The organism is Frigidibacter oleivorans (assembly GCF_003993775.1).
GTDB classification, from domain to species: Bacteria; Pseudomonadota; Alphaproteobacteria; order Rhodobacterales; family Rhodobacteraceae; genus Frigidibacter; species Frigidibacter oleivorans.
Genome location: NZ_RJRZ01000016.1, coordinates 1 through 53390, shown reverse-complemented (window position 1 = coordinate 53390; position 53390 = coordinate 1). Strand labels below are relative to the sequence as shown.

The following is a 53390-nucleotide window of genomic DNA, read 5'->3' as shown; positions in this document are numbered from 1 at the left end:
GCAACCGAATACGGCTTCGGCCGGGACGATGTGGACGCGCTGGCGGTGGAATCGCAACGCCGCGCGGCCGAGGCCTGGGCCGACAACCGCTTCGCCCGCTCGATCGTCCCGGTGACCGACCAGAACGGCCTGCCGATCCTCGCCCGCGACGAATACATGCGCCCGAGCACCGACATGCAGTCGCTGGGGGCGCTGAAACCCTCGTTCAAGGACATGGGCGAGGTGATGCCCGGCTTCGACAAGATCGCGCTGATGAAATATCCGCATCTGGAACGGGTCGAGCATGTCCATCACGCCGGCAATTCCAGCGGCATCGTGGACGGTGCGGCAGCCGTGCTGATCGGCAGCAGGGAATTCGGCGAGGCGCAGGGCCTGAAACCCCGCGCCCGCATCCGCGCCACCGCCAAGATCGGCACGGATCCCACGATCATGCTGACCGGCCCGGTGCCGGTGACCGAGAAGATCCTGAAGGACAGCGGCATGTCGATTTCCGATATCGACCTGTTCGAGGTGAACGAGGCCTTCGCGGCGGTCGTCCTGCGCTTCATGCAGGCCTTCGACGTGTCCGCCGACAAGGTCAACGTGAACGGCGGCGCGATCGCGATGGGCCACCCGCTGGGCGCGACCGGAGCGATCATCCTCGGCACCCTGCTGGACGAGATGGAACGGCGCGACCTGTCCACCGGGCTCGCCACGCTCTGCATCGCCAGCGGCATGGGCGCGGCCACGATCATCGAAAGGGTCTGACATGGCGATCTTCCATGTCGCCGACGTGCCCGAGACCCATGGCGTGTCGAGCTATCCCGATCCCTATAACCAGGGGGCCGGCAACCTGTCGTGGCGGCACCTGACCGATGCCGGCGGGCTGACGCAGTTCGGGCTCGCGCTGGAAAGCCTGCATCCGGGCGGCCAGTCGTCGCAGATGCACTGGGAATCCGACGAGGACGAATTCCTGTTCATGATCTCGGGCAGCCTGACCGTGATCGAGGATGGCGAGGGCACGGTGATCGGCCCCGGCGACTTCTGCTGCTGGAAGGCGGGGGTCGAGGTCGGCCACATGCTGAAGAACCATACCGGCGAACCGGCGACCTACCTGATCCTCGGCAGCCGGCAGCCGCGCAACATCACGACATATCCGGGCCTCGATCTGCTGGGCACGCCTGACGGCTACACGCATCTCGACGGCACCCCCTATCCGAGGAAGGGAGAGGACGAATGACCGATTTCACCTATGCCGTCGATGCGGACGGCGTTGCCACCATCACCTGGGACGTCGCCGCGAAGTCGATGAACGTCATGTCGATGACGGGCTTCGCCGAACTCGACGGCCATATCGACGCGGCACTCGCCGATCCGGCGGTGAAGGGCGTGATCGTCACCTCGGGCAAGAAGGACTTCGCCGGGGGGATGGACCTGAACGTCATCGCGCAGATGCGCGAGGGCGGGGCACAGGCGATCTTCGACGGCGTGATGCAGATGCATGGCGTGCTGCGCAAGATCGAACGCGCGGGCATGGATGCCAAGACGCTGAAGGGGGGCAAGCCTATCGTCGCGGCGCTGCCGGGCACCGCGCTCGGCATCGGGCTGGAACTGCCGCTGGCCTGCCACCGGATCATCGCCGCCGACAATCCGAAGGCCAAGATCGGCCTGCCGGAAATCATGGTCGGCATCTTCCCCGGCGGCGGCGGCACCACCCGCGTCAGCCGCAAGCTGGGCGCGATGGCGGCGGCGCCCTTCCTGCTGGAAGGCAAGCTGAGCGATCCGAAATCGGCGCAGAAGGCGGGGCTGATCGACGAGGTCGTCGCCCCCGACGAACTGCTGGCCCGGGCGAAGGAATGGGTGCTGTCGGCGAAGGATGCCGACCTGGTGAAGCCCTGGGACGCGAAGGGCTGGAAGATGCCCGGCGGCGCGCCCTATCACCCGGCCGGGTTCATGACCTTCGTCGGCGCCTCGGCGATGGTGAACGGCAAGACCCAAGGCGTCTATCCGGCGGCGAAGGCGCTGTTGTCGGCGGTCTATGAAGGCGCGCTGGTGCCCTTCGACACCGCGCTGAAGATCGAGGCGCGCTGGTTCACCCATGTGCTGCTGAACCCCTCTTCCAACGCGATGATCCGGTCGCTGTTCATCAACAAGGAGGCGCTGGAGAAGGGCGCCAACCGCCCCGCCGTCCCCGACCAGACGGTGAGGAAGCTGGGCGTGCTCGGCGCCGGGATGATGGGCGCGGGCATCGCCTATGTCGCGGCGCTGGCCGGAATCGAGGTGGTGCTGATCGACGCCGCGCAGGAAGCCGCCGACCGGGGCCGCGCGCATTCGGAAAGCCTGCTCGACAAGGGGATGAAGCGCGGCAAGGTCACGGCCGAGAAGAAGGCCGAGGTTCTGGGCCGGATCGCCGCCACCACCGACTATGCCGCGCTGTCGGGCTGCGACCTGATCGTCGAGGCGGTGTTCGAGGATCCGGGCGTGAAGGCCGGCGTGACCCAGAAGGCCGAGGCGGTGATCCCCGCCGACGCCGTCTTCGCCACCAATACCTCCACCCTGCCGATCAGCGACCTGGCCCGCGCCAGCGCCCGGCCGGGACAGTTCATCGGCATCCATTTCTTCAGCCCCGTGGACAAGATGAACCTTGTCGAGATCATCCGGGGCAAGGAAACCGGCGATGTCGCGGTGGCCAAAGCGCTCGACTTCGTGCGCCAGATCCGCAAGACGCCGATCGTCGTCAACGACGCGCGCTTCTTCTACGCCAACCGCTGCATCATCCCCTATATCAACGAAGGCATCCGCATGGTGGCCGAGGGCGTGGAACCGGCGCTGGTCGAGAACGCGGCCAAGCTGGTGGGCATGCCGCTGGGGCCGCTGCAACTGGTGGACGAAACCTCGATCGACCTCGGGGTGAAGATCGCCAAGGCCACCAAGGCCGCGATGGGAGCCGACTATCCCGACGAGGCGGTGGACGCGGTGCTGTTCGCCATGGCGGACAAGGGCCGTCTGGGCCGCAAGTCCAATGCCGGCTTCTATGCCTATGACGACAAGGGCGGACGGCTGGGCCTGTGGGAAGGCCTGCCGCAGGACTACCCGACCCGCAGCGACCAGCCGGAACTGACCGAAGTGCAGCACCGGCTGCTGTTCGCGCAGGTGCTGGAGGCGGTGCGCGCGCTGGAGGCGGGGGTGCTGACCGACATCCGCGAAGGCGATGTCGGCGCGATTCTCGGCTGGGGCTTTGCCCCATGGTCGGGCGGGCCGTTCTCGTGGCTCGACATCCTCGGCGCCGCGCGCGCGGTCGAGATCTGCGACGATCTGACCGCCCGCCACGGCAAGCGGTTCGAGCCGCCGGCCCTGCTGCGCGAGATGGCGGCGCAGGGGCAGAGCTTCTACGGCCGCTTCGCCCCGGACAAGGCCAGGGCAGCCTGACGACAGGGCAGGAGGGGGCGCTGCCCCCTCTCGCGCCATCCGGCGCAATTCGCCCCCGGGATATTGGGCCGACAGGAAGCCGCGGCCGGCTCAGCCGGGCAGCGCCACCGCGTGATTGTCCCAGGCCCGGGCCCGGGCGCCGAGCGCGGTCAGCTGTCCGTCCTCCAGCCGCAGCAGGCCGCCGACCCCGTCCGTCAGCGCGAAGCCCGCGCCCAGGGGCGCCAGCCCGCAGACATCGGCGCGTTCCACCGTCTGCACCAGCGCGCCCTGCCGGTCGAAGACCTGCACCCGGCCGCCGCGCGGGCAGGACACGGCGATCAGGCTGCCGTCCCGGCTGATGGCGACGCTGCCGACATAGCCCTTCATCAGCCGGTGCTGCACCTCGCCCGCCTCGGCGAAGACCGGGGCCGCGCCGCGGCGGTGCAGGCCCAACAGCGGCGGCGCGGTTTCGGGCACATCCTCCCATTGCATGGCGAAGGCCACGGTCCCGTCCGGTCCGATGGCGAGATGGCGGATGGAATTGCGGTGCCAGGCGGGCGGCAGGTCCACCCGGTCGAGCAGCCTGCCCGCGAGGTCCAGATAGGCCAGCGAGGGCTGCATGGTGGGCAGGTTCAGCTTCTCGCGCCCTCGGTCGGGATGCGTCTCGATCCCGCCATTGGCGATGGCCAGCGTCACCCCGTCCGGCAGGAACTGCACGTCATGCGGCCCGATGCCGTGACTTTCCAGCTCGCCCACCCGCCGCCAGCCCTCGGCCCGCGACCACAGGCCGATCTTGCCGCGGGTGGTGACGAAATCGTTCTCGGCGGTGTAGAGCAGCGCGCCATCGGGCGAGAAGCTGCCATGACCCATGAAGTGCCGGCCCGCGGGACTGTCGAGCCGGGCCAGCGTTTCCCCCGTGACGCAGTTCAGCACCACGGCGAAGGTGCCGGGACGGCGGGCGAAGGCCACGGCCAGCGGCTCGGTCGGATGTACCGCCCCGGCATGGCCCCGCGCCGGCAGGCCGATGCGGAACCGGTCGGTCCCGTCCGCGCCCACGCCGTAAAGCGCGAAGCGCCCGTCGGCATCCCGGGCGGCGGCGAGGAAGGCGGGGCTGCCCGCATCCGCCCAGCCGAGCCGCGGCAGGGTCGAGGCGGCGAGAAGCGTGGCGAGGAAGCCGCGGCGGGTGGTCATGTCCTCAATCTCCATCCAGCGCGTTGAACCCGGCCGCGACGCCGAGTTCGGCCGCGAGTTCGGCATTGGCGGTGTCGTGCAGCCGTTCGATGGCCGTCTTCAGCTCTTCGGTCCGCATCCGGCCCGTCGGCGCCTCCACCGCGTCGAAGACCGGGTCGGACAGCCGGGCGGCCACCTGCTGCGCATAGTCGAACTGGTCGAACAGCAGCTCGGTGCCGCCATCGGTCAGCGCCTGCGCCAGCGCCCGGTTCGCGGCCAGCGACAGCTGTACATTGCGCAGGCTGCGGCCGGACAGCCGGCTTTCGGCGCGCAGCGGGCGGGGCCGCTCGATGGTCCCGAGCGGCCGGCCCAGCCGGGTTTCGGCGTCGAAGCCAAGCTGCGTCACCAGCTGGGTGAAGATCGCCTGCCGGGCCTCGTGCCCCGACAGGAAGCGGGTGTTGCCGGGCGCGCCCGCGTCGCGCAGGAGCGGCGCGAAATCCCGGTGCCAGGCCTCGGCCGCGGCGGCGGCGGTGGCGGCCAGATCCCCGGCCGCGGCGCGGGTCAGGGCACAGCCGGGATCGCCGGGGCCGTAGGACGAAAAGGCCGGGTCGAATAGCATCGCCTCCAGCGCATAAAGACCGCGCGCCGCGACCGAGACGCCGTGATAGGCGGCGGGGCCGTCCAGTTCGGGTCCGTCCGCAGCCAGAAGCTGCCGCAGCGTCCGGTCGGTCGCCCCCTTGGGATCGGGCCAGAAGGCGATGGCGAGCCCGCGGCCGTCCTCTTCCAGCGGGCCGAAGCGGAAGGCCTGCACCGGCAGCCAGGCGTCGAAGGCGTCGTTCCAGGCGGCACGCAGGGCCGGGCTGTCGGCACGGCAATCGGCCTCGGCCGCGGCGGACAGCGTCCCGGCGGCCTCGGCGAAGGCGTCGAAGCGCGGCAGGATCACCGTGTCGACCACCCGGTCGACCACCGGATCGGCACGCGCGGGCACGGGGGCGGCCAGGGCCAGCAGCAGCAGGAACGGGGCGAGATGTTTCATAGGCTCTCCAGAAACCGGATCAGGGCGGCGCGGTCGGCGGGCGGCAGGGCCGCCACCCGGTCGCGGGCCGCCTGCGCCTCGCCCCCATGCCACAGCACCGCCTCCAGCACGCCGCGGGCGCGGCCGTCATGCAGCAGCAGCCTGTGCCCCGAGACCGCCTGCGTCAAGCCGAGGCCCCACAGCGGCGGCGTCCGCCATTCCTGCCCGCCGGCCCCGGCCTCGGGCCGGTCGTCGGCCAGCCCCGGCCCCATGTCGTGCAGCAAAAGGTCGGAATAGGGCCAGATCAGCTGAAAGCTGCGCGACAGGCTGGCGGGCGCCGCGGCGGGCAGGCGGTCGGTCACGAATTTCGGCCGGTGGCAGGCGGGACAGCCCGTCTCGTGAAACAGCGCCTTGCCGCGCAGCACCTGCGGGTCAGCGATGTCGCGCCGTTCCGGCACGGCGCGCGAGGCGAGGTGCAGCGCGACCAGCGCCAGCGCCCGCCCGTCGATCTCGACCCCGTCGCGCAGCCCCGGGTCATGACCGTCGGGGCGGGCGCGGCATCCGGCCTGCGCCGGGGTGCAGTCGCCCCAGCCCGCGGGACGGGACGGGCTGGAAATCCCGATGTCGAGCGCGAAGGCCGAGGCCACCTGATCGGCCAACGTCGCGTGCCCGGCCTTCCAGCCGAAGCGGCCGAGCCGCACGCGGCCGTCCGGCCCGGGCAGCCGGTTCGCGCGGCCCGAGATGCCGTCGCCGTCGCGGTCCTGCGGGTCTTCCAGCGCCAGGATGTCGGCGTCGGGAATGGCCGCCAGCAGGCCGAGCCCGGTCATCGGCTGCGCCACCCGGGCGCTGATCCGCGTGCCGGGCGGCAGGGCGGGGTCGACGGCGATGACCGGGCGCCGCAGATGGGCGACCTCGCCCCCCGCCAGCGGCACGGTCCGGTCCTGCCAGCCGACCGTCAGCCGGCCCTCGGGCGCCAGCCCGGGCAGCGCCAGATCCTGCAGCTGTTCCCCCAGCAGCGGATGCGGCGACGCGTCCGCCGCGGACAGGCGCAGGATCATCCCCTGCCCCGTGCGCCCGGGCTCTGCCGGCCGGCCGCGCCCGTTTCCGGGATGGCAGCCGAGGCAGGAGCGCGCGTTGTAAAGCGGCCCCAGCCCGTCGGAGGCGCGGGTGGTCGAGGGCGCGGCGACCCACAGCTTGGCAAAGAGCGCCGCGCCCAGTTCGGCATCCAGCGGGTCGGCCAGCCCCGGCACGGGGGCGGCGAACGCGCCCGGCCCGCGCGCCCGTTCGCCCCGCAGCGTCGCCCGCCCGCCCGGCAGCGCCTCGAACGGTTCGGGGGCCGCGAAACTGGCGGGCGGGGCGGTGACGGCGGCGATGCGCGCCTGTTCCTCGGGGCTGCGCGGGGCGGCCAGCGCCGCGCCCGCGACGAGCAGCATGGACAGGGGCAGGATCGGGCGTCTCATGATCCGAGCTAGCGCCCGATGCCCGAGGCTTTCAATCGGAAAACTGCCTGCGACAGGGGACGGGCCGCTTTGCCGCAGGCGGGCGGGCCGCGTTATTCCGCCTCGTTCGCCGGTTTGGCGTTCAGCAGGCCATAGCGTTCCTCGCCGATCTTCTCGAACAGGCCGATCTGGGTTTCCAGAAAGTCGATATGGCCTTCCTCGTCGGTGATCAGTTCCTCGAACAGGATCTTCGAGACATAGTCGCCCACGCTTTCGCAATGGTCGCGCGCCTCGATATAGAGGGTGCGGGCGTCATGCTCGGCGGCAAGGTCGGCCTCCAGCGTCTCGCGCAGGGTCTGGCCGATGCGCAGCGGGTCGAGCTTTTGCAGGTTCGGATGGCCTTCGAGGAAGATGATCCGCTGGATCAGCTTGTCGGCGTGGTGCATCTCCTCGATGCTTTCCGCGCGGCTCTTGTCGGCGATCCGGCCGAAGCCCCAGTCCTCCTGCAGCCGGTAATGCAGCCAGTACTGGCTGACCGCGGTCAGCTCAGACCGCAGGGCCGCGTTGAGATAGTCGATGACCTTCGGGTCGCCCTTCATTCGAGGTGTCCTTTCCTGCCGCGCGGCGCAGGCCGCGCAAGTTTGGTGGCACCTCAAGATTGTCCGACTTGCGCATGGTGGCAAGGAAAAGCGGCATGCAGCCGCCGCAATCCGACCGCTTGCCGAGCGCCCGGTAGATCTTGCCGGGCGTGATGATGGTCTCGGGGTCGGCGGCGCGCATCCAGTCGATGGCGGCGCCGATGTCGCGGTCGGTGATGGACTGGCAGTGACAGACGATCATGCTGGTCTTTCGGCGGCAAGCGGCGGCGCCGGCAGGGCGCCGCCGTGACAGGGTCACTGGAAGACGGCGGTGGGGTTGTCGAGGCTGTCGGAGCCTTCGAAGGCGATGTCGGACACGCCGAGCGCGGTCACCGCGCGTTCGATGCTGCTGGTCTGGTCCACCAGCCCGTCGACGGCGGCGGTGATCAGCGCCTCGCCCTCGGCATTGCCGGGGGCCAGCATCATGTCATAGGCCATGCCGCCCTCGGCCGCGTCCACCAGCGCCTGCAGCGCCGCCACGGTATGATCGAGCTTGGCCTTCAGTTCGGCATCGACCGCCGGGTCGGCCTCGGCCACCAGTTCCGACACCGAGGGGCCGGAGACGGTGCTGCCGTCGGTGCGGGTATAGCTGCCCAGATAGACGTTCCGGATCCCGAGCCCGTCATAGTAGTGGCTGTTATGGGTATTGTCCGAAAAGCAGTCATGCTCTTCCTCGGGGTCGTTCAGCATCAGGCCCAGCTTCATCCGCTCGCCCGCCTGTTCGCCATAGGACAGGCTGCCCATGCCGGTCAGGATCGCCGACAGGCCCGCATCCTCGTCGGTCAACAGTGCCTCGCGCGCGGCGCCGCCCTCGGCCCATTGCGCGGCCATGTATTCGAGGTCCGACACCAGCAGATCGGTTGCCGCGGTCAGATAGTCCGCGCGGCGGTCGCAATTGCCGCCGGTGCAGCCCTCGCCCTGCATGTAGTCGGTATAGGGGCGTTCCCCCGCCCCGGCCTCGGTGCCGTGCAGATCCTGCCCCCACAGCAGGAACTCGATCGCGTGATAGCCCGAGGCGACGTTGGCCTCGGTCTCGTCGGCCTCGTGCAGCGTGTCGGCGATCAGCTCTGGCGTGATCTCGGTGGCGTCCACCGTCTCGCCGGCCAGGTCGAAGCCGGGATTGGCGATGACGTTCAGCACGCGGTATTCGTTTTCATCGCTGGCCTCGCCATAGCCCGAATCGACATAGTCGATCAGGCCCTCGTCCAGCGGCCAGGCATTCACCTTGCCTTCCCAGTCATCGACGATGGCGTTGCCGAAGCGGAAGACCTCGGTCTGCTGATAGGGCACCCGCGCGGCCAGCCAGGCCTCTTTCGCGGCGTCGAGCGTCGCTTCGGACGGTGCCTCCACCAGCGCGGCGACGGCGTCGCGCAGCGCCTGCGCGGTGGTCAGGCTGTCGGAATAGCCGGCCTCGGCGATATCCGCGTAGGTATCCAGCACCTCGGCCTTTTCGGCGGCGAGTGCGGGCAGCCCGGTCAGGGCGGTGCTGGCAAGAGCGATGGCGAAAAGCCGGGGCGTCATTCTGTCCTCCCTCAGGACCTGCGACCGGCGGGAACATCCCGCCGGGAAAACTCGTCTCTGCCGCTCACTTCGTCAGGATCAGCTTGCCCGCACGGGTGATGCGCAGCGTGTAGATCTGCCCGTTCAGCACGATCCGCGCCTGAACGCCGCCCTCGGTCAGCCGGGTGGCATCATGGACAGGCACGGCGTCCTGCAGCGAGAAGGTGGTGGAAAGCGTTGCGTTCATGACGTCCTCTCGATCCGGTCGAACACCTGGTCCAGGGCGGATCCGCGTGGAACGAGACCGGCGATCAGCGACAGCATGATCCCTCCCGCCGGGTCAGGCAGGAACGTCCGGTCCGTATCGGCGCCCCGGGGGCGGTCTTCGACTGCGCGTTTCATGCTGTTCCCTCGGATAGGATGCGCGGCTACCCGACCGGTTGGCTATGCGAGGAAGTTGAGTGAAAAAGTCAGGCTTGTCAAACCCGATTTTTCTGATCAGGAATAGCGGCGGCACGCAGGCATCCCGCGACCGGGCCGCGCCGCCGGCAGCCGGGATCAGCTTTTCTTCGATTTCTTCTTTTTCTTGCGGTCCTGCGGCGCCGGGGGGGACTGCATCAGCTGCTGCAGTTCCGCGGGCTCCAGCCGGGCCAGCCGCGCCTGCCACAGCGCCATCGTCTCCAGCGCCTCGGACAGTTCGGCCAGCGCCCCGTCCGGCGCCACCTGACGCAGGGCGCGCAGCCGGTCCACCGCCGGGCTCAGCACCCGCCGTTCGCGTTCGGCCAGCATCTGGCGCACCAGCATCCAGGGGTCGGCCGGGGCAACGAAGAACTCGCGCCGGTCGCCCGGCACCCGGGTGACGGCGACGAGGCCCCAGGCCCGCAACTCCTTCAGCGCGGTGGACACGTTCGATCGCGAGATGCCCGCGACCTGCACCAGATCGTCGGCACAGGGGGGATTCGGTGCCCGCCAGATGGCCGCGAAACACAGCGAGGCGGGCCGCGTCAGCCCGAGATTTTCCCCGGTTTCGGCAAAGAGCGTCTTCAATCCGTCGTCGAGCATCGCCCCTCCGAGCACTTCGGGAATGCCGGAAGGATGGTAGAGAAGCCCGCGCCCGCTGTCAGCCCCGCTCGCCGCACCGCAACGGGCGAAACCGGTATCATTGCCGCGCCTGCGCGGTTGCCCGCCCAGATGGCGGGGGACGGGGCGGCGAAACCCCTAGTCCGCCACCACCGTCCAGGGCGCCTCGTAGCGGTGTTCCTGCAGGTTGTCGCCGGGTCCGATCCGGTCCACCACGGCGAAGAGGCCGGGCGCATGCAGCGGGGTCAGGACACCGTGCCATGTGCCGCGATGCAGGTTGATCCCCTGCCCCGGCCCGGTGACGAAGGCGCGCGGCCGGCCCGGCACCCCGCCCGCATCGGGCGCCACGATCACCAGGAAGGGCTGCAGCGACATCGGCAGGAAGGCCTGGCTGCCCTCGGGGTGCCGCTCGACCAGATCGAAGCCATAGGGCAGTTGCCGGGGCACCGCGTCGAAGATCGACAGCCCGGCCCGACCGTCGCCGAAATCGAGCCGCGCCCGGTCGTGATAGCGCCCGCACAGGCCCGCATTGATCATCCGGTCCGGCGTGCCCTCGGCCTGAAGCACATCGCCGAAGGGGCCGAACGCCCGCTCGGTCAGCGGTTCTGCGGCAATGACGTGCATTCCGTGTCCTCCTCCGCGCCGGGTCCATCGCCGGCCTCAACCGCGTCGAACCCGTCGCGCTGCGGGTCGAGTTCCACCGCGAGGAAACGCTCGAAGGCATCGAAGTCCAGCCGGTCGAACTGGCCGAAGCCCTGCATCCACACGCTCGCCTCGCGCAGCGCATCCGGTTCCAGCCGGCACCATTTCACCCGGCCGCGCTTTTCCTGGCTGATCAGCCCGGCCTCGGCGAGGATCTGCAGATGTTTGGAGATCGCGGCCAGCGACATCCGGAACGGGTCGGCCACATCCGTCACCGCCATGTCGTCCTCCAGCAGCATCGAAAGGATCGTGCGCCGCGTCGGGTCCGCCAGCGCCGAGAATACCGCATCGAGCCGCGGCTGCGGAACCGCGCGCGGTTCGGTATCGGCAGGGGGGGCGGGCGCCTCTGGCATGACCCGTCTTCGCAAGGGTCGCGGCAATCGTCAACCGATCGGTTGAATGACGGTTTTCGCCGCAGCCGCATCCCGTGAGGTGAAGGGCGGCGCGAGACCCACGTCATTCTATAAACAAATCAATGGTTTGCCCGTCATCACATCGACCGGGAAGCACCTTGACTCACGCCCCCGCGATCCCTACCAAGGCCGCAACTGCCGACGGGGGGCCCCGCATGGCCGAGGATCCAGACAAGACCCGGCTCGACGCGTTCGAAACGCGGCTGGCACGGGCCCGAGCGGAAAAGGCCGGTGCCGCGTCCGGTGGGGTCGGAAAGAACTTCAGCCAGTCCGAAATGGCCTGGCGCATGGTGATCGAACTGGTCTCGGGCATCGGGATCGGCTTCGGCATCGGATACGGGCTGGATGTGCTGTTCGGAACGATGCCGTTCCTGATGGTGCTGTTCGTGCTTCTGGGGCTGGCCGCGGGGATCAAGACCGTGATCCGGACCGCCACGGAGATGCAGGAAAAACGTCAGGCGGCCGAGGCCGCCGCGGATGAGGGGAAGTGAAGTGGCGACGGAAACCGCGACCGAACATGCAGCCGAAGGCGGGCTCGCCTTTCACCCGATGGACCAGTTCCTGGTCCGTCCGCTGTTCGGCGGCTCAGAGATCCACTGGTACACGCCCACCAATGTGACGCTGTGGATGGCGCTCACGGTGCTGGCGATCGTGCTGCTGCTGGTCGTGGGTTCGCGCGGGCGCGCCATCGTCCCCAGCCGGGCCCAGTCGGTCGCCGAACTGACCTTCGGCATGGTCCACAAGATGCTCGAGGACATCACCGGCAAGGAGGGGCTGAAATACTTCCCCTATGTAATGACGCTCTTCTGCTTCATCGTCTTTGCCAACTTCCTCGGCCTGATCCCGATGTCCTTCTCGACCACCTCGCATATCGCGGTTACCGCGGTGCTGGCGCTGATGGTCTTCCTCGGCGTCACCATCCTCGGCTTCGTCAAGAACGGCACGCATTTCCTGAACCTGTTCTGGGTCTCGTCGGCGCCGCTGCCGCTGCGTCCGGTGCTGGCGGTGATCGAGGTCATCTCCTACTTCGTGCGGCCGGTCAGCCACTCCATCCGACTTGCGGGCAACGTCATGGCCGGCCACGCGGTGATCAAGGTCTTCGCGGGCTTTGCAGCCATCGCCGCCATCGCCCCGGTCTCGATCCTCGCCATCACCGCGATGTACGGGCTCGAGGTGCTGGTCGCGCTGATCCAGGCCTATGTCTTCACCATCCTCACCTGCGTCTACCTCAAGGACGCGCTGCACCCGGGCCACTGAGGCCCCGGTCGGTTCCGATCTTCCAACCTTTCCAATCCTGAAGGAGCTTCGACATGGAAAGCCTCGCCCAACTCGGTCAATATCTCGGCGCCGGTCTGGCCTGCATCGGCATGGCCGGGGCCGCCATGGGGGTGGGCAACGTTGCCGGCAACTACCTCGCCGGCGCGCTCCGCAACCCCTCGGCCGCCGCGTCGCAGACCGCGACCCTGTTCATCGGCATGGCCTTTGCCGAAGCGCTCGGCATCTTCTCGTTCCTCGTCGCGCTGCTGCTGCTGTTCGCGGTCTGATCTCCGAAAGCTGAAGCCGGGCGGGCCCCTCGCGGGGCCTGCCCGACGGTTTGACAGGTCCAGCCGGACCGGGGGAAAGACATGGCAACAACAACGGAAGAAGCGGCGGCACATGCGGCGGATGCCGTCAATCCGCTGCTGCCCGGCACCGATGCGCATGGCAGTGCCGTGGGCATGCCGCAGCTGGTCTTCGAAACCTTTCCGAATCAGATCTTCTGGCTGCTCGTCGCGCTGGTGGTGATCTACCTCGTGCTGTCGCGCATCGCCCTGCCCCGCATCGGCGGCGTGCTGGCCGAACGGGCGGGCACGATCACCAACGACCTCGCCACCGCCGAGGAGATGAAGCTGAAGGCCCGCGAGGCCGAGGCCGCCTATACCAAGGCGCTGGCCGATGCCCGGGCCGAGGCGGCGAAGATCGTCGCCGCGGCCAAGGCCGAGATCCAGGCCGACCTAGACGCCGCGACTGCCCATGCCGATGCGGAAATCGCGGCGAAGGCGGCGGAATCGGAAGCGCGGATCGGCGAAATCCGTGCCGGCGCGCTGGAGGCGGTGAATGCCGTCGCCCGCGAAGCCGCGGCAGAGATCGTCGCCCATTTCGGCGCCCGGGCGGATGCCGGTGCCATCGACGCGGCCGTGGCCGCCCGGATCAAGGGGTAAGACCATGCGGATGCTTCTGCCGGTTCTGCTGCTGGCCGCCGGTCCCGCCCTCGCGGCCACCGGCCCCTTCTTCTCGCTGGGCAACACCGACTTCATCGTCACCCTGGCCTTCCTGCTGTTCGTCGGCATCCTCGTCTACTTCAAGGTGCCGGCGCTGATCGGCGGGCTGCTGGACAAGCGCGCCGCGACGATCCGCGCGGAACTCGACGAGGCCCGCGCGCTGCGCGAGGAGGCCCAGACGATCCTCGCCTCTTACGAGCGCAAGCAGAAGGAGATGATGGAGCAGTCGGACATCATCGTCGCCACCGCGAAGAAAGAGGCGATGGCCGCCGCCGACAAGGCGAAGGCCGACCTGAAGACCTCGATCGCGCGGCGCCTGAAGGCCGCCGAGGAACAGATCGCCTCGGCCGAGAAGGCCGCGGTGAACGAGGTGCGCAACCGCGCCGTGTCGGTGGCCGTGGCCGCCGCGAGCGAGATCATCGCCCGCGACATGCAGCCCGCCGACAAGTCGGCCCAGATCGACGCCGCCATCGGCGAGGTCGAGGCCCGGCTGCACTGAGGGCGCCACACCCGGATCTTCGCGAAGGCCCCGGTCGCAGGACCGGGGCTTTTGCCTTTCGCGGTGGGCCCTGCTCTACCGCCCCCGCTCGTGTTCGAACCGCAGCTGCGCCACAGCCTCGTTCCGGGCGCTGCGGCCCTGCTCGGCCAGTGCGGTGCGGATGAAATCGAGATGCGCCTCCACCGCGGTCCGGGCCGCCTGCGGGTCGCGGGCGCGCAGCGCCGCCTCGATGGCGCGGTGCTGGTCCAGCAGCAGGTCGCGGGTGCTGCGATTGCGGAACATGATCTGGCGGTTGTAGAACACGCCCTCGCGCAAGAGGTCGAACATCGACCGCATCATGTGCAGCAGCACGACGTTGTGGCTCGCCTCGAGGATCGCCATGTGGAACTGCGCGTCCAGCGCCGCCTCTTCCTCGGGGTTGCGCTTGGCATGGGCGGTCTCCATCCGCGCCAGCACCGCGGCCACCACCTTCAGGTCGGTGTCGGACCCGAGCCGCGCCGCGCGCTCCGCCGCCAGCCCCTCCAGATCGCGGCGGAAGTCGAGGTAATCCGACACCGCCTCGTCATGGCTGGCAAACAGCCGGATCAGCGCGGGCGAGAAGGCGTTGCCCAGAACCTCGGCCACGAAGACCCCCGCGCCGGGACGGCTGACGACCAGCCCAGCCGCCTGCAGCTCGGCCAGCGCCTCGCGCAGCGAGGGCCGCGACACGCCCAGCCGTTCGGCCAGCTCGCGTTCCGCCGGCAGACGCTCGCCCGGCCGCAGGATGCCCTGAAGGATCAGCAGCTCGATCTGCCGCACCACCGAGTCCGACAGCTTCGCGGTTTCGACCTTGCGGAACGGCATCCCACCTCCTGCGCCCATGCCCAAGGCTTAGGACGGGCGCCGGCGGCGCGCAACGGGCGCCTTCTGCGCCCGCCCGCGCCATGCTAGCCTCGCCCCGGCAGCCAAAGGGGGGCGGAATGACGGCGATCCATCGGGGCTCCTGCCTTTGCGGCAAGGTCCGCTTCACGGTGACCGGCGACCTGCCCGAGGTCACCGCCTGCCACTGCACGATCTGCCGCAGGCATTCGGGGCATTTCGAGGCCTCGGTGGACCTGCCGCGCGACCGGCTGGCCGTGGAGGGCGCCGAGCATGTCACCTGGTATGCCTCCTCCGCCAAGGCGCGGCGCGGCTTTTGCGCGACCTGCGGGTCGTCGCTGCTCTTCGACCCGCGCGACCATGACTGGATCGCGGTGGCGATGGGGGCCTTCGACGGGCCGACCGGCACCCGGCTGGCGCTGCACATCTTCACCGCCGACAAGGGCGACTATTACGACATCGCCGACGGCGTGCCGCAGAACCTGCAGTGACGGCCGCGGCGTGACGGCCCCGAAATGAGAAGGGCCGGACCTTCCGGCCCGGCCCTCCCTTCGATCTTCGGCGCCGACCTTACTGGTTCGGCGTGATGATGATCTCGACCCGGCGGTTCTGCGCGCGGCCGGATTCGGTGGCGTTGCTGGCCACCGGGCGGCTTTCGCCCTGCCCGTAGAAGGTGATCCGCCCCGGGGCCACGCCGCTGGTCCGCAGCACCTGCGCCACGGCCGAGGCGCGGCGCTGCGACAGGTCCTGGTTATAGGCCTCGGACCCGGTGGAGTCGGTATGGCCCACGACCTGCACCGAGGTGTTCGGATAGCGGTTCAGGCTGTCGGCCAGGGTGTAGAGGTTGTTGACGCTGGATTGCGACACGGTGGCGCTGTCTACCGCGAAGAGGACGCTTTCCGGCATGTTCACCACGAGGTTCGAACCGGTGTTGGTCACCGTGGTGCCGTTGCCGAGCTGCCCCTGCAGTTCCTGCGCCTGCCGGTCCAGCAGCGAGCCCGCCACGCCGCCGATGGCCGCGCCGGCGATGGCGCCCGCGGCGGCCTTGGTCAGCCGTTCGTCGCCATCGGCCGTCGCCCCAAGGACGCCGCCGACCACCGCGCCGGCGATGGCCGCGTTGCGGGCATTGTTGGTCTGGGGCTGGCCGCCGTAGTAGCCGCCCGAATTGTCCACGCAGGCGGACAGGCCGAGGCTGCCCGCGATGGCGAGGATGAAGGTCTTGTTGAAGGTCATGACTGCCGCCTCTCTTGCCGGTGCCTCCGCGGGTTTCATCCCGCCCCTTGGGCACATCGTGCGACCTATAGCAGAGGTTCCGTGCGGTCGTGCAGCGGCTGGTGGGCCGGAAGCGGCTTTTCGCCCATCACATCCCGGCGAGCGCATGTGTCGGCGATGCCGGGCCGGCTGGGCCGCCCGCACCTGTCCCCGCCTCGGCCCGGGCCGTTTCCCAGGCCAGCAGCGCCCGTTTCACCGGCAGGCCCCAGTGATAGCCGGCCAGCGCCCCCGACCCCGCGATCACCCGGTGGCAGGGGATCAGGAAGGCCAGCGGGTTGCGTCCCACCGCGGTGCCCACCGCCCGCACCGCGCCGGGGTTGCCGATAGCCGCGGCGATATCGCCATAGGTCGTGACCTCGCCGGCGGGAACGCGCAGCAGCGCCTCCCATACCTTGATCTGGAACGGGCCGCCCACCGCCTGCACCGGCGTCCGCCCGCCCGCAAAGGCCGCCTCGACCCATGGCCGCAGCGCTTCGGGGTCTTCGCTCAGGGTCGCGGCGGGCCAGCGCCCGGCGAGGTCGGCGAAGGCCGCCGCTTCGCCCACCGCATCGGTGAAGGCCAGCCCGCACAGGCCCCGCGCGGTGCCCATAGCCAGCACCGGCCCGAAGGGCGAGCCGAAGCTGCCCCAGCGGATCGTCAGCCCCGCGCCGCCCTTGGCGAAGTCGCCGGGCGTCATCGCCTCCCACCGCAGGAAAAGGTCGTGCAGGCGACCCGATCCCGACAGGCCCGCCTCCAGCGCGGTGTCGAGCAGGCTGCGCCGTTCGGCCAGCAGCCGGCGCGACAGGTCCAGCGTCAGATATTGCTGGAAGCGTTTGGGCGACACCCCGGCCCAGGCCGAGAACAGCCGCTGGAAATGCGGCGCGCTCATGCCCATCTGCCCGGCCAGCCGGTCGAGCGTCAGGTCGGGACCCGCCTCCTCGATCAGCCGGATCGCCCGCGCCACGACGCGGTAGTGATAGCGGTCTTCCGCCGTCTCGGTGCTGCCGTCCATCGGATGCCTTCCCCCGGAATGCGTCATCGTCCTGCCTGCAAGATAGGCGCGGCCCGCCCCGCCCGCGACCCGGAAGCTGCGCTTCCGGTTCTGACCTTGCCCGGGGCGCGGGGCCGGTGCATAGCGGGGTCATGGCCCGCCAGCTGGATTATCATACGCTTCGCGCGATCTTCGGCCGCTTTCAGGCGGTGGAGCCCGAACCAAAGGGCGAGCTGGAACATGTCAACGCCTTCACCCTGCTGGTGGCGGTGGCGCTGTCGGCGCAGGCGACGGATGCCGGGGTGAACAAGGCGACGCGGCCGCTGTTCCGGATCGCCGACACGCCCGAGAAGATGCTGGCGCTCGGGCTCGACGGGCTGACCGACGCGATCAAGACCATCGGCCTGTTCCGCCAGAAGGCGAAGAACGTGATCCGCCTGTCGGAAATCCTGATCGAGCGGTTCGGGGGCGAGGTGCCCTCGTCCCGTGCGGCGCTGCAATCGCTGCCGGGGGTCGGGCGCAAGACCGCGAATGTCGTGCTCAGCATGTGGTTCCACCATCCGGCGCAGGCGGTCGACACCCATATCTTCCGCGTGGGCAACCGGACCGGCATCTGCCCCGGCAAGGATGTCGAGGCGGTGGAGCGCGCCATCGAGGATAATGTGCCCGTCGAGTTTCAGACCCATGCCCATCACTGGCTGATCCTGCATGGCCGCTATATCTGCGTGGCCCGCAAGCCGAAATGCGGCATCTGCCCGATCCACGAATTTTGCCCCTACGAGGAGAAGACCGCGTGACCCAGCCCCATCAGGTTGTCGGTATCGGCAACGCCATCGTCGATGTCCTGTCGCATTCCGACGACCGCTTCCTCGACCTGATGGGGATCGAGAAGGGCATCATGCAACTGGTCGAACGCGAACGGGCCGAGGTGCTGTATGCCGGGATGCGCGAGCGGACCGAGGCGCCGGGCGGGTCGGTGGCGAACACGCTGGCGGGGCTGGGCAATCTCGGCCTGTCCACCGCCTTCATCGGCCGGGTCCGCGACGACGCGCTCGGCCGGTTCTATGCGGCCTCGATGGCGGCGGAAGGCACGGATTTCCCGAACGCGCCGGTGCCGGGGGCCGATCTGCCGACCTCGCGCAGCATGATCTTCGTGACGCCCGACGGCGAGCGGTCGATGAACACCTATCTGGGCATCTCGGCCGACCTGTCGCCCGATGACGTGGACGAGGCGGTGACCGGCGGGGCCGAGATCCTGTTCCTCGAAGGGTATCTCTTCGACAAGGACAAGGGGAAGGAAGCCTTCCTGAAGGCCGCGCGGTCCACCCACCGGGGCGGCGGGATGACCGGGATCGCGCTGTCGGACCCGTTCTGCGTGGACCGGCACCGCGCCGATTTCCGCCGCCTGATCCGCGAGGAGATGGATTACGTCATCGGCAATGTCCATGAATGGACCTCGCTCTACCAGACCGAGGATCTGGAGGCGGCGCTGGCGCAGGCGCGGGCCGAGTGCGGGCTGGTGGTCTGCACCCGGTCGGGCGCGGATGTGGTGCTGATCCGGGGCGACGAGCGGGTCGAGGTGCCGGTGCACCGGGTGGTGCCGGTCGATGCCACCGGCGCGGGCGACCAGTTCGCGGCGGGCTTCCTCTATGGTCTCGCCACCGGGCAGCCGCTGGACCGGGCGGGCCGCATGGGCTGTGTCGCGGCGGCCGAGGTGATCAGCCATTTCGGCGCCCGGCCCGAGACGGACCTGAAGCGGCTGTTCCACGCGCAGGGGCTGATCTGAACCCGGCATGTCGCTTTCGGACAGGCGGCGGGGTGGTCCGCGCGGGTTTACTGGCCCCGCAGGAGGCCCCGGAATGAGCAGCGCAGACATCACGCCCACCGCGGCGGCCGGCGCGGCCGCGCCGCCGGAACGCATGCTTGCGGCGGTCGCTGCTATGCTGGCCTATACGGTGGTGATCGGCTTCACCGACAATCAGGTGCGCCGCGTCGCGGGCGAGATCGGGCTGTGGCAGTTCCATGCCACCCGGTCCGCCATCGCGTTGCTGCTGTTGCTGGTGGCGGCGCGGGTGGCGGGGATTCCGCTGCGCCCCCGCAACTGGCGGGCGGTGGCGGGGCGCAGCGCGCTGCATGGCACGGCGATGCTGTGCTATTTCGGCAGCCTCGCCTTCCTGCCCGTCGCCATTGCCGCGGCGGGGCTGTTCACCGCGCCGATCTTCGTGTTGCTGATCACCCGTTTCGCCTTCGGCGCGAGGATCGGTCCCGCGCGGGTGCTGGCGGTCGCGGCGGGCTTCGCCGGCACCGTGCTGGTGCTGGGCCCGTCGGGGGGCAATGCGCTGTCGCCCGCGGCGCTGGCCCCGGCGGCGGGGGCCGTGTTCTATGCGCTCGGCAACATCGCCACGCGGCGCGGCTGCGCGGGCGAGACGACGGCGACGCTGACCGCGGGCTTCTTCGCGGGGCTGCTGGTCTACGGGCTGGCGGGAATGGCGGTCCTCGCGGCCTTCGGCGGCACGGCGCCCGCGGGCACGGCCGGTTTCGTGCTGCGCCCGCCGGTGCTGCCCTCGCCGGAAACGATGGGATGGCTCTGCATCCAGGCGGCGGGGGCGGTGTTCGCGATGTACATGGCCACGCGCAGCTATCAGCTGGCCGATGCCAGCCGCGCCTCGGTGCTGGAATACCTGTTCCTGCCCTGCGCCGCCATCTGGGGCTGGCTGCTGCAGGGCGATGTACTGGAACCGCGCGCGCTGGCCGGCATCCTGCTGATCGTGGCGGCGGGAACGGTCATCGCGCTGCGCGGGGCGCGCGACGGCGGCGGCGGCTGAGCCGGCTTGCGGGCACGGCCCGGCGCTGGCACCCTGACCCGGACCAGAGGATTGCGCCATGATCATCTCGCCCGGGCGGCGCGCCATCTTCGTCCATATTCCCAAGACCGGCGGCACCGCGCTGGCGCTGGCGCTCGAGGCGCGGGCGATGAAGGACGACATCCTGATCGGCGACACGCCCAAGGCGCGCGCCCGGCGCGGACGGCTGAAGGGGCTGCATACGGCGGGACGGCTGTGGAAGCATTCGACGCTGGCCGATATCGACGGGATCGTGACGGCCGATCAGACGCCGCGCTACCGGGTCTTCACGCTGGTCCGCAACCCCTGGGACCGGATCGCCAGCTATTACCACTGGCTGCGCGGGCAGGCCTTCGGCCATCCCGCCGTGGCCCTGTCGAAGACGCTGGCCTTCGACGCCTTCCTCGACCATCCGCAGATCCGGGTGCCCTTGGCCGCCGCGCCCTATGGCAGCTATGTCCGCGATGCCGGCGGCGTGGACCGGTGCACCCTGTTCCTGCGGCTGGAGCGTCTGGACGAGGACATTCCCCGGCTGGAAACGCTCCTGGACCTGAAACTGCCGGCCCTGTCGCGGGTCAATGCCTCGGACCGGCCGCGCGACTGGCGGACGCTCTATTCCGATGCCGCCGCCGCCCGCGTGGCCGAGATCGCCGCCGAGGACATCGCCCGCTTCGGCTATCGCTTCGACCCCGATCCGCCGGGCTGAAGGGCCTCAGGCAAAGATGCTGTCCGCCGCCTCGGCCTCGACCTGCAGGCGCTGTCCCGTCGTCACGTCGAACAGGTGCAGCGCGCCCCGCGCCGGCAGCAGGTGCAGCGTTTCGGGCAGGTCGGTGCCCGCCGGCACCGCCGCCACCACGGGCTGGCCCTCGACATGGGCATGGACCAGCCGCTGCGCGCCCAGTTCCTCGACATAGGACAACCGGGCCGGGACGGCACCGGGGGTACGCGCGGGCACGGGGCGCAGATCCTCGGGCCGGATGCCGAGGATCACCTGACCCCGCCCGCCCGTGACCTCGCCCAGCATCGTCTCGCCGATCCGGGGCTGGCCCGCGACCAGTTCAGCGTCGATCAGGTTCATCGCCGGCGAGCCGATGAACGCGGCGACGAAGGTCGAGGCCGGGCGGTGATACAGTTCCAGCGGCGCGCCGATCTGTTCGACCTTGCCGCCGTTCAGCACCGCCAGCCGGTGCGCCAGCGTCATCGCCTCCAGCTGGTCATGGGTGACATAGACCGAGGTGGTGCCGAGCCGGGCCTGCAGCTGCTTGATCTCGCCCCGCATCTGCACCCGCAGCTTGGCGTCGAGGTTCGACAGCGGCTCGTCGAACAGGAAGACCGCAGGTTCGCGCACGATCGCGCGGCCCATCGCCACCCGCTGCCGCTGGCCGCCGGACAGGGCGCGGGGCTTGCGGTCCAGATAGGGCCCGATTTCCAGCATCCGCGCCGCCTCGGCCACGCGGCGCTCGATCTCGGCCTTGGGGGTGCGGCGGTTCTTCAGCCCGTAGGCGAGGTTCTGGCGCACCGTCATGTGCGGGTACAGCGCGTAGTTCTGGAACACCATCGCGATGTCGCGGTCGGCGGGCTCCACCTCGTTCACCACCCGGTCGCCGATGGCGATGGTGCCCTCGCTGATCGTCTCCAGCCCCGCGATCATCCGCAGCAGCGTGGACTTGCCGCAGCCCGACGGTCCGACCAGCACCAGGAACTCGCCATCCGCCACCTCGATGTCGACGCCGCCCACGGCGCGGGTGCCGCCCGCATAGACCTTGCCGACGCCCTTCAGCGTGATCCGCGCCATGTCACTTCTCCGTCTCGACGAGGCCCTTCACGAAGAGCCTTTGCATCAGGATCACCACCAGAACCGGCGGCAGCATCGCCATGACCGCGGTGGCCATGACGAAATTCCATTGCGGCTGCGCATCCGTCACCTCGGCCATGCGCTTGATCGCCGCGACCACGGTGTAGAATTTCGCATCCGTCGTCACCAGCAGCGGCCACAGATACTGGTTCCAGCCATAGATGAACAGGATCACGAACAGCGCCGCGATATTGGTGCGGCTGAGCGGCACGAGGATGTCGCGGAAGAACTTCATCGGCCCCGCCCCGTCGATCCGCGCCGCCTCGGTCAGTTCGTCCGGGATGGTCAGGAACACCTGCCGGAACAGGAAGGTCGCGGTGGCCGAGGCGATCAGCGGAACCGTCAGCCCGGCATAGCTGTTCAGCAGGCCCAGATCGGCCACCACCTTGAAGGTCGGCACGATCCGCACCTCGACCGGCAGCATCAGGGTGATGAAGATGCACCAGAAGGCGAGGCTGCGCAGCGGAAAGCGGAAATAGACGATGGCGAAGGCCGACAGGATCGAGATCGCGATCTTGCCCACCGCGATCAGCATCGCCATGACGAAGCTGTTCCACAGCAAGAGCCCCAGCGGCGGCGCGCCCGACGTGGACATCCCGGTGCCGAGCATGGTGGCATAGGTCTCGACCCCGTTGGACCCCGGCAGCAGCGGGATCACCCCGCTGGTGAAGGCGGTGGGTTCGTGGGTCGAGGCGACGAAGGCCAGCCAGACCGGGAAGGCCACGATCAGCACGCCGAGGATCAGCACCAGATGCGCCAGAAGGTGCAGGAAGGGACGTTTCTCGACCATCTCAGTATTCCACCCGCCGCTCGATCCAGCGGAACTGGATCGCGGTCAGCGCGATCACGATCGCCATCAGCACCACCGACTGCGCGGCGGACGAACCGAGGTTCAGCCCGATGAACCCGTCGACGAAGACCTTGTAGACGAGGATGTTGGTCGATTGCGCCGGGCCGCCCTCGGTGGTGGCGTGGATCACCGGGAAGGTGTCGAACAGCGTGTAGGTCACGTTCACCACCAGCAGGAAGAAGGTGGTGGGCGACAGCAGCGGGAAGGTCACGGTGAAGAACCGCTTCACCGGCCCCGCCCCGTCGATGGCCGCGGCCTCGCGCAGGCTGGCCGGGATCGCCTGCAGCCCGGCCACGAAGAACAGGAAGTTGTAGCTGATCTGCTTCCAGCTCGAGGCGATGACGACGAGGATCATCGCGTCGGTCGTGTCGATCCCGTGGTTCCAGTCATAGCCCGCGATGTCGAGCAGATAGGGCATGATGCCGATGGTGGGGTTGAAGATGAACCACCACATGATCCCCGCAATCGCCGGGGCGACCGCATAGGGCCAGACGATCAGCGTGGTATAGGCCCGCGCGCTGCGCAGCATCCGGTCCACCGCCAGCGCGAACAGCAGCGCCGTGCCCATCGACAGCACCGCCACCGCGACGGAGAAGACCACCGTGACCTGCAGCGAGTTGAGGTAGAGCGGGTCGCGGAACAGCGCCGCATAGTTCGCAAGACCCACGAATTCCGTCTTCAGCCCGAACGCATCCTCGCGCAGGAAACTTTGCCGCGCGGCCTGGCCCGCCGGCCAGAGGAAGAAGACGAAGGTAACCGCCAGCTGCGGAAACAGCAGCAGCCAGGGCAGCAGGCGATGGCCGAAGATCGTGCGTTTCATGCGGGGCTTTCAAGGCAGAACGGGCCCGCGCGACATGGCGCGGGCCCGGCTGTCATCGGACGATCTTACTTGTTCGCCGCTTCGAACTCGCGGATCAGCGCGTTGCCACGCTCCACCACCGCGTCCAGCGCGCCCTGCGCGTGTTTCTGGCCGGCCAGCAGCGCCTGGAACTCTTCGTCGATCACGGTGCGGATCTGCACGTAGTTGCCGAAGCGCAGGCCCTTGGAGTTCTCGGTCGGCGGGTTGAGCGTGATCTGCTTGATCGACACGTCGGTGCCGGGGTTCTGGTCGTAGAAGCCCTGTTCGGTCGACAGGTCATAGGCGGCCTGGGTGATCGGCAGGTAGCCCGAGAACTGGTGCCAGTCGGCCTGCACCTCGGGCGAGGAGAGGTACGTGAAGAAGTCGGCTGCGGCCTTGTATTCCTCTTCGTCATGGCCCTGCAGCACCCAGAGGGTCGCGCCGCCGATGATCGAGTTCTGCGGCGCGCCCTCGACATCGTCGTAATAGGGCAGCATGCCATAGCCCACCTCGAAGTCCTGCGCGTTGGCGACGACGCCCGCGCGGCTGGCCGAGGAGTTCATGTACATGGCGCATTCCTGCGCGTAGAACTTCGGCGGGGCGTCGTTGCCGCCGCCCGGCCCGCCATACTGGAAGATTCCGTCCTTCTGCCACTGGGCGAGGTTGGTCCAGTGCTGGACCTGCACCGGGCCGTTCACCGTCAGCTCGGCTTCCAGACCGCCGAAGCCGTTTTCGAGCGTGCCGATCGGCTGGTTGTGCCAGGCCGACAGGTTTTCCAGCTGGACCCAGCTGATCCAGCCGGTGGTGAAGCCGCAGGGGGCGGCGCCGGATTCCATGATCTTCTGCGAGAAATCGACCACCTCGGCCCAGGTCGTGGGCGGGGTCTCGCGGTCGAGGCCCGCCTTCTCGAACACGTCCTTGTTGTAGTAGAGGATCGGGGTCGAGCTGTTGAAGGGCATCGACAGCATGTTGCCTTCCGTGTCGGTGTAATAGCCGACGACCGCCGACAGGAAGCTCGACGGGTCGAAGTCCTCGCCCGCGTCCTGCATCAGCTGATAGACCGGGTAGATCGCGCCCTTGGCGGCCATCATCGTGCCGGTGCCGACCTCGAAGACCTGCACGATCGTCGGCTGCTCGTTGGCGCGGAAGGCGGCGATGGCGGCGGTCATCGTCTCAGGATAGGTGCCCTTGAAGGACGGGACCACGGTGTACTGGTCCTGGCTTTCGTTATAGCCCTTCACGATCTCTTCGAGCTTGGTGCCAAGCTCGCCGCCCATGGCATGCCACCACTGGATTTCGACACGCTCCTGCGCGGCGGCGGCGGTCATCGACGCGGCCAGCGCGAGGCCGGAAACAGCAAGGTTACGGATCATGGTAAGCCCCTCGGGTTCTAGCGGATGGAGGGGTCTTAGGGGCGGGATGTATCAGTGATGCTGGGGTTCCGCTGCGGTTTTGTGACAGACCCCCCGGGCGCGGCCGTCCTTGCCTCGGCTGCCCCGGCGCGGCAGGCTGCCGCCACCCGACCCGATCCGGAAGCGCCCATGACCCGTCCCGACATCGCCACACGCCCCGCCCGGCCCGAGGATGTGCCGGCGCTGGTGGCGCTGATCAACGCGATCATCGCGGCCGGCGGCACCACCGCGCATCAGACGCCCTTCGACGCGGCGGGCTTCACCGCCCATTACCTGCCGGGGGCCGAGGCGGTGGCCACCTTCGTGGCGCTGGACCCCGGGGGCCGGCCCGCCGGGTTCCAGAGCGTCGCCCGCCATCCCGCCCTGCCCCGGGACTGGGTGACGATCGGCACCTTCACCCGCCGCGACGACCCGCTGCCGGGGGCGGGGCGGGCGCTGTTCGCGGCGACGCGGGACTGGGCCGCGCGCAACGGCATAGCCGCCATCGACGCCACGATCCGCGCCGACAATACCGGCGGTCTGGCCTTCTATGCGGCGATGGGGTTCCAGGACGACCGGGTGACCCCGGCGGTGCCGCTGGCCGACGGCACGCCGGTCGACCGCATCTCGAAGGTCTACCGGCTGTAGGCGCGCCGCCTATTCCCCGGTTGCCGCGCGGGCTTCCTGCCGCAGGGCGTCGAGAAACAGCGTGAAGGCGCGGGTCGGCTGGCGCCGGCTGGAATAGAAGGCATGGTAGCCCGGAAACGGCGGGCACCAGTCCCCGAGAACCTCGACAAGATGTCCTGCCCCGAGGGCGGGCGCGGCGAGGTCCTTCAGCATATAGGCAAGGCCGATCCCCGCGCAGGCCGCCCCGACCAGCGCGTCGCCGTCATTCACGACAAGCGACGGCGACAGCCGGACCGTCTCCACATGCCCATCCTTCTCGAACGACCAGGGCGACAGGATGCCGCCGGCATTTCTGAAGCCGATGCAGCGATGCGCCGACAGATCGCGCGGCCGGCGGGGCGGATCGCGTCTGGCCAGATAGCCTGGCGCGCCCACGACCACGATCCGCAGGGGCGGCCCCACCGGAACGGCGACCATGTCCATCTGCAGATCCTCGCGCAGCCGTATTCCGGCATCGAACCGTTCGGCCACGATGTCGACATGGCGGTTCTCCACGCTCAGTTCGCCCTCGATCTCGGGATGTTTCGCGATCAGCCGCGCGAAGGCGGGCCAGACCAGCGTGTCGGCGGCATGTTTGCCGCAGGTCACCCGCAGCCGCCCGCCCGGCTGTTCGCGCAGCCGGGCAAGGTCCTCGATCTCGGCATCCATGTCCGCGATCAGCGGAACCAGCGTATCCAGCAGCCGTTCGCCCGCGGCGGTGGGCGCAAGGCTGCGGGTCGAGCGGGACAGCAGCCTGATCCCCATCTCGCCCTCGAGGCGCTTCACCGTCTGGCTGACGGCGGACTGGGTCACCCCCAGACTTCGCGCCGCGGCGGTGAAGCTGCGCTCTGCCGCGACCCGGTGGAAGACGACGAGGTCGGAAAGTTTTCGCGGGTCCATTCAGTATTTCTACTACTCGCTCCGACAATCTGCCCAGCCCTAAACTTCGGTCTTTCCAATGCGCAGATCCTGTTCCGTTAGCAGGAGAACTGATAAATGACAGACAAGGTATGGTTCATCACCGGGGCAGGCCGGGGGCTGGGGTATCTGCTGGCGCGCGATGCGTTGGCCGCGGGAGACAGGGTCGTGGCCACCAGCCGGACCGTCGACGGGCTTGCCGAAGGGCTGGGTGTCGCGGAGGACCGCCTGCTGGTGCGGCCGCTCGACGTGACCGATGCCATGGCCGCCGCGGCCGCACGGGACGCGGCCGTCGCGGCATTCGGCCGGATCGACATCCTGGTCAACAATGCCGGCCGCGCGCAGCTGGGATGGTTCGAGACGATCCCGGATCGGGACGTGCGGCGGCAGTTCGAGATCAACCTCTTCGGGGCGATGAACGTGGCGCGGGCGGTGCTGCCCGTGATGCGGCGGCAACGGTCGGGGCTTGTCATCGCCATCTCGTCGGTGAACGGCCTCGTCTCGAACCCCGGCGGCTCGGTCTACGCCGCGTCGAAATTCGCGCTGGAGGGCTGGATGGAGGGGCTTGCCGCCGAAATCGCCCCGCTGGGCATCCGGTCGCTGATCGTCGAGCCGGGGATGATGCGCACGAATTTCCTCGACCCCTCCACCGTCCGGCAGGGAGAGATCGAGATCGCGGATTATGCCGAGGCGGTGGCCGGGTTCCGGTCGTTCATCGCAGCGGCGAACGGCACCCAGCAGAACGATCCCGAGGTACTGTCCGCCCTGATCGTGGCCGAGGCATCCACGCCCGACCCGGCGCAGCGGCTGTTGTTCGGGGCGGATGCCCATGACTGGGCCGGCGCGAAATCCCGCCAGCTCGCGGCCGAGATCGCGGCCTCGCGCGCGCGGGCCTGACACATTCGTCGGACAGGGGCCGCCCCGGCGGGACGGCCCCTTTCGCGCCTCAGGTCAGGGCGATGTCCGTCTCGCCCTCTTTCAGCCGGGTGGACAGGCCGAGCCGGTGCATCTCGCGCAGGAAGTCCATCGGCGGCAGTTCCTCGACATTGACCATCCGGCCCACGTCCCAGTCGCCCTTCGCCACCATGATCGCGGCGGCGACGGGGGGAACGCCGGCGGTATAGCTGATGCCCTGCGCGCCGACCTCCTCATAGGCGTCCTTGTGGTCGGCGACGTTGTAGATGAAGACCTCGCGCGGCCGGCCGTCCTTCGTGCCCTTCACCACATCGCCGATGCAGGTCTTGCCGGTATAGTCGGGGGCGAGCGAGGCCGGGTCCGGCAGCACCGCCTTCACCACCTTCAGCGGGATCACCTCCTGCCCCTCGGCGGTCGTCACCGGCTTTTCCGACAGCAGGCCGAGATTCTTCAGCACCGTGAAGACGTTGATGTAGTGATCGCCGAAGCCCATCCAGAACCGCACATCCGCCTGCGGGTAGTTCGCCGACAGCGAATGCACCTCGTCATGGCCGGTCAGGTAGGCTTTCTGCCTGCCCACGACGGGCAGGTCCCATTCGCGGCCCACCTCGAACATGCGGTTTTCCTGCCAGCCGCCATCCTGCCACGAGTAAACGGTGCCGGTGAATTCGCGGAAGTTGATCTCGGGGTCGAAATTCGTGGCGAACCAGCGCCCGTGCGACCCGGCATTGATGTCGACGATGTCGATGGACTCGACGCTGTCCAGATACTCCTCGGCCGCCAGCCGCGCATAGGCATTGACCACCCCGGGATCGAAGCCGATGCCGAGGATCGCGGTCACGCCCGCCGCCGCGCAGGCCTCGCGCCGCTTCCATTCGTAGTTGCCGTACCAGGGCGGCGTTTCGCAGACCTTGGCCGGATCCTCGTGGATCGCGGTGTCCATATAGGCCACGCCGGTGTCGATGCAGGCCTGCAGCACATACATGTTGACGAAGGCGGACCCGACGTTGATCACGATCTGCGCCCCGGTCTGCCGGATCAGCGCCGCCACCGCCGCACTGTCGGTCGCGTCGACCGCATGGGCCGCGAACGTGCCGGGCACCTTCATCGCGCCCTTGTCGTTCACCGACGCGATGATGGCCTCGCACTTGGCCAGCGTGCGCGAGGCGATGTGAAGATCGCCGAGCACATCGTTGTTCTGGGCGCATTTATGCGCCACCACCTGCGCGACGCCACCGGCGCCGATGATCAGCACGTTCCGTTTCAATTCAGACCGTCTCCTTTTGTCCGATTGGGAAAAGGGCCTTCCGGGGAAGGCGGGCGTGCCTCAGGAGAGGCTGCTTTCGTAATCGGCGTAGCCGAAGGTCCGCACGCTGCGGATGGTTCCGTCGGTTTCGCGGATGCAGATCGACGGCATGGCGACGCCGTTGAACCAGTTCTTCTTGACCATCGTGTAGCCAGCCGCGTCCTGGACCGAGATGCGGTCACCCACCTTCAGCGGTTCCGGGAAGGCGAATTCGCCGAAGATGTCGCCGGCCAGGCAGGACTTGCCGCAGACCATGTAGCGATGCGCGCCCGTGTCCGGCGCGATCTTCGCCGGCAGGCGGTAGATCAGCAGGTCGAGCATATGCGCCTCGATCGAGCTGTCGACGATGGCCAGTTGCTTGCCGTTGTCGAGGATGTCGAGCACCGTCAGCTCCAGCGTGGTGGTGCGGGTGATCGAGGCCTCGCCGGGTTCCAGATAGACCTGCACCCCGAAGCGATCCGCGAAGGCCGCGAGCCGCGCCGCCAGCCGTTCCAGCGGATAGCCCTCGCCGGTGAAATGGATGCCGCCGCCGAGGCTGACCCATTCCACCTGGGACAGGAGGTTGCCAAAGCGGTTCTCGATATCGGTCAGCTGCCGGTCGAAGAGGTCGAAATCCTCGTTCTCGCAGTTGTAGTGGATCATGAAGCCGGAAATCCGGTCGATGACCGCCGCGATCTTCTCGCTGTCCCATTCGCCCAGCCGGCTGAACGGCCGGGCGGGGTCGGCAAGGTCGAAGCCGCTGGTCGAGATGCCGGGGTTCAGCCGCAGCCCGCGCTGGATCGACTGCGCCCGCGACTCGAACCGTTCCAGCTGGCCGATGGTGTTGAAGATGATCTTGTCGGCCAGCGACACCGCCTCGTCGATCTCGTCCTCGGACCAGGCGACGGAATAGGCATGCGTCTCCTTGCCGAACTTCTCGCGCCCCAGCCGCAATTCGTAGAGCGAGGACGAGGTGGTGCCGGCCATGGAACCGCGCATGTGGTCGAAGGCGGACCATGTGGCGAAGCATTTCAGCGCCAGCAGCGCCTTGGCGCCGGACAGGTCGCACAGCCGCTTCACCTTCTCCATGTTCGCCCGCAGCGCCGCCGCGTCGATCAGGTAATAGGGGGTGGGGATCGCGGCGTCGGTCATGGCGGCTCCTCAACGGGATGCGCGACAGGGCGGGCGCGCAAGGGAACGGACGATATACGGGCGGGCTGTGACGGTTTCAAGAATTTCCGGCACCGCGCCCGCGCGGACGCCAGGTCCCGAAAGCACGCAGGCCGCGGCTTCTGCCGCGGCCTTCTGCGCCTCCATCCCCGTGTCGTTCCGGCCCCTGGCCGGTGCAGGTCACCGACCCGCTGTCAGGCTCCCGTTCCGGTCTGCCGGGCCGGCCGCGGGGCCGCCCCGCATTCCGCGATGCCGAACTTGATCAGTTCCGCCCCGCTCAGCCGCACCATGCGGTTGGTCTTGTACCGCGCCTTGGTCATGTACCACTGCGCCAGCTTCGGCGGATAATGCGAGGCGATGATCTTCGACCAGTATTCGAAGTCGAATTTCGGCAGCGGCGCGCCATAGTAGCTGGGCCCGTGAAAGCCGAACATCGTGTTGCGCGCCGTGCAGGCATTGGGCAGCGCCAGATACATCGTGCAGGCGCTGAAGCATTCGCCGCGCAGTTCCACCGGCTGGCCCGACTTGCGCAGCTTCGCGATCTCGGCGGCGCGGTGATCGACGCGTCCGCCCGGATCGTCGCGCACCACCAGCGGCGCCATCGCATAATTCGACCGGCGCGTGGATTGCGCCTCGGCCGGTCCGGCCAGTGCCAGCCCCGCGATCAGGGCCAGGGTCGTCAGCACCTGCACAAGGCACGGCAGGACCCCTGCGCGGACCAGAGGCCCGCGCCCGAAAATCTGTGTCACCATGTTGTCCACCCGATTGTGCCGTCAGAGCGGCCGGTGCCCCCACCGACATGCAAGACCTAGCGGCCAATGAGGGCATCAACGTGACCCGGAGGGACCGTCATAGGGGCGGGAATTCGACATCTTGCGCGACTTGTCGAAACTCGAGGGACCAAAGAGGCGCGGCGGCGCCCGCCGATACTTGCGTATCTCAGGCCCCAATCTTGCCAGCCTTCCGGTTGTGTTATGGCCGTCTCGCGGCCGAGGACATGGGCACCCATCCTCGCGCATTTCCCGACCGGAACCGGACCGCGCCGCCGAATTCCCGCCGCATTTGCAGCCTCTTTTGCCGCGCCGCCGCGAATGGCTGCGCCGGCGATTCCCGAGGGGCGAGTTGACGGACCGATTTGCGCCGGGATAGAGCGGGCAGGTTGCAGCCAGGACAGCATCGCATGCCCAAGAAACGCGTTCCGGTCACCGACCTTGCCGGCGGCGTCGCCACCGCCCGGATCGAGGCCCTGCGCGCGCGCGAGGCTGCGGCCTTTGCCGCCGCACGCCCGAAGACGCGCGCCGCGCTGAAGAAGGGTGCGCGTCCCTTCCTGAACGGCGTGCCGATGCACTGGATGCGCGACTGGCCGCAGCCCTTTCCGCTGCTGGTGGACAAGGCCGCGGGCGCCGTGATCGAGGATATCGACGGACACGTCCTTGACGATTTCTGCCTCGGCGATACCGGCAGCATGTTCGGTCATTCGCCCGCCCCCGTGGCCAAGGCGATCCGGCGCCAGTCGCGCCGCGGGCTGACCTTCATGCTGCCCACCGAGGACGCGCTGAAGGCGGGCGCCTTGCTGCAAAAGCGGTTCGGGCTGATGGAATGGCAGATTGCCACCACCGCGACCGATGCCAACCGCTTCGCCCTGCGGGTGGCCCGCGCCGTGACCGGGCGGCCGAAGGTTCTGGTGTTCAGCGGCTGCTATCACGGGACGGTGGACGACACGATGGTGCGGCTGGAGGCCGGCCTCACCGTGGCGCGGCCGGGTCTGGTCGGGCAGGCGGCGGACCTGTCGGCGACCGCGGTGGCGATCGAGTTCAACGACACCGTGGCGCTGGACCGGGCGCTGGCCACGGGCGAGGTGGCGGCGGTGCTGACCGAGCCGGTGATGACAAATTCCTGCATGGTCCTGCCCGCGCCCGGCTTCCACAAGGCGCTGCGCGAGATCACGCGCAAGCACGGCGCCCTGCTGATCATCGACGAGACGCATACCCTGTCCTCGGGCCTGGGCGGCTATACCCGCAGCCATGGGCTGCAGCCCGACATCTTCGTCGCGGGCAAGGCGGTGGCCGGCGGCATGCCCGCGGCGGTCTGGGGGATGACGGCCGAGGTCGCGGACCGGTTCCGCGCCTATGACGCGGCGCGCCCCGCCGGCCATTCCGGCATGGGCACCACGCTGTCGGCCAACCCGATGCAGTTCGCCTGCCTGCGCGCGACGCTGGACGAGGTGATGACCGAAAAGGCCTATGCCCGGATGGAGGCGGGCGCCGCGCGGCTGGCGCGCGGCCTGACCAAGGCCATCGACCGGCACGGCGCGCCCTGGCATGTGGTGCGGGTCGGCGCGCGGGTGGAATTCATCTGCCACCCCGTGCCCCTGACCAACGGCACCGAGGCCGAGGCCGCCCATCACCCCGCGCTGGAGGCCGCGATCCATGCCGCGCTGCTGAACCGCGGCTGCCTGATCGCGCCCTTCCACAACATGATGCTCGTCAGCCCCGTCACCAAGCGCAAGCAGATCGACCGCCTGATCGCCGCCTTCGACGGGATCTGCGCCGAGCTGTTTGCCTGAAAGACCCGCCATGACCGATCACAGCCCCAGCGGATCCTCGCCCGACGAAGCCCGCGCCTTCCTCGCCGCCCATCCCGAGGTGGAGGCCATCGACATCGTGCTGACCGATGCCAACGGCATCGGCCGCGGCAAGATCATCCGCCGGCATGAACTGGAAGGGCTCTACCGCAACGGGCGGCACCTGCCGATCTCGATCCTCGGGCTCGACATCTGCGGCGAGGATGTGCACGAGACGGGCCTCATCTGGGACGAGGGCGACGGCGACCTGCGCGCCTGGCCGGTCCCCGGCACGCTGAAGGCGCTGCATGGCACGGCGCCCGCCCGGGCCGAACTGCTGATGAGCATGTATCACCTCGACGGGGCCGAGATGACCTCGGACCCGCGTCACGCGCTGCAGCGGCAGGTGGCGGCGATGGCGGGCGAGGGGCTGCACCCGGCCGGCGCGTTCGAGCTGGAATTCTTCCTGCTCGACCCGCAGCTGGACGCGCAGGGCTATGCGCAGCCCGCCGCCGCCGTGCTGGACGGCCGCCGCTCGCCCTGGACCGAGGTCTATTCCGTCGATCACCTGCACGGGATGGAGCCGCTGTTTTCCGACATCTATCGCGGGGCCGAGGCGATGGGGATCCGGGCGGAAACCGTGATTTCGGAATATGCGCCCGGCCAGTACGAACTGACGCTGCACTATCGCACCGACGTGATGCAGGCCGCCGACGACCTCGTGCGGCTGAAGCGGATCGTGCGGATGCAGGCGCGGCGGCACGGGGTGGTGGCCTGCTTCATGGCCAAGCCCGTCGAACGCTATGCCGGGTCGGGGATGCATTTCCACGTCTCGCTGCGCGACGGCGCGGGGCGCAACGTCTTCGCCGAGGATCGTCCCGGCGCGTGGGAGCCGCGGCTGCTGCACGCGATCGGCGGGCTGCGGCAGACGATGGGCGAGGCGATGCTGGTCTTCGCCCCCCATGCCAACAGCTGGCGCCGCTTTGCCAGCCAGAGCTATGCCCCCGTCTCGCCCAGCTGGGGGGTCAACAACCGCTCGGTCGCGCTGCGTATCCCGGCAGGCGAGGTGGCGGCGCGGCGGATCGAACACCGCCCGGCCGGGGTGGACGCCAATCCCTATCTGGTGGGCGCCACGGTGCTGGCGGGGCTGCGCAAGGGGATGGCGGAACGGATCGACCCGGGGCCGGAAACCACCGGCAACGGCTATGCCGGCACCGACGACCTGCCGATCCCCGGCGACTGGCGCGAGGCGATCCGGGCGGCGCAGGGCTCCGCCTTCCTGAAGGACGCGCTCGGGCCGGACATGCACCGCACCTTCTGCGCGATCAAGGCGGCGGAACATGCCCGGGTCGCGCGGACCATCGCGGATGTGGATTACGACCTCTACCTGAACACGGTCTGAGGGCGCCGCCGCCGCTCAGTCCGCGGGCTCCAGCATCCGGCCCAGCACCCGCCCGCCCAGCACATGCACATGCATGTGCGGTACTTCCTGCACGCCATGCGCGCCGGCGTTGGAAATGGTGCGGCAGCCCTGCCCCCCATCCAGCGCGACCCCGGTGATGCGGCAGACCTCGCCCACCGTGCGGACGAAATCGACGATCTCCTCGGCCCCCGCCTCGCGGGCGAAGTGGTCGTAGCTGACATAGCGGCCCTTCGGGATCACCAGCACATGCACCGGCGCCTGCGGGCGGATATCCTCGAAGGCGAGCGTGTGATCCGTTTCCAGCACGGTCTTGTTCGGGATCTCGCCGCGCAGGATGCGGGCGAAGATGTTCGTGTCGTCATAGTCATAGGTCATGGGCGTTCCTCTGGCGGTCCCGAAGGGTCAGTCGTCGAACAGGTAGGGCGTTGCCGCGATCTCGCGCGCCGGATCGGGCGGCAGCGTCAGGAAGGCGGCGATCGCCTCGGCATTCTCCTCCACCGGGCGGCCCTGGCGGATATAGCTCAGGTTGGCGAAGCCCGCATCGCGGATGCGGTCGCTTTCGAAGCGCACGTCATAGCGGATCGTCGGCAGCAGCCGGTCGATCACGTCCTGCGGCGTGCCCTCGCCCGCCAGCCCGATCCGCCGCGCATGGCCGATCAGATAGTCGTCGTCGAAGGTGCAGTCGATCTCCAGCATCCGGGTCACGCAGCGGTCGGCATAGAAGTCCTGCATCAGGTCGATGCCCGAGGGATCGAGGCAGACGATCAGCCGGTTGGTCCCGTGCCAGTCATACAGCATCCGCAGCAGCGCGCGGCGGTGGCGGGTGCGCTTTTCCAGCGTGGTCTGGATACCGCCCAGATCGGGCAGCGGCGTCGATTCCTCGTGGAACATGTAGTCGATGGCGGGCAGGCCGGTGACCCTGCGCATCCGCTCCACCAGCCGCTTGGCGACATGCCATTTCTTGCAGACCACCAGCAGCAGCTCCCGCTCGCGCCCCAGGCTCGCCTCGGTTTCCCAGAACCGGGGGGCGAAGCGGCGGCCGATCCGGCCCCGCCCGGTCAGGAAACCGTAAAGCCGGCGCCCCTCGTTCGAGATGCGGAACGCCACCCCCTCGCTGGCCCACAGATCCCCCAGCCGCCGCTTCAGTTCCAGCGCATCGGGCGAGATCTTGCGCGCGAACAGGTAGTCCTGGCTCAGCAGCAGGTCATACTGGTCGTTGTAGAAGGTGACGGGCATCCCGTAGTCGGAAAACATCAGGAAGGTCTGGGTGCGGGTGCGGATCTCCGCATCGGGCACCAGATGCCGCACCAGCGTCTGGAAGAAGGTCTCGTCCGGGATCCATGTGGTGCGGAAGAAGCGCACCACGTCGCGCCGCTTGCGGCAGAACTCCAGCACCCATTCCACCGTGCGGCGGCGCAGGCACCACCACTGGCTGCCGATCATCACCTGGATGTCGGACGGAACCTCGCGCCGGAGCCCCCAGCGGCGCTGGAATTCGTAGGACCAGTAGAACCGCCGCTTCTGCGTGCGTTCGTTGAACCAGTGGCGATAGATCAGCCGGTCCTCCTTCATCCCGGTCTTGATCCAGTCGGAACTGAGGAAGTCGAAGCTCTCGATATAGTCCACCTCTTCGGCATCGAGGATCCGATGCGCGAACTCCGCGGTCTTGATCGGCATGCAGTCGCCAGACAGCATGTAGAAATGGGTGGCGCGCGGGAAGGCCGCCTCCGCCGCCTCCGTCGCCAGCAGCGAGGCCTCGACGAGGCTCCACTCGCCCCAGCCGCATTTCACCCGGCGCCTGGCGAAGACCACGTTCGGGTTGCCCGCCAGCCGGTCGCGGATCAGCGCGTAATCGGCGGCCCGGGCGCGGCCGTCGAAATGGATCGCCATGTAGTCGCCCGTCGCGGTCAGCCGCTCGGCCTGCCGGACGATGCCCTCGGGATCCTTGTGGCACAGCAGGATGAAGGCGATGCGGGCCATCGGCGATCCCGGGCTGGTCCGCACCCGGCCGGCCGGCCGCGTCGATCGGACATTGTAAGGCAAGCGTTTCTTTGCTTTTTAATGCGCAATTGTCCACCGGGTGCAAGCTGCGATCGCGCGCGCCTGACCGCGATGAAAGAGGGTAGCATCATGGGGTTCCCGGGCACCTGGATGACCGAGAGCGAGACGCTCGTCTACCGGGTGGTGCCGAAATGCGCCTGCTCGACCATCGGACAGATCATGTTCTGGTCCGATCACGGCCGCTTTTTCGACGGCGATATCCACGACGCGCAGGCGGGCCTGCACAAATGGTCGATGGAGGCCAGCCAGCCCAAGATCGAGGCGGCGGTGAAGGGCCACACCGCCCCGGCCTTCACCTGCGTCCGCAATCCCTACGCGCGCATCCTGTCGTCCTTCTTCGACAAGATCGCGGGCATCCAGCGCAACGGCAAACGCTATCGCGGCAACCTCGTGCCGCAGCTTGCGCAGAAATACGGCATCGACGTCGGCAGCCCGGACAACGGCTTCGACTTCGACCAGATCGCCAGCTTCCGCCGCTTCCTGCTGTTCGCGCGCGATACGATCCGCTGGCGCCGCCCGATGGAACCCGACATCCACTGGTCGGCGATGTCCGGCCATATCTCGACCTTCATCGTCAATGGCGGCCGCTATGACCGCATCTTCTTTACCGAGACATTCAACGAGGGGATGCAGCAGGTCCTGAACCTGATCGAGCCGAAGGTGCCGGTCGATCTGGCCGCGATCCCGCGCTTCAACGAATCCGAAGGCCACGGGCCGAAGCGCGCGCACAAGGTCAGCGACTATTTCGACGACCTGTCGCGGCACCTGATCTGGGAAATCTACAAGAAGGACTTCCAGCTGTTCCGCTATGACTTCGACAACCCCGACAACAAGTTCCCGCTGGGGGAGGTCGATCTCGACGAGGTGCATGCCAAGCTTGGGGATTGAGCGTGCCCGGCCCCGTGCCCGGCCCCGTGCCGCGGGCGCGAGGCGGCAATCCGACGCAGCGCCGGCGGGGGCCGGGCGGGAACCTGCACCGCGTCCCGCGCCTTGTCGGGCACGATGACGGAGACCGCCATGCCCAGCCCCCGCCCCGACCCCCGCCCCGACCACCGTCCCGCGCCCGAGCCGGCGACCCCGCCCGCCCCGCGCCGCCTTCATCTTCGGCTGGGGGCGCGGATGCGGCGGATCCCGCCGTCGCGGCTGGCGGCGGGGGCCTTCATCGCCACCGCCCTCTGGGCCTTCTTCGAACTGGCCGAGGACATGATCGAGGGCGATACCCACGCCTTCGACGAGGCGTTGCTGCTGGCCCTGCGCAACCCCGCCGACCGCAACGATCCGCTGGGTCCGCCCTGGCTGGAAACGGTGATGCGCGACATCACCGCGCTTGGCGGCCTGACGGTGCTGGGCTTCGCGGTGCTGGCGGTGTCGGGCCTGCTGTGGCTGCAGGGCCGGCGGCGCACGGTGGGGCCGCTGCTGCTGGCCGTGGCGGGCGGACAGGCGTTTTCCTGGCTGGCCAAGGGCTTCTTCGACCGGCCCCGCCCCGATCTGGTGCCGCATGGCACGCTGGTGACAAGCGCCAGTTTCCCCTCGGGCCATTCGATGATGGCGGCGGTAATCTGGCTGACGCTGGCGGCGATGGCAGTCCGGACCGAACCGCGGCGGTGGGTCGCCGTCTATCTGGTGGCGCTGGCCGTTCTGATGGCCGTAGCCGTGGGCATCAGCCGCGTCTATCTGGGCGTCCACTGGCCGACCGACGTGCTGGGGGGCTGGGCCGCGGGGGCCGCCTGGGCGCTGGCCTGCGTGGCGCTGGCCGAATGGATCGACCCGCGCCCCCCGGTGCTGCCGGTGACGCCCCCGGAACCGGCGCCGCCCTCGGCACCCGAACGGGCCGGTCGCGCGTGATTGCCGCCCCGGATTCGCGCCGCTATGCTCCGCCAGCCCCCCTGCCGCATCGCCGGCGGGGTCACGGGCAGGATCGCAGACAGGTTCGGGCGCCACTTCGCCGATGACGGCACTATCGGAATATCAGCGGCTCGAATGCCCCGGCCTCTGGCGCGGGTCTGCCGCCGGGCAGCGCCGGGACGTGATCGTGTCGCTGGGCGATGCCACCGTCGTCATCTCGGACAGCCGCAGCGAACGGGCGCTGACCCACTGGTCGCTGCCGGCGGTCGAGCGGCTGAACCCCGGCGACATGCCCGCCCTCTACGCCCCCGGCCCAGACAGCGACGAGACGCTGGAACTGGACGAACCGGCGATGGTCGAGGCGCTGGACAAGGTGCGCCACCTGATCGAGGCGCGGCGCCCGCATCCCGGGCGGCTGCGGCTGGCGCTGACGGGGGCGGTGGCGCTCGGCGTCGCGGCGCTCGGGCTGCTCTGGCTGCCGGGCGCAATGGTTGATCACACCGCCGCGGCCCTGCCCTTCGCCACCCGGCAGGCGGTGGGGCAGATCCTGCTCGACGATCTGGCCCGCGTCGGCGGCCCCCCCTGCTCCACCCGGCTGGGCGATGCCGCGCTGGCCCGCCTGTCGCTGCGGCTGTTCGGGCCGGATGGCGGCCGGATCGTCGTGATGCGCGAAGCGATCCCCGGCGCGGTTCCGCTGCCGGGCCGGTTCGTCGTGGCGAACCGCGCCCTGATCGAGGCGGAGGAGTCGCCCGAGGTTCTGGCGGGCCATGCACTTGCCGCCCGGCTGCGGGCCGAGCTGCAGGATCCGATGCGCGACCTGCTGCACCGGGCCGGCATCGGCGCCACCTTCCGGCTGCTGACGACGGGCGAGCTGGCGCCCTCGGCCATCGCTGGACAGGCCGAAGAGATGCTGCACCGCGCCGGGCCCGACGCCAGCCCGCCCCCCGACCCCGACACGCTGCTGACGCGCTTTGCCGCGGCCGGGGTCAGTTCCAGCCCCTATGCCTGGTCGATCGACCCCAGCGGCGAGACGGTGCTGCCGCTGATCGAGGCCGATCCCTACCCTGCCGGGGCCGGGCCGCAGGGGCCGGTCCTGACCGATGCCGACTGGGTGGCGCTGCAGGGCATCTGCCAGGGCTGAGGCACAGGGGACGGCGCAACAAACGAAATCCCCGGCTTCCTTGCGGAAGCCGGGGCTCGCACTGCCCGACGTTTCCCCCGGTTAAGCCTCCCCTTCGCGCTCAGCGCACGAAGGCATCTCCAAATCCCGCGCGCCGCGCGGTCGCCAGCACCTGCGGCAGCGCCTCGGCCGCGACCGGCCCGGCCAGCACCACCTGCATCCCCTTCGACCGGCTGACCGCCACCGGCAGCCCGGCCGCCCGCAGCCGGGCACCCGCGGCCTCGGCATTGGCGGCGACGCCGAAGGCGCCCACCTGGACATAACGCCCGCCCGCCGCCGCCGATGTCCTCGCCGTCACGGCCTTCGCCGCCGGCGCGTTGCGGGACGAGACCGTCACCCGTTGTGCCGGGGCCGGGGCGGCGGGGACATAGCGCACCACCCGCACCGGCTGCGCCGCCCGCATCGGCACCTGATCGGTCCAGACCTGACGCATCTGCGCCTCGCCCGTGGCGGTGCCCACGCCGCGCATCGGGTTCAGCCGGTCATCCTCCCAGGCGGGCTTGTAGCCCGGCGGGATCGTCACCGGCGCGGGCGCCACGCCCTGCGGCAGCGCCGCGGCCGTCGCCGCATTGACATAGGTCTTCGGATATTCGCTTTGCGGGACGCAGCGGATCGCGTGGCGCCCGTCCGACAGCATGAAGCGCTGCGCCACCAGATCGCGGTTCGGGCAGGCGGTCTGACCGGCGGGCCAGCCCTTCTGCAGCACCGTGCCGCGCACCTCCCGCGCCGGGGATGCCACGGGCTTCGCCTGCGCGGCGGGCCGTGCCACGACCACCGGCGCCGGGGTATAGCTGCGGGGGTCCACGGTCGACGGGGCGGCGGGGGCGGCGACGCGCACCCTGGGCGGGGCGGTGGTGCCGGCGATGGTCTGCATCGGCGGGCCCACGCGTTCCGCCCGGGGCGCGGGGGCCGGTGCGGCGGCATCGGCCACCACCGGCAGTCCTGCGCCGCCCCGGCCGAAGGTCGGCGTCTGGCCGCAGATCACCTGACGGTCCCGGGTGACACGCGGCACCCAGGTCACCTGCCCGGCATAGCCCGCACGCATGAAGACGCAGCCGGCGCTGTCCACATATTGCGACCCGCCGAAACCCGGCGGCGGATATTCCGCCGGCCCGCTGATCTCGTCAAATGTCACGGACCATGCGGATACAGCGGAGAAGACCACCGCCATACCGGCAGCGGACAGCAGTTTTACAACATTCATGCTCTTGACCCCCCCGGGTGTAAGCCCTCAGAGGATGCCGCAGAACCGATTCGCTGTAAAGGGGGCTACGCCTTTATTTGGTGCCGAACATTCGGTCGCCCGCATCCCCTAGGCCCGGAACAATATATCCATGGTCGTTCAACCGCTCATCCACAGCCGCTGTGACGATGGGCACGTCCGGATGCGCCGCCTTCATCCGGGCGATGCCTTCCGGCGCGGCCAGCAGGCACAGGAAGCGCAGGTTCGCCGCGCCCTTCGCCTTCAGCAGGTCGATGGCCGCGACCGAGGAATTGCCGGTGGCCAGCATCGGATCGACGACGATCACCATGCGCTGGTCCAGAAGCTCGGGCACCTTGCAATAGTATTGCACCGGCTGCAGCGTCTCGGGGTCGCGGTAGAGCCCGACGAACCCCACCCGCGCCGCTGGGATCAGTTCCAGGATCCCGTCCAGCAGCCCGTTGCCCGCCCGCAGGATCGAGATCAGCGCCAGCTTCTTGCCGTCGAGGATCGGCGCCTGCATCTTCGTCAGCGGCGTCTCGATCTCGGCCGTGGTCATGTCCAGCTCGCGCGTGACCTCATAGGCCAGAAGCAGGCTGATCTCGCGTAGCAGGCGGCGGAAACCGGCGGTCGAGGTCTCCTTGTCCCGCATGATCGACAGCTTGTGCTGCACCAGCGGGTGCGTGACGACGGTCAGATGGTCAAGCATCCTGTCCCTCCAGTTGGGTGATGATCCTGGCGCGGGTGTCCGCGTCGCAAAAGGCCGCCGCGGCCGCGGTTCGGGCCAGGTCGCGGAACACGCCCTCGTCCCAGTCGAAGGCCTCGGCCAGCCGGTCGTATTCCCGCGCCATCGTGGTGTGGAAAAAGGGCGGGTCGTCCGTGGACACCGTCACCTTCACCCCCCGTTCGCGCAGGCGGTGGATCGGGTGCTGCCGCCAGCCGGGATAGAGGCCGAGCGCGATGTTCGACCCCGGACAGACCTCCAGCACGGTGCCGCGTTCGGCGAGATCGTCGACCAGCGCCAGATCCTCGATCGCCCGCACGCCGTGGCCGATCCGTTCCACCCCCAGCGTCAGCGCGTCGCGGATGCTGTCCGGCCCGCCCCATTCGCCGGCATGGGCGGTCAGCCGCAGCCCCGCCTCACGCGCGCAGTCGAAGGCCCAGGCGAAATCCTGCGCCCGCCCGCGCCGTTCGTCCCCGGCCAGGCCGAAGCCGGTGACGAAATCGCCCGCCGTCTCGGCCGCGCAGATGGCGGCGGCGCGCGCCCGGTCCGGGCCGAAATGCCGGATCGCGGTGACGATGCCGCGCATCGCCGGGCCGCCGGCGCGCGCGACCTCGTCCGCCGCCTCGCGCATCGCCAGCAGATGGTCGCGCCATGCCGCCAGATCGCCGCCGCCGCAGAAATCGGGCGACAGGAAGCATTCGGTATAGATCACCCCGCTCTCCGCGCTCTGTTCCAGCACGGCCAGCGTCAGGCGGCGATAGTCCTCGGGCGATTGCAGGGTGCCGGTCGCAGCCTCGTAGACATCGAGAAACTGGCGGAAATCGCGGAAGGCATAGCCGCCCCTTGCGTCGAAGATGCCGGAAATGTCCATCTTCTTCTCGGCCGCCAGCCCGCGCACGAAGGCGGGCGGCGCCGCGCCTTCCAGATGCAGATGCAGTTCGACCTTCTGCAGATCCGTCACAGAAAACTCCTTCCCGGCCCCTCGGCCGGCAGCCCCAGATGATCGGCGAGGCTGGCCGCCACATCGACAAATCCCACCTGCCCCACTGGTCGGGTGCCACGGCCCCAGCCCAGCACCGGCACCCGTTCGCGGGTATGGTCGGTGCCGGTCCAGGTCGGGTCGTTGCCATGGTCGGCGGTGAAGATCGCCAGATCGCCCGCCCGCAGCCGCGCGAGGAACCGCCCCGCCACCCCGTCGAACCATTCCAGCGCCCGCGCATAGCCCGCCACATCGCGGCGATGGCCGTAAAGGCTGTCGAACTCCACGAAATTGGCGACAGTCAGCGAGCCCGGGGCGGCGGTGTCGGCCAGGTCCAGCAGATGGTCCGCCAGCGCCGCGTCATCCGCCCCCTTCAGCACCGCCTCCAGACCCCGGCCCGAGAAGATGTCGCCGATCTTGCCGATGCCCCGCGTCTGCCGCCCCGCCCCGGCGGCGCGGTCGAGGATCGTCGGCCCCGGCGGGGCGATCGCATAGTCGTGCCGGTTGGCGGTACGGGCGAAACGGCCGGGCGTGCCGGTGAAGGGCCGGGCGATCACCCGTCCCACCCGCATCGCATGCAGCCGGGGCGCAATCCCCGCGCAAAGCGACAGCAGCCGGTCCAGCCCGAAGACCTGTTCATGCGCCGCGATCTGGAACACGCTGTCGGCCGAGGTATAGCAGATCGGCCAGCCGGTCCGCAGATGATCCTCCCCCAGCCGGGCGATGATCTCGGTCCCCGAGGCGTGGCAGTTGCCCAGCGTGCCGGCCACCCCCGCCAGCCGCGCCACCTCGGCCAGCAGATCGGGCGGGAAGGCGGGATCGGCCTTGGGAAACACCGTCCAGTCCCAGGGCACCGGCACCCCGGCCAGTTCCCAATGACCCGAGGGCGTGTCCTTGCCCGGCGACCGTTCCGTGGCCGCGCCCCACAACCCGGCCGGCACCGCGCCCAGGCCGGGCATCTCCGCGCCCGAGGCCAGCCGCACCGCCGCCGTCAGGCCCAGGCCGTCCAGCACCGGCAGGCGCAGCGGGCCGCTGCGGCCCTCCTCGGCGCGGCCCTCGGCGCAGGCCGCGGCGATATGGGCGAGCGTGTTGGCGCCGGTATCGGGCCGGCTGTCGTTGAAGAAGCGGTCCGCATCGGGCGCGCCGCCCGCGCCCACCGAATCCATCACGATCAGGAAGGCCCGCCGCGGCCCGGCCCCCGCCCCGCCGGTCATCCCACCCTCGCATGGATCAGGTCCGGCTCGTCCGGCGCAGCCTCGGCCAGCCGGTAGGCGGCGCGCACCGCGCCCGCCGCCCGCTCGGCATCCGCGTCGGTCGCGGCATGGACGACGGCCAGCGGCAGGCCCGGCGTCACCCGCTCGCCGATCATCGACAGCTGCGACAGCCCGACCGAGGGGTTGACCCGGTCGCTTTCCCGCAACCGCCCGCCGCCCAGCCGGACTACGGCAAGGCCCAGTGCCTCGCCGTCCACGGCGGCGACATAGCCCTCGCCCTCCGCCGTCACCTCGCGCATCACCGGGGCCGAGGGCAGACGGTCGGGGAAGCGTTCGACGAAATCCATCGGCCCGCCCAGCGCCGCCACCATCTCGCCGAAGGTGGCGGCGGCGCGGCCGCTTTCCAGCGCGTCGTCGATGCGCAGCGCGCCCTCCTCGGCATCCTCGGCCAGCCCCGCCAGCGCCAGCGCCTCGCCGCCCAGCGCGGCGGTCAGATCCCACAACGCCTGGTTGACGGCGCTGCCGGTCAGCGTCTCCATCACCTCGATCACCTCCAGCGCATTGCCGGCGCAGGTGCCCAGGGGCTGGCTCATGTCGGTGATCAGCGCGGTGGTCATGCAGCCCGCGCCCTGCGCCGTCTCGACCAGCGCCTGTGCCAGCGCCTGCGCCCGGTCCATCGTCTTCATGAAGGCGCCGGAGCCCACCTTGACGTCCAGCACCAGCGCCTCGAGCCCCGCCGCGAGCTTCTTCGACAGGATCGAGGCGGTGATCAGGTCGAGGCTTTCCACCGTGCCGGTCACGTCGCGCACCGCATAAAGCCGCCGGTCGGCGGGCGCGATCTCGGGCCCAGCGCCCACGATCACGCAGCGGAAGTCGCGCACGAGGCGCTGCAACTCCTCCACCCCCACCGCGGTGCGATAGCCGGGGATCGCCTCCAGCTTGTCGAGCGTGCCGCCGGTATGGCCCAAGCCCCGGCCCGAGATCATCGGGACATAGGCGCCGCAGGCCGCCAGCGCCGGGGCCAGCAGCAGCGACACGCTGTCGCCCACGCCGCCGGTCGAATGCTTGTCGATCACCGGGCCGGGCATGTCCCAGTCCAGCACCTGCCCGCTGTCGCGCATGGCGCGGGTCAGCGCGACGCGCCCGTCGGGATCCAGCCCGCGCAGCCGCACCGCCATGGCGAAGGCCCCCGCCTGGGCGTCGCTGACCTCGCCCGTGGCCAGACCGCGCGCGAACCAGTCCGCATCCTCGGGCGAAAGCCCAAACCCGTCGCGCAGCCGTGCCAGCACCTCGCGCGCCGCCATCACCCTGCCGCCATCACTCGGACCGCGCGGCGTGGGCCATATGGGCGACCGAGAAGGATCCCGGCAACAGCTCGCCGATGGTGGTGTGCAGCCGGCGGCCCGCCGTGGTGGCCAGCGTCACCGGCACCTCGGCCCGGCCGAATTCCGCCAGCTTCTGCCGGCAGCCGCCGCAGGGGGGCACCGGATCGGGGCTGTCGGCGATGACGCAGACCGCGACCAGCTCCGTCTCGCCCGCCGCCACCATCGCCGCGATGGCGCCGGCCTCGGCGCAGGTGCCCTCGGGATAGGCGACATTCTCGACATTGCAGCCGCGATAGACGGTGCCCGAGGCCCCGCGCAGCGCCGCGCCCACCTTGAAATGCGAATAGGGCACATAGGCGTTCTCGCGCACCTCGGTCGCCGCGGACAACAGTTGCGCGGCATCCGGCGGCATCGGGGGGGCTTGGGTCACGGGCGCGGCCTCCGGGGCATGGATGGCCGGAGTCTGCGCCGCCTGACCGCGCGATGCAAGCCATCCGCCGCCCGGACCGGGCGGCCGCCCCGGCTGCGCGCTTGCGCCGCAGGCGTGGCGAGCGTATCTGAAAGAGCCGGTAGTTGAACGCTAAACAATCGGCGCCCGCGCGAGAGGAGGCGAGCATGGAAGACGGACGCGACGGCCGGACCCACCGGGAAGACGAGGGCCGCCAGCGGCCGCGGCATGACGAGGCCGCCGCGCTGGATGCGGACCAGCAGGATGCCGCGCGCCATGACACCGCCCGCCACGACGCGCTGCGCTATCACGAGTTTCCCAAGCCCGGAAAGCTGGAGATCCGCGCGACCAAGCCGCTGGCCAACGGCCGCGACCTGAGCCTTGCCTACAGTCCCGGCGTGGCCGAGGCCTGCCTCGACATCAAGGCCGATCCCGCCGCCGCCGCGCGCTATACCTCGCGCGGGAACCTCGTCGCGGTGGTGTCGAACGGCACCGCCGTGCTGGGCCTCGGCAATATCGGACCGCTGGCCGCGAAGCCGGTGATGGAGGGCAAGGCCGTCCTCTTCAAGAAATTCGCCAATATCGACTGTTTCGACATCGAACTGGCCGAAACCGACCCGGTGAAACTGGCCGAGATCGTCTGCGCGCTGGAACCTTCCTTCGGCGCGATCAACCTGGAAGACATCAAGGCCCCCGACTGTTTCGTGGTCGAGGAAATCTGCCGCCAGCGGATGAACATCCCGGTCTTCCACGACGACCAGCACGGCACCGCCATCGTGGTCGGCGCGGCGGCGACCAACGCGCTGCACCTTGCCGGCAAGCGGTTCGAGGACATCAAGGTGGTGTCCACCGGCGGCGGGGCGGCGGGCATCGCCTGCCTGAACATGCTGCTGAAGCTGGGCGTGCGGCGCGAGAATGTCTGGCTGTGCGACCTCGCCGGGCTGGTCCACCGGGGCCGCGAGGCCGAGATGACGCCGCAGAAGGCCGCCTATGCGCAGGGCGACAGCCCCGCCACGCTGGCCGAGGTGATCGAGGGCGCGGACCTGTTTCTGGGCCTGTCCGGCCCGGGTGTGCTGACGCCCGAGATGGTAGCGCGGATGGCGGCGCGGCCGATCGTCTTCGCGCTCGCCAACCCCACGCCGGAAATCCTGCCCGATCACGTGCGCGCCGTGGCGCCCGAGGCGATCATCGCCACCGGCCGCTCGGACTATCCGAACCAGGTCAACAACGTGCTGTGCTTCCCCTTCATCTTCCGGGGCGCGCTGGACGTGGGCGCGACCACGATCAACGACGCGATGAAGATCGCCTGCATCGAGGGCATCGCCGCCCTTGCCCGCACCACCACCAGCGCCGAGGCGGCGGCCGCCTACCGGGGCGAGACCCTGACCTTCGGCACCGACTATCTGATCCCGAAGCCGTTCGACCCCCGGCTGATGGGCGTGGTGGCCAAGGCCGTGGCCCGCGCCGCGATGGAAACCGGCGTCGCCACCCGCCCCATCGACGATCTGGCCGACTACAAGCGCCGGCTGGACAACTCGGTCTTCCGCTCGGCGATGCTGATGCGCCCGGTCTTCGAGGCGGCCGCCTCGACCACGCGCCGCATCGTCTTCGCCGAGGGCGAGGACGAGCGCGTGCTGCGCGCCGCGAACGCCATGCTGGAAGAGACGACCGACAAGCCGATCCTGATCGGCCGCCCCGATGTCGTGGCGATGCGGGCCGAACGCGCCGGCCTGCCGATCCGGCCCGACCGCGACTTCGAGATCGTGAACCCCGAAAGCGACCGCCGCTATCGCGACTATTGGGAAACCTATCACGGGCTGATGGCGCGGCAGGGCGTGACGCCGGACATCGCCCGCGCGGTAATGCGCACCAATACCACCGCCATCGGCGCGGTGATGGTGCACCGGGACGAGGCCGACAGCCTGATCTGCGGCACCTTCGGCCAGTATCTGTGGCACCTGAAATATGTGCGCGAGATCCTCGCCCGCGACGGGTTGCGCCCGGTCGGCGCGCTGAGCCTGATGATCCTGGAAGACGGGCCGCTGTTCGTCGCCGATACGCAGGTGCATCACGAACCGACGCCCGAGGAGCTGGCCGACACCGCCATCGGCGCGGCGCGGCATGTGCGCCGCTTCGGTCTGGTGCCGAAGATCGCCATGTGCGCGCATTCGCAGTTCGGCAATCTCGACACCTCCTCGGGGCGGCGGATGCGGGCGGCGCTGGAAATCCTCGACGCGCGCGAGGCGGATTTCTGCTACGAGGGCGAGATGCATGTCGATGCCGCGCTGGATCAGGGTCTGCGCGACCGCATCTTCCCCGGCGGCCGGTTCGACGGGCCGGCCAATGTGCTGATCTTCGGCAATACGGACGCGGCCTCGGCCGTGCGCAACATCCTGAAGATGAAGTCGGGCGGGCTGGAGGTCGGGCCGATCCTGATGGGCATGGGCAACCGCGCGCATGTCGTCACCCCCTCGATCACCGCCCGCGGGCTGCTGAACATGTCGGCGCTGGCCGGGACGCCCGTCGCCCATTACGGCTGACGGCAAGACCGTCTGGCGGGGCCCCCGGCGCGGCCCCGTTGGCCCCGCGCAACCCCTGCGGGAATACATCCAAGGAGCGCTCAACCGACCCCGCAGATCATCGCGGCGATACCCTCAAACCGCCGGATTCCCGCCACAGTCGGCACCCATGAGATGCTTCCAGCGCCAGGAAGCACCGATGACCCAAAGACCCCCGCCCATGCTGTTTTCGGGCCCGCGGCCCTCGCGCCCGGTGCCGGCGGACACGCCGCGGGGTCCCGCCGGTCCCGCCGCGCGCGACCGCCTGCCGCCCATCGCCCCGCAAGAGGATCTGTGGCGGCTGGACCGCCCCTCGCCGGCCGAATTCCTGCGCGATCTGGGATGCGGGCTGCGGATCGGCGGCCCGGTTCTCTACATCTCGGCCGCGTTGCAGCTGGGTTTCATCGCCTGGCTGATCTTCGGCTGAGGCGCACCGGCACCCGACTCGCCCCGCCCCGCACAGGCCCGTCGACACCCGCCGCGGCGCGGGTCGTCTGCACAGAACTGCGGCAGCGAACGGGTCCTACGTTCACGGAACGTCAAAGTTGCCGCGGCGGCAGCCGGAACCGGTTCAAATAGAAGACGCGGCGCGCGACGCCCCTGTTCCCGTCGCAGTTTCGGCGCATAACGGCGCCGGGGGCACAGGCAAGCCTGCGCTGTTGAGGGACGACATGGCCGAGGTTCGACGGATTTTCACCTGCAAATGCGGCTACAAGCTGCGCTACGGGGCGGCCCGCTGCGGCGACTGCTATGCGCCGACGCCCTTCTACAACCGCACCTATTTCTGGCGCGCGATCATCGTGTTGCTGCCGCTGGCCGCCGGAACGATGGTTCTGGTCGCGGTCGCCTGAGGCGCCCCCGGCTACCACCGCAGCCAGCGGTCGCCGGCCAGCGCGCCGACGGCCGCGGCCAACCCGATCGCCGCACCGTACCAGGTCAGGTAGAACAGCGGGTTGTCCTGCGTACAGTAAAGCGAATAGCCCGCCGCGACCCCGGCCGCGACGGCCAGCCCCGCCAAGGCGCCCGCGGCGCGGGGCCGCGTCGGCGCCCCGCGCCGGAGCAGCGCGATCGCCAGCGACAGCGGCAGCGCCGCGAGGGCGAGGATGAAGCCCAGACATTCCGCCACCGCGGGCACCGAGACATCGGCGAACCGCGCCCCGGGCGGGCGCAGCGCATAGCTCGCAAGCCACAGCGCCCCCGCCGCCCCGGCAAGGGCGAGCGGCACCCAAGGCCGGGCGGGGCGCGCCTCCGGCCGGGCGCCATGCAGCGCCGCGGGCAGGCAGGCCAGGCACACCAGCAGCGGCAACAGCGACTTGACCGCAACCAGCGGCTGCGACAGCGCGGTGCCCAGCCCGTCGCGCGTGCCCATCACCGCAAGGAACAGCAGGCAGCAGCCGGCCATCGCCGCCGCCGTCTGCGCCAGCATCCGGCCGGGGCGCAGCGGCGGTTGCGGCGGGTCGGCCGCGATGCGGACGAGCAGATCCTCGGTCCTCATCCCTTCTCTCCCCTCGCGATGCGGCCGAGCCGCGCCATGGCGCGGTGCATCGCCACCCGGACGGCGCCTTCGCTCATCGCCAGCCGCTGCCCGACCTCGGCCGCGCTGTCGCCGTCCAGCCCGATGGCGCGCACGATGCCGGCCGAGCGCGGGTCCAGCCGGGCGAGCAGCGCGGCGCTGTCGCGGGCCGCGGTCGCGTCCTGCATGTCGGCGGCGAGGCTTTCCTGGAAATCCTCGATCGGCAGATGCACGGCGATCCGCTGCCGGCGGAAGGCGTCGATCACCTTGTAGCGGGTCACCGCATAGAGCCAGGGCAGCAGGGGCGCCGTCTGGTCCCATGTATGCCGCTTGGTATGAATGGCGATCAGCACGTCCTGCACTATGTCCTCGTGAGCATCGGGTGAATGACCGCGCGCGCGGCTGCGGACGATTCCGCGCAGCACCGGCGTGACCGCGGCGAGGAACCGGGCATAGGCACGCCCATCCCCTGCATTCGCCGCCCGCAGCAGCGCCGCCCATTCGCGTTCGCGGTCGTTCATCGGCTGTCCCTTCGGCCTGCGCGGCGGAACGTTACAGGCTGGGGCCACCGAAGCGCAAAAATTATCCGCGCGAAACCCCGCTCCCACGCTGTAACGCCGGTGGCCCGGCCGCCGAACTGTCTGGCAGAGGACCACGCCGGTCCTCGGCTTCACGAGAGGAGACACCCATGAAGTTCGACAAGACGCTCGCGCTGACCGCCACGCTCGCCACGGCCCTGTCCGTCGCCGCTGCCGAAGCGCAATCGCAGGACGGGATGGAGAAGTGCTATGGCGTCGCGCTGGCCGGTCAGAACGACTGCGCGGCCGGCCCCGGCACCACCTGCGCCGGCACCTCGACCATGGACTATCAGGGCAACGCCTGGAAGCTGGTCCCCGCCGGCACCTGCACCACGATGATGACGCCGAACGGCCACGGCTCGCTGGAACCGATCAAGTCGTGACCTGCCGGGCCGGGGTGCCTCGCCGCGCGCCCCGGCCCCTTCCGCAGCCCGCACCTTCCGCCGGAGCATCGCCATGACCCTTCCCGCCCGCAGCGGCCTCGGCTTCAAGTCCGAGCATTTCGCCCCGATCCAGGAAGACCGCCCCGATCTCGGCTTCTTCGAGGTCCATGCCGAAAACTACATGGGCGACGGCGGCCAGCCGCACCGCCAGCTGGCGGCGCTGCGCCGCGACTATGCGCTGTCGCTGCATGGCGTGGGCCTGTCCATCGGCGGGCCCGGGCGGCTCGACCCCGACCACCTCGCCCGGCTGCGCCGGCTGGTGGACCGCTACCGGCCCGACAGCTTTTCCGAACATCTGGCCTGGTCCAGCCATGGCGGCGAATACCTGAACGACCTGCTGCCCCTGCCCTACACGCCCGAGACGCTGGACATCGTCTGCGACCATCTCGACGAGCTGCAGGCCGCCATCGGGCAGCGTGTGCTGCTGGAAAATCCCTCCACCTACATCCTGTTCGAACAGTCCACGCTGTCGGAGACCGATTTCCTCGCCGAAGTGGTGCGCCGCACCGGATGCGGCCTGCTGCTCGACGTCAACAACGTCTTCGTCTCGGCCACCAATCACCGCAGCGACGCCCGCGCCTATCTGGACGCCTTCCCGCTGCAGGCGGTGGGCGAGATCCACCTCGGCGGCCACGCGACGGAGGACCTGCCCTCCGGCCCGCTGCTGATCGACGATCACGGGCGGGCAGTGGCCGATCCGGTCTGGACGCTCTATGCCGAGACGATCGCCCGCACCGGCCCGCTGCCGACGCTGATCGAATGGGACAACGACGTGCCGGAGTTTCCGGTGCTGCTGGCCGAGGCCGCGCAGGCGGACCGCATCCTGCGCGATGCCGCATCGGCGCCCGCCCGGACGGGGGAGGCCCGCATTGCCCGCGCATGCTGACCTGACCGCCGCCTTCCGCCGCGGCCTTGCCACCGGCACGCTGCCGGGGGGCGTCACCGCCACCGCCCCCGACGAGGCGGCGCGCCGCTTCGCCGTCTACCGCAACAACGTCGCCCACAGCCTGTGCCGGGCGCTGGCCCGCCGCTATCCGGTGGTGGAGCGGCTGGTGGGCGCCGAATTCTTCGCGGCGATGGCGCCGCTCTACCTGCAGGCCGATCCGCCCGTCTCGCCGCTGCTGTTCCGCTGGGGCGAGGGCTTCGCGGGGTTCCTCGAACGCTTCCCGCCGGTCGCGGCGCTGCCCTACCTGCCCGATGTGGCGCGGCTGGAATGGCTGCGCGGCGTCGCCCATCACGCGGCGGATCGCCCGCCCCTGCCGCCCGCCGCAATGGCCGGCGCCGGTGCCGCGGCGACGCTGCGGATCGGGCTGCACCCCTCGGCCGCGCTCCTGCGCTCGCGTCACGCGGTGGTGACGATCTGGCGGGCCAACCAGCCGGGGACGGCCCCGGCACCGGTCGATCCCGCCCGGCCCGAAATCGCGCTGGTGCTGCGCGACCCCGCCGACCGGGTGCATGTCGACAGGCTCGACGCCGGCGACGCGGCCTTCGTCGCGGCGCTTCTGTCCGGTGGCACGCTGCTGGCCGCCGCCGCGGCGGCCGAGGCGGCCGACCCTTCCCATGATCCCGCGCCGGTGCTGGGGCTTCTCGCCCGCCGGGGCGCCCTCACCGACCCAAGGAGCGATCCATGCGACCCGTGACCCTGCTGGCCCGCGTCAATGCCAGGCTGTCCCGCCTGCCCTGGGACACGGCCGCGCTGCCCCTGCGCCTGTTCCCGGCCGCGGTCTTCTTCGCCTCGGGCCGGACCAAGGTCGACGGCTGGCGGATCGCGGATTCCACCTGGTTCCTGTTCCAGCATGAATATGCGCTGCCGCTGATCCCCTCCGACTGGGCCGCCGTGGCGGCGACCCTCGCCGAACATCTGCTGCCGGTTCTGCTGGTCCTGGGCCTCGCCACCCGGCTGTCGGCGCTCGGCCTGCTGGCAATGACCGCGGTGATCCAGATTTTCGTCTATCCCGAGGCGTGGCAGACCCATGGCCTGTGGGCCGCCTGCCTGATCGCGCTGGTGATCGGCGGGCCGGGGCGGCTGTCGCTGGACCGCAGGATCGGGGCGGAACGCCTGCGGTAAACCGAGTCTTGATTGGATGAATGGGCCATGCACTATGGCAGGAAGGAGGATCGGGCACAGCCGGCAGGCGGATGTCCGCGGGAGACGACAACAGGGAGGAAATCGCATGTTTCACCGGATCGGCACGGCCGTACCCGCGGCCGTTCTCGGCATGTCGCTGGCGGCGGGGCCGCAGGTCGCGGCCGCGCAGGAGTTCATCAACGTGCTGACCGGCGGCACCTCGGGCGTCTACTATCCGATGGGCGTCGGGCTGTCGGAAATCTATGCCGACGGGATCGAGGGCGCGCGCACCCAGGTGCAGGCGACCAAGGCCTCGGTCGAGAACCTCAACCTGCTGGCGCAGGGCAAGGGCGAGATCGCCTTCGCGCTCGGCGACAGCGTCAAGTTCGCCTGGGAAGGCAATCAGGAGGCGGGCTTTCCCCGCCCGCTGGAAAACCTGCGCGCCATCGCCGCGATCTATCCCAATTACATCCAGATCGTTGCCGAGGGCAGCGCCGGGATCGAGACGCTGGAGGATCTGAAAGGCAAGACCATGTCGGTGGGCGCACCGGCCTCGGGCACCGAACTCAATGCCCGCGCGATCTTCGAGGCCGCGGGGATGAGCTATGACGACCTGTCCAAAGTCGAATACCTGCCCTTCGCCGAGTCGGGCGAGCTGATCAAGAACCGGCAGCTGCAGTCGACGCTGCAATCGGCGGGGCTGGGCGTGGCCTTCATCAAGGACCTGTCCGCCACCCATGACATCACGCTGGTCGGCATCCCGGCCGAGGTGGTGGAAAAGATCGGCGCGCCCTATGCGGCGGCGGTGATCCCGGCAGGCACCTATGACGGTCAGGACGCCGATGTGCCCACGGCCACGGTGGGCAACATCCTCGTCAGCCATGACGGCGTCAGCGAGGAAACCGCCTATCAGATGACGAAGCTGCTGTTCGAAAACCTCGACCGGCTGAAATCCTCGCATGCGGCGGCGGGCAATATCCGCATCGAGACGGCGGCCGAGGGGCTGCCGATCCCGCTGCATCAGGGCGCGGAACGCTACTACCGGGAAATGGGCGTGCTGAACTGAGCCGCCGCGGGCGGGCGGCGCCGGTCTGCCCGCCCGCCCGCGTGCTGCCTGCCCGCGTGTGCCGGTCGCGTGCTGCCTGCCCGCGTGCTGCCTGCCCGCGTGCTGCCCGCCGGCATGCCCCCCGCCGGCGGGCGCCCTGCCCCGGATCGCCTGTCGTTGCCATTCGTTCCTGAGCGGAGCCCGTCATGACCCTGTCCCCCACCGCGCCCGGCGAGGCGCGGAACGATGCCCTTCATGCCGAGGAGGTGGCCGAGGGCCTGCCGCCC

59 protein-coding genes and 1 pseudogene (1 of these 60 running past the window's edge) are annotated in these 53390 nt (G+C 69.7%); 28 read left to right on the top strand and 32 right to left on the bottom strand.

Annotation, left to right across the window (positions count from 1 at the left end):
• The 3 genes in view from EEY80_RS16390 to EEY80_RS16380 are tightly spaced (at most 1 nt apart) and all read left to right on the top strand, a layout consistent with a single transcriptional unit that may run on beyond the window.
• A protein-coding gene (locus EEY80_RS16390; protein ID WP_126978331.1) for an acetyl-CoA C-acetyltransferase crosses the window boundary here: on the top strand, nucleotides 1-747 show its 3' portion. The gene continues 465 nt to the left of window position 1, outside the view; 747 of the gene's 1212 nt are visible here — the last part of the coding sequence; its start codon lies beyond the left edge, outside the window; its stop codon occupies nucleotides 745-747.
• 1 nt (nucleotide 748) lies between these two features.
• A complete protein-coding gene (locus tag EEY80_RS16385; RefSeq protein ID WP_126978329.1) occupies nucleotides 749-1219 on the top strand; it encodes a cupin domain-containing protein in 471 nt (156 codons plus the stop codon).
• Nucleotides 1216-3408: a 3-hydroxyacyl-CoA dehydrogenase NAD-binding domain-containing protein gene (locus EEY80_RS16380; protein WP_126978327.1), complete on the top strand. Its 2193-nt coding sequence runs from the start codon at nucleotides 1216-1218 to the stop codon at nucleotides 3406-3408. The genes EEY80_RS16385 and EEY80_RS16380 overlap by 4 nt, the downstream gene beginning before the upstream one ends.
• 90 nt (nucleotides 3409-3498) lie before the next feature.
• On the opposite strand, the gene EEY80_RS16375 is transcribed toward EEY80_RS16380, so the two are convergent.
• The 11 genes from EEY80_RS16375 to EEY80_RS16330 form a co-directional block, all read right to left on the bottom strand.
• Nucleotides 3499-4578, bottom strand: a complete 1080-nt coding sequence (locus tag EEY80_RS16375) for a DUF1513 domain-containing protein (protein ID WP_126978325.1) — start codon at nucleotides 4576-4578, stop codon at nucleotides 3499-3501.
• 4 nt (nucleotides 4579-4582) lie between these two features.
• Complete coding sequence (locus EEY80_RS16370) at nucleotides 4583-5593, bottom strand: imelysin family protein (protein WP_126978323.1); 1011 nt, start codon at nucleotides 5591-5593, stop codon at nucleotides 4583-4585.
• Nucleotides 5590-7032, bottom strand: coding sequence for a di-heme oxidoreductase family protein (locus EEY80_RS16365; protein WP_126978320.1), 1443 nt, complete (start codon nucleotides 7030-7032; stop codon nucleotides 5590-5592). The genes EEY80_RS16370 and EEY80_RS16365 overlap by 4 nt, the downstream gene beginning before the upstream one ends.
• Nucleotides 7033-7124: 92 nt before the next feature.
• The gene (bfr, locus tag EEY80_RS16360; RefSeq protein WP_126978318.1) at nucleotides 7125-7610 is read right to left on the bottom strand and encodes a bacterioferritin; all 486 of its coding nucleotides are present in this window, start codon (nucleotides 7608-7610) and stop codon (nucleotides 7125-7127) included.
• Nucleotides 7558-7851 (bottom strand): (2Fe-2S)-binding protein, encoded by a 294-nt coding sequence (locus EEY80_RS16355; RefSeq protein ID WP_126978316.1) that lies wholly within the window; start codon nucleotides 7849-7851, stop codon nucleotides 7558-7560. Before EEY80_RS16355 ends, bfr begins: the two co-directional genes overlap by 53 nt.
• A 53-nt stretch (nucleotides 7852-7904) precedes the next feature.
• Nucleotides 7905-9170, bottom strand: a complete 1266-nt coding sequence (locus EEY80_RS16350) for an imelysin family protein (protein WP_126978314.1) — start codon at nucleotides 9168-9170, stop codon at nucleotides 7905-7907.
• A 64-nt stretch (nucleotides 9171-9234) separates the two neighbouring features.
• Nucleotides 9235-9396 (bottom strand): hemin uptake protein HemP, encoded by a 162-nt coding sequence (hemP, locus tag EEY80_RS16345; RefSeq protein ID WP_126978312.1) that lies wholly within the window; start codon nucleotides 9394-9396, stop codon nucleotides 9235-9237.
• Entirely contained in the window at nucleotides 9393-9551 is a 159-nt protein-coding gene (locus tag EEY80_RS20160) for a hypothetical protein (protein WP_164738284.1), read from the bottom strand. Before EEY80_RS20160 ends, hemP begins: the two co-directional genes overlap by 4 nt.
• Before the next feature lie 156 nt (nucleotides 9552-9707).
• Nucleotides 9708-10211, bottom strand: a complete 504-nt coding sequence (locus tag EEY80_RS16340; RefSeq protein WP_126978310.1) for a GbsR/MarR family transcriptional regulator — start codon at nucleotides 10209-10211, stop codon at nucleotides 9708-9710.
• A gap of 156 nt (nucleotides 10212-10367) precedes the next feature.
• Nucleotides 10368-10853 carry an ureidoglycolate lyase gene (locus EEY80_RS16335; protein WP_126978308.1) on the bottom strand — a complete coding sequence of 162 codons (486 nt, stop codon included), beginning with the start codon at nucleotides 10851-10853 and terminating at the stop codon, nucleotides 10368-10370.
• On the bottom strand, nucleotides 10826-11284 hold the full coding sequence (locus EEY80_RS16330) for an ArsR/SmtB family transcription factor (protein ID WP_126978306.1): 459 nt from the start codon (nucleotides 11282-11284) through the stop codon (nucleotides 10826-10828). The genes EEY80_RS16335 and EEY80_RS16330 overlap by 28 nt, the downstream gene beginning before the upstream one ends.
• A 215-nt stretch (nucleotides 11285-11499) precedes the next feature.
• Between EEY80_RS16330 and EEY80_RS16325 the strand changes: the two genes are divergently transcribed.
• From EEY80_RS16325 to EEY80_RS16305, 5 genes are all read left to right on the top strand, one after another.
• Nucleotides 11500-11835: an AtpZ/AtpI family protein gene (locus tag EEY80_RS16325; protein ID WP_126978304.1), complete on the top strand. Its 336-nt coding sequence runs from the start codon at nucleotides 11500-11502 to the stop codon at nucleotides 11833-11835.
• A complete protein-coding gene (locus EEY80_RS16320) occupies nucleotides 11822-12601 on the top strand; it encodes a F0F1 ATP synthase subunit A (protein ID WP_126978302.1) in 780 nt (259 codons plus the stop codon). The genes EEY80_RS16325 and EEY80_RS16320 overlap by 14 nt, the downstream gene beginning before the upstream one ends.
• Nucleotides 12602-12654: 53 nt before the next feature.
• Nucleotides 12655-12888 (top strand): F0F1 ATP synthase subunit C, encoded by a 234-nt coding sequence (locus EEY80_RS16315; protein ID WP_126978300.1) that lies wholly within the window; start codon nucleotides 12655-12657, stop codon nucleotides 12886-12888.
• 81 nt (nucleotides 12889-12969) lie between these two features.
• The gene (locus EEY80_RS16310) at nucleotides 12970-13545 is read left to right on the top strand and encodes a F0F1 ATP synthase subunit B' (protein ID WP_126978298.1); all 576 of its coding nucleotides are present in this window, start codon (nucleotides 12970-12972) and stop codon (nucleotides 13543-13545) included.
• 4 nt (nucleotides 13546-13549) lie between these two features.
• Nucleotides 13550-14104, top strand: a complete 555-nt coding sequence (locus tag EEY80_RS16305) for a F0F1 ATP synthase subunit B (RefSeq protein ID WP_126978296.1) — start codon at nucleotides 13550-13552, stop codon at nucleotides 14102-14104.
• A 75-nt stretch (nucleotides 14105-14179) separates the two neighbouring features.
• Here EEY80_RS16305 and EEY80_RS16300 read toward each other — a convergent pair whose 3' ends face one another.
• Nucleotides 14180-14947 (bottom strand): FadR/GntR family transcriptional regulator, encoded by a 768-nt coding sequence (locus EEY80_RS16300; RefSeq protein WP_126978294.1) that lies wholly within the window; start codon nucleotides 14945-14947, stop codon nucleotides 14180-14182.
• A 116-nt stretch (nucleotides 14948-15063) separates the two neighbouring features.
• Between EEY80_RS16300 and EEY80_RS16295 the strand changes: the two genes are divergently transcribed.
• Nucleotides 15064-15453 carry a GFA family protein gene (locus EEY80_RS16295; protein ID WP_205749143.1) on the top strand — a complete coding sequence of 130 codons (390 nt, stop codon included), beginning with the start codon at nucleotides 15064-15066 and terminating at the stop codon, nucleotides 15451-15453.
• A gap of 79 nt (nucleotides 15454-15532) precedes the next feature.
• Here EEY80_RS16295 and EEY80_RS16290 read toward each other — a convergent pair whose 3' ends face one another.
• Together EEY80_RS16290 and EEY80_RS16285 are read right to left on the bottom strand one after the other, a co-directional pair.
• The gene (locus tag EEY80_RS16290; RefSeq protein ID WP_126978292.1) at nucleotides 15533-16195 is read right to left on the bottom strand and encodes an OmpA family protein; all 663 of its coding nucleotides are present in this window, start codon (nucleotides 16193-16195) and stop codon (nucleotides 15533-15535) included.
• A 127-nt stretch (nucleotides 16196-16322) separates the two neighbouring features.
• Nucleotides 16323-17225, bottom strand: a complete 903-nt coding sequence (locus EEY80_RS16285) for a methylated-DNA--[protein]-cysteine S-methyltransferase (protein ID WP_126978290.1) — start codon at nucleotides 17223-17225, stop codon at nucleotides 16323-16325.
• Nucleotides 17226-17356: 131 nt separating this feature from the next.
• Between EEY80_RS16285 and nth the strand changes: the two genes are divergently transcribed.
• The 4 genes from nth to EEY80_RS16265 all read left to right on the top strand — a co-directional run bounded on the left by nth (nucleotide 17357) and on the right by EEY80_RS16265 (nucleotide 20753).
• A complete protein-coding gene (gene nth, locus EEY80_RS16280; protein ID WP_126978288.1) occupies nucleotides 17357-18001 on the top strand; it encodes an endonuclease III in 645 nt (214 codons plus the stop codon).
• The gene (locus EEY80_RS16275; protein WP_235829881.1) at nucleotides 17998-18990 is read left to right on the top strand and encodes an adenosine kinase; all 993 of its coding nucleotides are present in this window, start codon (nucleotides 17998-18000) and stop codon (nucleotides 18988-18990) included. Before nth ends, EEY80_RS16275 begins: the two co-directional genes overlap by 4 nt.
• Nucleotides 18991-19063: 73 nt before the next feature.
• Nucleotides 19064-20029, top strand: coding sequence for a DMT family transporter (locus tag EEY80_RS16270; RefSeq protein ID WP_235829880.1), 966 nt, complete (start codon nucleotides 19064-19066; stop codon nucleotides 20027-20029).
• A 58-nt stretch (nucleotides 20030-20087) separates the two neighbouring features.
• Nucleotides 20088-20753 carry a sulfotransferase family protein gene (locus tag EEY80_RS16265; protein WP_126978284.1) on the top strand — a complete coding sequence of 222 codons (666 nt, stop codon included), beginning with the start codon at nucleotides 20088-20090 and terminating at the stop codon, nucleotides 20751-20753.
• A 6-nt stretch (nucleotides 20754-20759) separates the two neighbouring features.
• On the opposite strand, the gene EEY80_RS16260 is transcribed toward EEY80_RS16265, so the two are convergent.
• The 4 genes from EEY80_RS16260 to ugpB form a co-directional block, all read right to left on the bottom strand.
• Nucleotides 20760-21842, bottom strand: coding sequence for a sn-glycerol-3-phosphate import ATP-binding protein UgpC (locus EEY80_RS16260; RefSeq protein WP_126978282.1), 1083 nt, complete (start codon nucleotides 21840-21842; stop codon nucleotides 20760-20762).
• A 1-nt stretch (nucleotide 21843) separates the two neighbouring features.
• The gene (gene ugpE, locus EEY80_RS16255; RefSeq protein WP_126978280.1) at nucleotides 21844-22692 is read right to left on the bottom strand and encodes a sn-glycerol-3-phosphate ABC transporter permease UgpE; all 849 of its coding nucleotides are present in this window, start codon (nucleotides 22690-22692) and stop codon (nucleotides 21844-21846) included.
• 1 nt (nucleotide 22693) lies between these two features.
• On the bottom strand, nucleotides 22694-23572 hold the full coding sequence (gene ugpA, locus EEY80_RS16250) for a sn-glycerol-3-phosphate ABC transporter permease UgpA (protein WP_126978278.1): 879 nt from the start codon (nucleotides 23570-23572) through the stop codon (nucleotides 22694-22696).
• Between the two features lie 65 nt (nucleotides 23573-23637).
• Nucleotides 23638-24963, bottom strand: coding sequence for a sn-glycerol-3-phosphate ABC transporter substrate-binding protein UgpB (gene ugpB, locus EEY80_RS16245; protein ID WP_126978276.1), 1326 nt, complete (start codon nucleotides 24961-24963; stop codon nucleotides 23638-23640).
• A gap of 168 nt (nucleotides 24964-25131) precedes the next feature.
• Between ugpB and EEY80_RS16240 the strand changes: the two genes are divergently transcribed.
• Nucleotides 25132-25629 carry a GNAT family N-acetyltransferase gene (locus tag EEY80_RS16240; RefSeq protein ID WP_126978274.1) on the top strand — a complete coding sequence of 166 codons (498 nt, stop codon included), beginning with the start codon at nucleotides 25132-25134 and terminating at the stop codon, nucleotides 25627-25629.
• 9 nt (nucleotides 25630-25638) lie between these two features.
• Here the strand turns inward: EEY80_RS16240 and EEY80_RS16235 are convergent, their stop codons facing one another.
• Nucleotides 25639-26547 (bottom strand): LysR family transcriptional regulator, encoded by a 909-nt coding sequence (locus EEY80_RS16235; protein ID WP_126978272.1) that lies wholly within the window; start codon nucleotides 26545-26547, stop codon nucleotides 25639-25641.
• Between the two features lie 96 nt (nucleotides 26548-26643).
• Here EEY80_RS16235 and EEY80_RS16230 point away from each other — a divergent pair, with 96 nt between their 5' ends.
• Nucleotides 26644-27462, top strand: coding sequence for an SDR family NAD(P)-dependent oxidoreductase (locus EEY80_RS16230; protein WP_126978270.1), 819 nt, complete (start codon nucleotides 26644-26646; stop codon nucleotides 27460-27462).
• 49 nt (nucleotides 27463-27511) lie between these two features.
• On the opposite strand, the gene EEY80_RS16225 is transcribed toward EEY80_RS16230, so the two are convergent.
• The 3 genes from EEY80_RS16225 to EEY80_RS16215 form a co-directional block, all read right to left on the bottom strand.
• The gene (locus tag EEY80_RS16225) at nucleotides 27512-28747 is read right to left on the bottom strand and encodes a saccharopine dehydrogenase family protein (RefSeq protein ID WP_126978268.1); all 1236 of its coding nucleotides are present in this window, start codon (nucleotides 28745-28747) and stop codon (nucleotides 27512-27514) included.
• Between the two features lie 60 nt (nucleotides 28748-28807).
• On the bottom strand, nucleotides 28808-29917 hold the full coding sequence (gene nspC, locus EEY80_RS16220) for a carboxynorspermidine decarboxylase (protein ID WP_126978266.1): 1110 nt from the start codon (nucleotides 29915-29917) through the stop codon (nucleotides 28808-28810).
• 212 nt (nucleotides 29918-30129) lie between these two features.
• On the bottom strand, nucleotides 30130-30687 hold the full coding sequence (locus tag EEY80_RS16215; protein ID WP_126978264.1) for a hypothetical protein: 558 nt from the start codon (nucleotides 30685-30687) through the stop codon (nucleotides 30130-30132).
• Between the two features lie 428 nt (nucleotides 30688-31115).
• Between EEY80_RS16215 and EEY80_RS16210 the strand changes: the two genes are divergently transcribed.
• Together EEY80_RS16210 and EEY80_RS16205 are read left to right on the top strand one after the other, a co-directional pair.
• Complete coding sequence (locus EEY80_RS16210) at nucleotides 31116-32501, top strand: aspartate aminotransferase family protein (protein WP_126978262.1); 1386 nt, start codon at nucleotides 31116-31118, stop codon at nucleotides 32499-32501.
• 10 nt (nucleotides 32502-32511) lie between these two features.
• Nucleotides 32512-33900, top strand: coding sequence for a glutamine synthetase family protein (locus tag EEY80_RS16205; RefSeq protein WP_126978260.1), 1389 nt, complete (start codon nucleotides 32512-32514; stop codon nucleotides 33898-33900).
• A gap of 15 nt (nucleotides 33901-33915) precedes the next feature.
• Here the strand turns inward: EEY80_RS16205 and EEY80_RS16200 are convergent, their stop codons facing one another.
• Nucleotides 33916-34296 (bottom strand): HIT domain-containing protein, encoded by a 381-nt coding sequence (locus EEY80_RS16200; protein WP_126978258.1) that lies wholly within the window; start codon nucleotides 34294-34296, stop codon nucleotides 33916-33918.
• A gap of 27 nt (nucleotides 34297-34323) precedes the next feature.
• A complete protein-coding gene (locus tag EEY80_RS16195; protein WP_126978256.1) occupies nucleotides 34324-35901 on the bottom strand; it encodes a DUF5928 domain-containing protein in 1578 nt (525 codons plus the stop codon).
• 150 nt (nucleotides 35902-36051) lie between these two features.
• Between EEY80_RS16195 and EEY80_RS16190 the strand changes: the two genes are divergently transcribed.
• From EEY80_RS16190 to EEY80_RS16180, 3 genes are all read left to right on the top strand, one after another.
• A complete protein-coding gene (locus EEY80_RS16190; protein ID WP_126978254.1) occupies nucleotides 36052-36870 on the top strand; it encodes a sulfotransferase family protein in 819 nt (272 codons plus the stop codon).
• Between the two features lie 129 nt (nucleotides 36871-36999).
• Entirely contained in the window at nucleotides 37000-37827 is an 828-nt protein-coding gene (locus EEY80_RS16185; RefSeq protein WP_328590534.1) for a phosphatase PAP2 family protein, read from the top strand.
• A 103-nt stretch (nucleotides 37828-37930) separates the two neighbouring features.
• Nucleotides 37931-38968, top strand: coding sequence for a hypothetical protein (locus EEY80_RS16180; RefSeq protein ID WP_126978252.1), 1038 nt, complete (start codon nucleotides 37931-37933; stop codon nucleotides 38966-38968).
• Nucleotides 38969-39068: 100 nt separating this feature from the next.
• Here the strand turns inward: EEY80_RS16180 and EEY80_RS16175 are convergent, their stop codons facing one another.
• From EEY80_RS16175 to EEY80_RS16155, 6 genes are all read right to left on the bottom strand, one after another.
• Complete coding sequence (locus tag EEY80_RS16175) at nucleotides 39069-40142, bottom strand: SPOR domain-containing protein (RefSeq protein ID WP_164738283.1); 1074 nt, start codon at nucleotides 40140-40142, stop codon at nucleotides 39069-39071.
• Between the two features lie 142 nt (nucleotides 40143-40284).
• Complete coding sequence (gene upp / locus EEY80_RS16170) at nucleotides 40285-40917, bottom strand: uracil phosphoribosyltransferase (protein ID WP_126978248.1); 633 nt, start codon at nucleotides 40915-40917, stop codon at nucleotides 40285-40287.
• Entirely contained in the window at nucleotides 40910-41893 is a 984-nt protein-coding gene (locus tag EEY80_RS16165) for an adenosine deaminase (protein WP_164738282.1), read from the bottom strand. Before EEY80_RS16165 ends, upp begins: the two co-directional genes overlap by 8 nt.
• The gene (locus EEY80_RS20155; RefSeq protein WP_164738281.1) at nucleotides 41890-43125 is read right to left on the bottom strand and encodes a phosphopentomutase; all 1236 of its coding nucleotides are present in this window, start codon (nucleotides 43123-43125) and stop codon (nucleotides 41890-41892) included. The genes EEY80_RS16165 and EEY80_RS20155 overlap by 4 nt, the downstream gene beginning before the upstream one ends.
• Nucleotides 43122-44429, bottom strand: a complete 1308-nt coding sequence (locus EEY80_RS16160; RefSeq protein WP_126978244.1) for a thymidine phosphorylase — start codon at nucleotides 44427-44429, stop codon at nucleotides 43122-43124. Before EEY80_RS16160 ends, EEY80_RS20155 begins: the two co-directional genes overlap by 4 nt.
• Before the next feature lie 13 nt (nucleotides 44430-44442).
• Nucleotides 44443-44862 carry a cytidine deaminase gene (locus tag EEY80_RS16155; protein ID WP_126978386.1) on the bottom strand — a complete coding sequence of 140 codons (420 nt, stop codon included), beginning with the start codon at nucleotides 44860-44862 and terminating at the stop codon, nucleotides 44443-44445.
• 203 nt (nucleotides 44863-45065) lie between these two features.
• Here EEY80_RS16155 and EEY80_RS16150 point away from each other — a divergent pair, with 203 nt between their 5' ends.
• The 3 genes from EEY80_RS16150 to EEY80_RS16140 all read left to right on the top strand — a co-directional run bounded on the left by EEY80_RS16150 (nucleotide 45066) and on the right by EEY80_RS16140 (nucleotide 48307).
• Nucleotides 45066-47438, top strand: a complete 2373-nt coding sequence (locus tag EEY80_RS16150) for an NADP-dependent malic enzyme (RefSeq protein ID WP_126978242.1) — start codon at nucleotides 45066-45068, stop codon at nucleotides 47436-47438.
• 178 nt (nucleotides 47439-47616) lie between these two features.
• Nucleotides 47617-47883 (top strand): hypothetical protein, encoded by a 267-nt coding sequence (locus EEY80_RS16145; RefSeq protein WP_126978240.1) that lies wholly within the window; start codon nucleotides 47617-47619, stop codon nucleotides 47881-47883.
• A 244-nt stretch (nucleotides 47884-48127) separates the two neighbouring features.
• Complete coding sequence (locus EEY80_RS16140; RefSeq protein WP_126978238.1) at nucleotides 48128-48307, top strand: hypothetical protein; 180 nt, start codon at nucleotides 48128-48130, stop codon at nucleotides 48305-48307.
• An 11-nt stretch (nucleotides 48308-48318) separates the two neighbouring features.
• Here EEY80_RS16140 and EEY80_RS16135 read toward each other — a convergent pair whose 3' ends face one another.
• Nucleotides 48319-48951, bottom strand: coding sequence for an NrsF family protein (locus EEY80_RS16135; RefSeq protein WP_126978236.1), 633 nt, complete (start codon nucleotides 48949-48951; stop codon nucleotides 48319-48321).
• A complete protein-coding gene (locus EEY80_RS16130; protein WP_126978234.1) occupies nucleotides 48948-49490 on the bottom strand; it encodes a sigma-70 family RNA polymerase sigma factor in 543 nt (180 codons plus the stop codon). Before EEY80_RS16130 ends, EEY80_RS16135 begins: the two co-directional genes overlap by 4 nt.
• A gap of 167 nt (nucleotides 49491-49657) precedes the next feature.
• Here EEY80_RS16130 and EEY80_RS16125 point away from each other — a divergent pair.
• The 5 genes and pseudogenes from EEY80_RS16125 to EEY80_RS16105 form a co-directional block, all read left to right on the top strand.
• Nucleotides 49658-49940 (top strand): annotated as a pseudogene (locus EEY80_RS16125) (BufA1 family periplasmic bufferin-type metallophore); the annotation flags it as partial.
• Nucleotides 49941-50003: 63 nt separating this feature from the next.
• Nucleotides 50004-50876: an MNIO family bufferin maturase gene (gene bufB, locus EEY80_RS16120; protein ID WP_126978230.1), complete on the top strand. Its 873-nt coding sequence runs from the start codon at nucleotides 50004-50006 to the stop codon at nucleotides 50874-50876.
• Complete coding sequence (locus EEY80_RS16115) at nucleotides 50860-51630, top strand: HvfC/BufC N-terminal domain-containing protein (protein ID WP_164738280.1); 771 nt, start codon at nucleotides 50860-50862, stop codon at nucleotides 51628-51630. Before bufB ends, EEY80_RS16115 begins: the two co-directional genes overlap by 17 nt.
• On the top strand, nucleotides 51618-52058 hold the full coding sequence (locus EEY80_RS16110; protein WP_126978226.1) for a DoxX family protein: 441 nt from the start codon (nucleotides 51618-51620) through the stop codon (nucleotides 52056-52058). Before EEY80_RS16115 ends, EEY80_RS16110 begins: the two co-directional genes overlap by 13 nt.
• Nucleotides 52059-52164: 106 nt before the next feature.
• The gene (locus EEY80_RS16105; RefSeq protein WP_126978224.1) at nucleotides 52165-53124 is read left to right on the top strand and encodes a TAXI family TRAP transporter solute-binding subunit; all 960 of its coding nucleotides are present in this window, start codon (nucleotides 52165-52167) and stop codon (nucleotides 53122-53124) included.
• The last annotated feature ends 266 nt before the right edge of the window (nucleotides 53125-53390 follow it).

What these genes read in the sequence shown, in the direction of transcription:
- EEY80_RS16135 (WP_126978236.1), bottom strand. Translation starts at nt 48,951, where the DNA reads ATGAGGACCGAGGATCTGCTCGTCCGCATCGCGGCCGACCCGCCGCAA.
- EEY80_RS16325 (WP_126978304.1), top strand. Translation starts at nt 11,500, where the DNA reads ATGGCCGAGGATCCAGACAAGACCCGGCTCGACGCGTTCGAAACGCGG.
- EEY80_RS20160 (WP_164738284.1), bottom strand. Translation starts at nt 9,551, where the DNA reads ATGAAACGCGCAGTCGAAGACCGCCCCCGGGGCGCCGATACGGACCGG.
- ugpA (WP_126978278.1), bottom strand. Translation starts at nt 23,572, where the DNA reads ATGAAACGCACGATCTTCGGCCATCGCCTGCTGCCCTGGCTGCTGCTG.
- EEY80_RS16285 (WP_126978290.1), bottom strand. Translation starts at nt 17,225, where the DNA reads ATGGACGGCAGCACCGAGACGGCGGAAGACCGCTATCACTACCGCGTC.
- EEY80_RS16155 (WP_126978386.1), bottom strand. Translation starts at nt 44,862, where the DNA reads ATGCCGCCGGATGCCGCGCAACTGTTGTCCGCGGCGACCGAGGTGCGC.
- EEY80_RS16350 (WP_126978314.1), bottom strand. Translation starts at nt 9,170, where the DNA reads ATGACGCCCCGGCTTTTCGCCATCGCTCTTGCCAGCACCGCCCTGACC.
- EEY80_RS16140 (WP_126978238.1), top strand. Translation starts at nt 48,128, where the DNA reads ATGGCCGAGGTTCGACGGATTTTCACCTGCAAATGCGGCTACAAGCTG.
- EEY80_RS16320 (WP_126978302.1), top strand. Translation starts at nt 11,822, where the DNA reads ATGAGGGGAAGTGAAGTGGCGACGGAAACCGCGACCGAACATGCAGCC.
- EEY80_RS16205 (WP_126978260.1), top strand. Translation starts at nt 32,512, where the DNA reads ATGACCGATCACAGCCCCAGCGGATCCTCGCCCGACGAAGCCCGCGCC.
- EEY80_RS16315 (WP_126978300.1), top strand. Translation starts at nt 12,655, where the DNA reads ATGGAAAGCCTCGCCCAACTCGGTCAATATCTCGGCGCCGGTCTGGCC.
- EEY80_RS16375 (WP_126978325.1), bottom strand. Translation starts at nt 4,578, where the DNA reads ATGACCACCCGCCGCGGCTTCCTCGCCACGCTTCTCGCCGCCTCGACC.
- nspC (WP_126978266.1), bottom strand. Translation starts at nt 29,917, where the DNA reads ATGACCGACGCCGCGATCCCCACCCCCTATTACCTGATCGACGCGGCG.
- EEY80_RS16310 (WP_126978298.1), top strand. Translation starts at nt 12,970, where the DNA reads ATGGCAACAACAACGGAAGAAGCGGCGGCACATGCGGCGGATGCCGTC.
- EEY80_RS16300 (WP_126978294.1), bottom strand. Translation starts at nt 14,947, where the DNA reads ATGCCGTTCCGCAAGGTCGAAACCGCGAAGCTGTCGGACTCGGTGGTG.
- EEY80_RS16365 (WP_126978320.1), bottom strand. Translation starts at nt 7,032, where the DNA reads ATGAGACGCCCGATCCTGCCCCTGTCCATGCTGCTCGTCGCGGGCGCG.
- EEY80_RS16355 (WP_126978316.1), bottom strand. Translation starts at nt 7,851, where the DNA reads ATGATCGTCTGTCACTGCCAGTCCATCACCGACCGCGACATCGGCGCC.
- EEY80_RS16260 (WP_126978282.1), bottom strand. Translation starts at nt 21,842, where the DNA reads ATGGCGCGGATCACGCTGAAGGGCGTCGGCAAGGTCTATGCGGGCGGC.
- EEY80_RS16330 (WP_126978306.1), bottom strand. Translation starts at nt 11,284, where the DNA reads ATGCCAGAGGCGCCCGCCCCCCCTGCCGATACCGAACCGCGCGCGGTT.
- upp (WP_126978248.1), bottom strand. Translation starts at nt 40,917, where the DNA reads ATGCTTGACCATCTGACCGTCGTCACGCACCCGCTGGTGCAGCACAAG.
- bfr (WP_126978318.1), bottom strand. Translation starts at nt 7,610, where the DNA reads ATGAAGGGCGACCCGAAGGTCATCGACTATCTCAACGCGGCCCTGCGG.
- EEY80_RS16195 (WP_126978256.1), bottom strand. Translation starts at nt 35,901, where the DNA reads ATGGCCCGCATCGCCTTCATCCTGCTGTGCCACAAGGATCCCGAGGGC.
- bufB (WP_126978230.1), top strand. Translation starts at nt 50,004, where the DNA reads ATGACCCTTCCCGCCCGCAGCGGCCTCGGCTTCAAGTCCGAGCATTTC.
- EEY80_RS16240 (WP_126978274.1), top strand. Translation starts at nt 25,132, where the DNA reads ATGACCCGTCCCGACATCGCCACACGCCCCGCCCGGCCCGAGGATGTG.
- hemP (WP_126978312.1), bottom strand. Translation starts at nt 9,396, where the DNA reads ATGAACGCAACGCTTTCCACCACCTTCTCGCTGCAGGACGCCGTGCCT.
- EEY80_RS16210 (WP_126978262.1), top strand. Translation starts at nt 31,116, where the DNA reads ATGCCCAAGAAACGCGTTCCGGTCACCGACCTTGCCGGCGGCGTCGCC.
- EEY80_RS16290 (WP_126978292.1), bottom strand. Translation starts at nt 16,195, where the DNA reads ATGACCTTCAACAAGACCTTCATCCTCGCCATCGCGGGCAGCCTCGGC.
- EEY80_RS16305 (WP_126978296.1), top strand. Translation starts at nt 13,550, where the DNA reads ATGCGGATGCTTCTGCCGGTTCTGCTGCTGGCCGCCGGTCCCGCCCTC.
- EEY80_RS16150 (WP_126978242.1), top strand. Translation starts at nt 45,066, where the DNA reads ATGGAAGACGGACGCGACGGCCGGACCCACCGGGAAGACGAGGGCCGC.
- EEY80_RS16270 (WP_235829880.1), top strand. Translation starts at nt 19,064, where the DNA reads ATGAGCAGCGCAGACATCACGCCCACCGCGGCGGCCGGCGCGGCCGCG.
- EEY80_RS16340 (WP_126978310.1), bottom strand. Translation starts at nt 10,211, where the DNA reads ATGCTCGACGACGGATTGAAGACGCTCTTTGCCGAAACCGGGGAAAAT.
- EEY80_RS16160 (WP_126978244.1), bottom strand. Translation starts at nt 44,429, where the DNA reads ATGGCGGCGCGCGAGGTGCTGGCACGGCTGCGCGACGGGTTTGGGCTT.
- EEY80_RS16385 (WP_126978329.1), top strand. Translation starts at nt 749, where the DNA reads ATGGCGATCTTCCATGTCGCCGACGTGCCCGAGACCCATGGCGTGTCG.
- EEY80_RS16200 (WP_126978258.1), bottom strand. Translation starts at nt 34,296, where the DNA reads ATGACCTATGACTATGACGACACGAACATCTTCGCCCGCATCCTGCGC.
- EEY80_RS16380 (WP_126978327.1), top strand. Translation starts at nt 1,216, where the DNA reads ATGACCGATTTCACCTATGCCGTCGATGCGGACGGCGTTGCCACCATC.
- nth (WP_126978288.1), top strand. Translation starts at nt 17,357, where the DNA reads ATGGCCCGCCAGCTGGATTATCATACGCTTCGCGCGATCTTCGGCCGC.
- EEY80_RS16235 (WP_126978272.1), bottom strand. Translation starts at nt 26,547, where the DNA reads ATGGACCCGCGAAAACTTTCCGACCTCGTCGTCTTCCACCGGGTCGCG.
- EEY80_RS16185 (WP_328590534.1), top strand. Translation starts at nt 37,000, where the DNA reads ATGCCCAGCCCCCGCCCCGACCCCCGCCCCGACCACCGTCCCGCGCCC.
- EEY80_RS20155 (WP_164738281.1), bottom strand. Translation starts at nt 43,125, where the DNA reads ATGACCGGCGGGGCGGGGGCCGGGCCGCGGCGGGCCTTCCTGATCGTG.
- EEY80_RS16145 (WP_126978240.1), top strand. Translation starts at nt 47,617, where the DNA reads ATGACCCAAAGACCCCCGCCCATGCTGTTTTCGGGCCCGCGGCCCTCG.
- EEY80_RS16130 (WP_126978234.1), bottom strand. Translation starts at nt 49,490, where the DNA reads ATGAACGACCGCGAACGCGAATGGGCGGCGCTGCTGCGGGCGGCGAAT.
- EEY80_RS16110 (WP_126978226.1), top strand. Translation starts at nt 51,618, where the DNA reads ATGCGACCCGTGACCCTGCTGGCCCGCGTCAATGCCAGGCTGTCCCGC.
- EEY80_RS16190 (WP_126978254.1), top strand. Translation starts at nt 36,052, where the DNA reads ATGGGGTTCCCGGGCACCTGGATGACCGAGAGCGAGACGCTCGTCTAC.
- EEY80_RS16215 (WP_126978264.1), bottom strand. Translation starts at nt 30,687, where the DNA reads ATGGTGACACAGATTTTCGGGCGCGGGCCTCTGGTCCGCGCAGGGGTC.
- ugpE (WP_126978280.1), bottom strand. Translation starts at nt 22,692, where the DNA reads ATGGTCGAGAAACGTCCCTTCCTGCACCTTCTGGCGCATCTGGTGCTG.
- ugpB (WP_126978276.1), bottom strand. Translation starts at nt 24,963, where the DNA reads ATGATCCGTAACCTTGCTGTTTCCGGCCTCGCGCTGGCCGCGTCGATG.
- EEY80_RS16295 (WP_205749143.1), top strand. Translation starts at nt 15,064, where the DNA reads ATGACGGCGATCCATCGGGGCTCCTGCCTTTGCGGCAAGGTCCGCTTC.
- EEY80_RS16370 (WP_126978323.1), bottom strand. Translation starts at nt 5,593, where the DNA reads ATGAAACATCTCGCCCCGTTCCTGCTGCTGCTGGCCCTGGCCGCCCCC.
- EEY80_RS16265 (WP_126978284.1), top strand. Translation starts at nt 20,088, where the DNA reads ATGATCATCTCGCCCGGGCGGCGCGCCATCTTCGTCCATATTCCCAAG.
- EEY80_RS16335 (WP_126978308.1), bottom strand. Translation starts at nt 10,853, where the DNA reads ATGCACGTCATTGCCGCAGAACCGCTGACCGAGCGGGCGTTCGGCCCC.
- EEY80_RS16105 (WP_126978224.1), top strand. Translation starts at nt 52,165, where the DNA reads ATGTTTCACCGGATCGGCACGGCCGTACCCGCGGCCGTTCTCGGCATG.
- EEY80_RS16180 (WP_126978252.1), top strand. Translation starts at nt 37,931, where the DNA reads ATGACGGCACTATCGGAATATCAGCGGCTCGAATGCCCCGGCCTCTGG.
- EEY80_RS16230 (WP_126978270.1), top strand. Translation starts at nt 26,644, where the DNA reads ATGACAGACAAGGTATGGTTCATCACCGGGGCAGGCCGGGGGCTGGGG.